The sequence below is a fragment of the Streptomyces sp. NPDC014623 genome, assembly GCF_043088245.1.
Lineage (GTDB): Bacteria > Actinomycetota > Actinomycetes > Streptomycetales > Streptomycetaceae > Streptomyces.
Window position 1 is genome coordinate 389,693 of the sequence record NZ_JBIBZU010000002.1, and the last position, 55,586, is coordinate 445,278.

Annotated in this window: 55 protein-coding genes and 1 tRNA gene (2 of these 56 running past the window's edge); 19 read left to right on the forward strand and 37 right to left on the reverse strand. The window is 69.8% G+C overall.

The features are described from left to right. Positions 1–289 carry the 3' portion of a type II toxin-antitoxin system PemK/MazF family toxin gene (locus ACF1FZ_RS05805; protein ID WP_391772106.1) on the forward strand. It extends 182 nt beyond the left edge of the window, so only the last 289 of its 471 coding nucleotides appear in the window; its start codon lies off the left edge, out of view; its stop codon occupies positions 287–289. Positions 290–377: 88 nt separating this feature from the next. Here ACF1FZ_RS05805 and ACF1FZ_RS05810 read toward each other — a convergent pair whose 3' ends face one another. The 7 genes from ACF1FZ_RS05810 to clpS all read right to left on the reverse strand — a co-directional run bounded on the left by ACF1FZ_RS05810 (position 378) and on the right by clpS (position 5,170). Beyond that, positions 378–1,328 (reverse strand): PLP-dependent cysteine synthase family protein, encoded by a 951-nt coding sequence (locus ACF1FZ_RS05810; protein ID WP_391772107.1) that lies wholly within the window; start codon positions 1,326–1,328, stop codon positions 378–380. Then, on the reverse strand, positions 1,328–1,606 hold the full coding sequence (locus tag ACF1FZ_RS05815; RefSeq protein ID WP_391772108.1) for a MoaD/ThiS family protein: 279 nt from the start codon (positions 1,604–1,606) through the stop codon (positions 1,328–1,330). Before ACF1FZ_RS05815 ends, ACF1FZ_RS05810 begins: the two co-directional genes overlap by 1 nt. Positions 1,607–1,716: 110 nt before the next feature. Continuing rightward, on the reverse strand, positions 1,717–1,830 hold the full coding sequence (locus tag ACF1FZ_RS05820) for a putative leader peptide (RefSeq protein ID WP_391772109.1): 114 nt from the start codon (positions 1,828–1,830) through the stop codon (positions 1,717–1,719). A gap of 120 nt (positions 1,831–1,950) precedes the next feature. Next, positions 1,951–2,385 (reverse strand): Mov34/MPN/PAD-1 family protein, encoded by a 435-nt coding sequence (locus tag ACF1FZ_RS05825; RefSeq protein WP_391772110.1) that lies wholly within the window; start codon positions 2,383–2,385, stop codon positions 1,951–1,953. Positions 2,386–2,498: 113 nt separating this feature from the next. Next, a complete protein-coding gene (locus ACF1FZ_RS05830) occupies positions 2,499–3,929 on the reverse strand; it encodes an amino acid permease (RefSeq protein ID WP_391772111.1) in 1,431 nt (476 codons plus the stop codon). Positions 3,930–4,232: 303 nt separating this feature from the next. Beyond that, positions 4,233–4,820: a DUF2017 domain-containing protein gene (locus tag ACF1FZ_RS05835; protein WP_391772112.1), complete on the reverse strand. Its 588-nt coding sequence runs from the start codon at positions 4,818–4,820 to the stop codon at positions 4,233–4,235. 41 nt (positions 4,821–4,861) lie between these two features. Next, positions 4,862–5,170, reverse strand: a complete 309-nt coding sequence (gene clpS / locus ACF1FZ_RS05840; RefSeq protein ID WP_322984998.1) for an ATP-dependent Clp protease adapter ClpS — start codon at positions 5,168–5,170, stop codon at positions 4,862–4,864. An 87-nt stretch (positions 5,171–5,257) separates the two neighbouring features. Between clpS and ACF1FZ_RS05845 the strand changes: the two genes are divergently transcribed. Next, positions 5,258–6,586, forward strand: coding sequence for a nicotinate phosphoribosyltransferase (locus ACF1FZ_RS05845; protein ID WP_391772113.1), 1,329 nt, complete (start codon positions 5,258–5,260; stop codon positions 6,584–6,586). Between the two features lie 158 nt (positions 6,587–6,744). Further along, entirely contained in the window at positions 6,745–7,329 is a 585-nt protein-coding gene (locus tag ACF1FZ_RS05850; RefSeq protein ID WP_391772114.1) for an isochorismatase family protein, read from the forward strand. 15 nt (positions 7,330–7,344) lie between these two features. Here the strand turns inward: ACF1FZ_RS05850 and ACF1FZ_RS05855 are convergent, their stop codons facing one another. Both ACF1FZ_RS05855 and ACF1FZ_RS05860 read right to left on the reverse strand, forming a co-directional pair. Beyond that, positions 7,345–7,689, reverse strand: a complete 345-nt coding sequence (locus ACF1FZ_RS05855; protein ID WP_391772115.1) for a hypothetical protein — start codon at positions 7,687–7,689, stop codon at positions 7,345–7,347. 122 nt (positions 7,690–7,811) lie between these two features. Then, positions 7,812–10,211 (reverse strand): immune inhibitor A domain-containing protein, encoded by a 2,400-nt coding sequence (locus ACF1FZ_RS05860; RefSeq protein ID WP_391772116.1) that lies wholly within the window; start codon positions 10,209–10,211, stop codon positions 7,812–7,814. Between the two features lie 381 nt (positions 10,212–10,592). Between ACF1FZ_RS05860 and ACF1FZ_RS05865 the strand changes: the two genes are divergently transcribed. Next, positions 10,593–10,880 (forward strand): hypothetical protein, encoded by a 288-nt coding sequence (locus ACF1FZ_RS05865; protein WP_391772117.1) that lies wholly within the window; start codon positions 10,593–10,595, stop codon positions 10,878–10,880. 11 nt (positions 10,881–10,891) lie between these two features. Here the strand turns inward: ACF1FZ_RS05865 and ACF1FZ_RS05870 are convergent, their stop codons facing one another. Next, a complete protein-coding gene (locus ACF1FZ_RS05870; RefSeq protein WP_391772118.1) occupies positions 10,892–11,542 on the reverse strand; it encodes an RDD family protein in 651 nt (216 codons plus the stop codon). A gap of 87 nt (positions 11,543–11,629) precedes the next feature. Then, on the reverse strand, positions 11,630–13,135 hold the full coding sequence (locus tag ACF1FZ_RS05875; RefSeq protein ID WP_391772119.1) for an RDD family protein: 1,506 nt from the start codon (positions 13,133–13,135) through the stop codon (positions 11,630–11,632). A 218-nt stretch (positions 13,136–13,353) separates the two neighbouring features. Between ACF1FZ_RS05875 and ACF1FZ_RS05880 the strand changes: the two genes are divergently transcribed. Continuing rightward, the gene (locus ACF1FZ_RS05880) at positions 13,354–13,830 is read left to right on the forward strand and encodes an SsgA family sporulation/cell division regulator (protein WP_391772120.1); all 477 of its coding nucleotides are present in this window, start codon (positions 13,354–13,356) and stop codon (positions 13,828–13,830) included. 15 nt (positions 13,831–13,845) lie between these two features. Here the strand turns inward: ACF1FZ_RS05880 and ACF1FZ_RS05885 are convergent, their stop codons facing one another. Then, a complete protein-coding gene (locus ACF1FZ_RS05885; RefSeq protein WP_391772121.1) occupies positions 13,846–15,213 on the reverse strand; it encodes an FAD-binding oxidoreductase in 1,368 nt (455 codons plus the stop codon). A gap of 97 nt (positions 15,214–15,310) precedes the next feature. Here ACF1FZ_RS05885 and ACF1FZ_RS05890 point away from each other — a divergent pair, with 97 nt between their 5' ends. Then, the gene (locus ACF1FZ_RS05890) at positions 15,311–16,927 is read left to right on the forward strand and encodes a hypothetical protein (RefSeq protein WP_391772122.1); all 1,617 of its coding nucleotides are present in this window, start codon (positions 15,311–15,313) and stop codon (positions 16,925–16,927) included. Between the two features lie 17 nt (positions 16,928–16,944). On the opposite strand, the gene hppD is transcribed toward ACF1FZ_RS05890, so the two are convergent. After that, positions 16,945–18,090 (reverse strand): 4-hydroxyphenylpyruvate dioxygenase, encoded by a 1,146-nt coding sequence (gene hppD, locus ACF1FZ_RS05895; RefSeq protein ID WP_391772123.1) that lies wholly within the window; start codon positions 18,088–18,090, stop codon positions 16,945–16,947. A gap of 122 nt (positions 18,091–18,212) precedes the next feature. Here hppD and ACF1FZ_RS05900 point away from each other — a divergent pair, with 122 nt between their 5' ends. The 8 genes from ACF1FZ_RS05900 (at position 18,213) to ACF1FZ_RS05935 (ending at position 24,640) form a co-directional block, all read left to right on the forward strand. After that, positions 18,213–18,686 (forward strand): Lrp/AsnC family transcriptional regulator, encoded by a 474-nt coding sequence (locus ACF1FZ_RS05900; protein WP_391772124.1) that lies wholly within the window; start codon positions 18,213–18,215, stop codon positions 18,684–18,686. Between the two features lie 16 nt (positions 18,687–18,702). Further along, entirely contained in the window at positions 18,703–19,350 is a 648-nt protein-coding gene (locus ACF1FZ_RS05905; RefSeq protein WP_391772125.1) for an ABC transporter permease, read from the forward strand. Beyond that, positions 19,343–20,611 carry an ABC transporter ATP-binding protein gene (locus ACF1FZ_RS05910; RefSeq protein ID WP_391772126.1) on the forward strand — a complete coding sequence of 423 codons (1,269 nt, stop codon included), beginning with the start codon at positions 19,343–19,345 and terminating at the stop codon, positions 20,609–20,611. Before ACF1FZ_RS05905 ends, ACF1FZ_RS05910 begins: the two co-directional genes overlap by 8 nt. Next, on the forward strand, positions 20,608–21,462 hold the full coding sequence (locus ACF1FZ_RS05915) for an ABC transporter permease (RefSeq protein WP_391772127.1): 855 nt from the start codon (positions 20,608–20,610) through the stop codon (positions 21,460–21,462). Before ACF1FZ_RS05910 ends, ACF1FZ_RS05915 begins: the two co-directional genes overlap by 4 nt. Further along, complete coding sequence (locus ACF1FZ_RS05920) at positions 21,459–22,430, forward strand: glycine betaine ABC transporter substrate-binding protein (protein WP_391772128.1); 972 nt, start codon at positions 21,459–21,461, stop codon at positions 22,428–22,430. Before ACF1FZ_RS05915 ends, ACF1FZ_RS05920 begins: the two co-directional genes overlap by 4 nt. Positions 22,431–22,506: 76 nt before the next feature. Continuing rightward, entirely contained in the window at positions 22,507–23,124 is a 618-nt protein-coding gene (locus tag ACF1FZ_RS05925; RefSeq protein WP_250286288.1) for a transcriptional regulator, read from the forward strand. An 11-nt stretch (positions 23,125–23,135) separates the two neighbouring features. Beyond that, a complete protein-coding gene (locus tag ACF1FZ_RS05930; protein ID WP_391772129.1) occupies positions 23,136–23,318 on the forward strand; it encodes a hypothetical protein in 183 nt (60 codons plus the stop codon). A gap of 2 nt (positions 23,319–23,320) precedes the next feature. After that, entirely contained in the window at positions 23,321–24,640 is a 1,320-nt protein-coding gene (locus ACF1FZ_RS05935) for an MFS transporter (RefSeq protein WP_391772130.1), read from the forward strand. Here ACF1FZ_RS05935 and ACF1FZ_RS05940 read toward each other — a convergent pair. The 4 genes from ACF1FZ_RS05940 to ACF1FZ_RS05955 form a co-directional block, all read right to left on the reverse strand. After that, positions 24,570–25,358: a S16 family serine protease gene (locus ACF1FZ_RS05940; protein ID WP_391772131.1), complete on the reverse strand. Its 789-nt coding sequence runs from the start codon at positions 25,356–25,358 to the stop codon at positions 24,570–24,572. The genes ACF1FZ_RS05935 and ACF1FZ_RS05940 overlap by 71 nt on opposite strands. 97 nt (positions 25,359–25,455) lie before the next feature. Beyond that, entirely contained in the window at positions 25,456–26,097 is a 642-nt protein-coding gene (locus ACF1FZ_RS05945) for an IclR family transcriptional regulator (protein WP_391772132.1), read from the reverse strand. A gap of 904 nt (positions 26,098–27,001) precedes the next feature. Next, positions 27,002–28,783: a DEAD/DEAH box helicase gene (locus ACF1FZ_RS05950; RefSeq protein ID WP_391772133.1), complete on the reverse strand. Its 1,782-nt coding sequence runs from the start codon at positions 28,781–28,783 to the stop codon at positions 27,002–27,004. 456 nt (positions 28,784–29,239) lie between these two features. After that, on the reverse strand, positions 29,240–30,703 hold the full coding sequence (locus ACF1FZ_RS05955) for an MFS transporter (protein ID WP_391772134.1): 1,464 nt from the start codon (positions 30,701–30,703) through the stop codon (positions 29,240–29,242). Positions 30,704–30,900: 197 nt separating this feature from the next. Between ACF1FZ_RS05955 and ACF1FZ_RS05960 the strand changes: the two genes are divergently transcribed. Next, a tRNA-Cys gene (locus ACF1FZ_RS05960) sits at positions 30,901–30,975 on the forward strand. 70 nt (positions 30,976–31,045) lie between these two features. On the opposite strand, the gene ACF1FZ_RS05965 is transcribed toward ACF1FZ_RS05960, so the two are convergent. The 4 genes from ACF1FZ_RS05965 to ACF1FZ_RS05980 form a co-directional block, all read right to left on the reverse strand. After that, positions 31,046–31,708: a hypothetical protein gene (locus tag ACF1FZ_RS05965; RefSeq protein ID WP_391772135.1), complete on the reverse strand. Its 663-nt coding sequence runs from the start codon at positions 31,706–31,708 to the stop codon at positions 31,046–31,048. A gap of 133 nt (positions 31,709–31,841) precedes the next feature. Continuing rightward, positions 31,842–32,501 carry a hypothetical protein gene (locus ACF1FZ_RS05970; RefSeq protein WP_391772136.1) on the reverse strand — a complete coding sequence of 220 codons (660 nt, stop codon included), beginning with the start codon at positions 32,499–32,501 and terminating at the stop codon, positions 31,842–31,844. Next, the gene (locus ACF1FZ_RS05975) at positions 32,498–34,825 is read right to left on the reverse strand and encodes a hypothetical protein (RefSeq protein ID WP_391772137.1); all 2,328 of its coding nucleotides are present in this window, start codon (positions 34,823–34,825) and stop codon (positions 32,498–32,500) included. The genes ACF1FZ_RS05970 and ACF1FZ_RS05975 overlap by 4 nt, the downstream gene beginning before the upstream one ends. Positions 34,826–34,838: 13 nt before the next feature. After that, complete coding sequence (locus tag ACF1FZ_RS05980; protein WP_391772138.1) at positions 34,839–35,264, reverse strand: hypothetical protein; 426 nt, start codon at positions 35,262–35,264, stop codon at positions 34,839–34,841. Between the two features lie 194 nt (positions 35,265–35,458). Here ACF1FZ_RS05980 and ACF1FZ_RS05985 point away from each other — a divergent pair, with 194 nt between their 5' ends. Then, the gene (locus tag ACF1FZ_RS05985) at positions 35,459–36,016 is read left to right on the forward strand and encodes a hypothetical protein (protein WP_391772139.1); all 558 of its coding nucleotides are present in this window, start codon (positions 35,459–35,461) and stop codon (positions 36,014–36,016) included. A gap of 41 nt (positions 36,017–36,057) precedes the next feature. Here ACF1FZ_RS05985 and ACF1FZ_RS05990 read toward each other — a convergent pair whose 3' ends face one another. Next, positions 36,058–36,174: a DUF397 domain-containing protein gene (locus ACF1FZ_RS05990; RefSeq protein ID WP_391772222.1), complete on the reverse strand. Its 117-nt coding sequence runs from the start codon at positions 36,172–36,174 to the stop codon at positions 36,058–36,060. 213 nt (positions 36,175–36,387) lie between these two features. On the opposite strand from ACF1FZ_RS05990, the gene ACF1FZ_RS05995 reads away from it, so the two are divergent. Further along, a complete protein-coding gene (locus ACF1FZ_RS05995) occupies positions 36,388–36,948 on the forward strand; it encodes a hypothetical protein (RefSeq protein WP_391772140.1) in 561 nt (186 codons plus the stop codon). Positions 36,949–37,159: 211 nt separating this feature from the next. Here ACF1FZ_RS05995 and ACF1FZ_RS06000 read toward each other — a convergent pair whose 3' ends face one another. Beyond that, a complete protein-coding gene (locus ACF1FZ_RS06000; protein WP_391772141.1) occupies positions 37,160–37,423 on the reverse strand; it encodes a DUF397 domain-containing protein in 264 nt (87 codons plus the stop codon). Next, complete coding sequence (locus ACF1FZ_RS06005; protein ID WP_391772142.1) at positions 37,420–38,244, reverse strand: Scr1 family TA system antitoxin-like transcriptional regulator; 825 nt, start codon at positions 38,242–38,244, stop codon at positions 37,420–37,422. Before ACF1FZ_RS06005 ends, ACF1FZ_RS06000 begins: the two co-directional genes overlap by 4 nt. Positions 38,245–38,319: 75 nt before the next feature. Here ACF1FZ_RS06005 and ACF1FZ_RS06010 point away from each other — a divergent pair, with 75 nt between their 5' ends. Next, the gene (locus tag ACF1FZ_RS06010; protein WP_391772143.1) at positions 38,320–38,832 is read left to right on the forward strand and encodes a hypothetical protein; all 513 of its coding nucleotides are present in this window, start codon (positions 38,320–38,322) and stop codon (positions 38,830–38,832) included. On the opposite strand, the gene ACF1FZ_RS06015 is transcribed toward ACF1FZ_RS06010, so the two are convergent. From ACF1FZ_RS06015 to ACF1FZ_RS06075, 13 genes are all read right to left on the reverse strand, one after another. After that, positions 38,749–39,783, reverse strand: coding sequence for a MarR family transcriptional regulator (locus tag ACF1FZ_RS06015; RefSeq protein WP_391772144.1), 1,035 nt, complete (start codon positions 39,781–39,783; stop codon positions 38,749–38,751). The two genes, ACF1FZ_RS06010 and ACF1FZ_RS06015, sit on opposite strands and share 84 nt — an antisense overlap. A gap of 405 nt (positions 39,784–40,188) precedes the next feature. Beyond that, the gene (gene mycP / locus ACF1FZ_RS06020) at positions 40,189–41,556 is read right to left on the reverse strand and encodes a type VII secretion-associated serine protease mycosin (protein WP_391772145.1); all 1,368 of its coding nucleotides are present in this window, start codon (positions 41,554–41,556) and stop codon (positions 40,189–40,191) included. A gap of 26 nt (positions 41,557–41,582) precedes the next feature. After that, on the reverse strand, positions 41,583–43,037 hold the full coding sequence (locus ACF1FZ_RS06025) for a translation initiation factor IF-2 (protein ID WP_391772146.1): 1,455 nt from the start codon (positions 43,035–43,037) through the stop codon (positions 41,583–41,585). A 46-nt stretch (positions 43,038–43,083) separates the two neighbouring features. After that, positions 43,084–43,575: a hypothetical protein gene (locus ACF1FZ_RS06030; RefSeq protein WP_391772147.1), complete on the reverse strand. Its 492-nt coding sequence runs from the start codon at positions 43,573–43,575 to the stop codon at positions 43,084–43,086. Between the two features lie 118 nt (positions 43,576–43,693). Continuing rightward, entirely contained in the window at positions 43,694–46,027 is a 2,334-nt protein-coding gene (locus tag ACF1FZ_RS06035; protein ID WP_391772148.1) for a xanthine dehydrogenase family protein molybdopterin-binding subunit, read from the reverse strand. 82 nt (positions 46,028–46,109) lie between these two features. After that, positions 46,110–47,756, reverse strand: a complete 1,647-nt coding sequence (locus ACF1FZ_RS06040; RefSeq protein WP_391772149.1) for a 2Fe-2S iron-sulfur cluster-binding protein — start codon at positions 47,754–47,756, stop codon at positions 46,110–46,112. Further along, positions 47,753–48,649, reverse strand: coding sequence for an FAD binding domain-containing protein (locus ACF1FZ_RS06045; RefSeq protein WP_391772150.1), 897 nt, complete (start codon positions 48,647–48,649; stop codon positions 47,753–47,755). Before ACF1FZ_RS06045 ends, ACF1FZ_RS06040 begins: the two co-directional genes overlap by 4 nt. 247 nt (positions 48,650–48,896) lie before the next feature. Further along, positions 48,897–50,528: a beta-N-acetylhexosaminidase gene (locus ACF1FZ_RS06050; RefSeq protein WP_391772151.1), complete on the reverse strand. Its 1,632-nt coding sequence runs from the start codon at positions 50,526–50,528 to the stop codon at positions 48,897–48,899. A gap of 1 nt (position 50,529) precedes the next feature. After that, positions 50,530–51,378: a carbohydrate ABC transporter permease gene (locus ACF1FZ_RS06055; protein WP_391772152.1), complete on the reverse strand. Its 849-nt coding sequence runs from the start codon at positions 51,376–51,378 to the stop codon at positions 50,530–50,532. Further along, positions 51,375–52,346, reverse strand: a complete 972-nt coding sequence (locus ACF1FZ_RS06060; protein WP_391772153.1) for a carbohydrate ABC transporter permease — start codon at positions 52,344–52,346, stop codon at positions 51,375–51,377. Before ACF1FZ_RS06060 ends, ACF1FZ_RS06055 begins: the two co-directional genes overlap by 4 nt. 2 nt (positions 52,347–52,348) lie before the next feature. Beyond that, positions 52,349–53,653 carry an extracellular solute-binding protein gene (locus ACF1FZ_RS06065; protein WP_391772154.1) on the reverse strand — a complete coding sequence of 435 codons (1,305 nt, stop codon included), beginning with the start codon at positions 53,651–53,653 and terminating at the stop codon, positions 52,349–52,351. Positions 53,654–53,933: 280 nt separating this feature from the next. Further along, positions 53,934–54,233 (reverse strand): DUF3039 domain-containing protein, encoded by a 300-nt coding sequence (locus ACF1FZ_RS06070; RefSeq protein ID WP_014155978.1) that lies wholly within the window; start codon positions 54,231–54,233, stop codon positions 53,934–53,936. 30 nt (positions 54,234–54,263) lie between these two features. Then, a complete protein-coding gene (locus ACF1FZ_RS06075) occupies positions 54,264–54,902 on the reverse strand; it encodes a YqgE/AlgH family protein (protein WP_391772155.1) in 639 nt (212 codons plus the stop codon). A gap of 297 nt (positions 54,903–55,199) precedes the next feature. On the opposite strand from ACF1FZ_RS06075, the gene murA reads away from it, so the two are divergent. Further along, positions 55,200–55,586, forward strand: partial view of a UDP-N-acetylglucosamine 1-carboxyvinyltransferase gene (murA, locus tag ACF1FZ_RS06080; protein WP_014155976.1) — the beginning only. The gene runs 954 nt beyond the window's last position; only the first 387 of its 1,341 coding nucleotides appear in the window; the start codon lies at positions 55,200–55,202; its stop codon lies beyond the right edge, outside the window.

The following is a 55,586-nucleotide window of genomic DNA, read 5'->3' on the forward strand; positions in this document are numbered from 1 at the left end:
GATCTGGTGGGCGGACGTGCCGTTCGAGGACGGGCCGGGGTCGAAGGACCGGCCGTGTCTCGTGCTGTCGGTGCGCGGCGGTACGGCGGTCGTCGCCAAGATCACCAGTAAGCACCATGAGGAGCGGCCCGGTGTGATCGCTCTGCCGCCGGGTGCGGTGGGGGACGCGCGGGGCCGGCAGAGCTTCCTGGAGACGGACGAGCTGCGGGATGTGGCGGTGTCCGGGTTCCGCCGGAAGGCGGGCGAGCTGGACGGTGAGGTGTGGGGGCGGGTGCGCGGGCTGGGGTGAACGTGCGGGAGGCGCGGGGCGGGTCCTGTCCCGCCCCGCGCCTCGCGGGTGCGCGCCGCCGGTTCGTTCCGGGCGGTTCGATGGCCTGTCAGGCCCAGAGCTGGCCGTGCAGGGTTTCGATGGCGGCTTCTGTCGTGGGGGCGGTGTAGACGCCGGTCGACAGGTACTTCCAGCCACCGTCCGCGACGACGAAGACGATGTCCGCGGACTCGCCCGCCTTGACGGCCTTGCGGCCGACGCCGATGGCGGCGTGGAGTGCGGCTCCGGTGGAGACACCCGCGAAGATGCCCTCCTGCTGGAGGAGCTCGCGGGTGCGGGTGACGGCGTCGGCGGAGCCGACGGAGAAGCGGGTGGTGAGCACGGAGGCGTCGTAGAGCTCGGGGACGAAGCCCTCGTCGAGGTTGCGCAGCCCGTAGACGAGGTCGTCGTAGCGCGGTTCGGCGGCGACGACGGTGACGTCCGGCTTGTTCTCCCGGAGGTAGCGGCCGACGCCCATGAGGGTTCCGGTGGTGCCGAGGCCCGCCACGAAGTGCGTGATGGACGGGAGGTCGGCGAGGATCTCCGGGCCGGTGGTGGCGTAGTGCGCGCCGGCGTTGTCCGGGTTGCCGTACTGGTAGAGCATGACCCAGTCGGGGTGCTCGGCGGAGAGTTCCTTGGCCACGCGCACGGCGGTGTTGGAGCCGCCCGCGGCGGGGGACGAGATGATCTCGGCTCCCCACATGGTGAGCAGGTCGCGCCGCTCCTGCGAGGTGTTCTCCGGCATGACGCAGACGATGCGGTAGCCCTTGAGCCTGGCCGCCATGGCGAGCGAGATGCCGGTGTTGCCGCTGGTGGGTTCGAGGATGGTGCAGCCGGGTGTCAGGCGGCCGTCCTTCTCCGCCTGCTCGACCATGTGGAGCGCGGGGCGGTCCTTGATCGAGCCGGTGGGATTGCGGTCCTCGAGTTTGGCCCAGATGCGCACGCCGTCGGACGGGGACAGCCGCGGGAGGCGGACCAGGGGGGTGTTGCCCACGGCCGCCAGGGGGGAGTCGTACCGCATCAGCGCATGCCGCCGGCGACGGCCGGGAGGATCGTGACGTTGTCGCCGTCGGCGAGCTTGGTGGAGATGCCGTCGAGGAAGCGGACGTCCTCGTCGTTGAGGTAGACGTTCACGAAGCGGCGCAGCTGGCCGCCGTCGACGATGCGCTCGCGGATGCCGTTGTGGCGGGTCTCCAGGTCGGCGAAGAGGTCGGCGAGGGTCTCCCCGCTGCCTTCGACCGCCTTGGCGCCGTCGGTGTAGGTGCGGAGGATGGTCGGGATGCGGACCTCGATGGCCATGGCGTGGGCTCCTGTCGAAAGCGTGGAGGTGGCGTGGGGCGCGCGTCTGTGCCCCACGCGGGGGTGGTGCGTACGGGATTGCGCTCGGGCCGCGGCTCAGGCCGTGCGGTTCACGCGCAGGCGGCAGCCGGACACATCGCGCTGGACAGCCGGCACAGGTCGACGTGCAGCCGCGCGACGAGCAGCGTGCCCGGGGCCTTTTCGCTCACGTCATGGGGAACCATGCGCTCATCGTATCGATTCCCTGCCTCGGATCCGGAGTGTGATCCCACATGGTGGATGGTGAGCATTCGGAATGTGGACATCCGTGGGCGGGCGGCGTTCCCGGAGCCGCCCCCGAGGGGTCAGGCCGCCGGAGGGTAGGCGTCGACGACCTCGACTTCCTCCTCGGTGATCTCGCCGTCCACGATGCGGTACGAGCGGAATTGGAAGGGTCCGGCGTCGTCGGCGTCCGCCGTGGAGACCAGCACGTAGTGGGCACCGGGCTCGTTGGCGTAGGTGAGGTCGGTGCGGGAGGGGTAGGCCTCGGTCGCGGTGTGGGAGTGGTAGATGATCACCGGCTCCTCGTCGCGGTCGTCCATCTCGCGGTAGAGCTTCAGCAGGTCCGCCGAGTCGAACTCGTAGAACGTGGGTGAGCGCGCGGCGTTGAGCATGGGGACGAAGCGTTCGGCGCGGCCCGTGCCGGCGGGGCCGGCGACCACGCCGCACGCCTCGTCGGGGTGGTCGGCGCGGGAGTGCGCGACGATCTGGTCGTAGAGCGTCTGGGTGATGGTCAGCATGGCGCCCAGGATAAGCAGACGGGCCCTCCCGTACCGAGGGGTGGTACGGGAGGGCCCGTATGCCGGACCGGACCGTTGGGGCGGCCGGGTTCCGGAGGTGCCGGGGCGCGGGGTCAGCGCTTGGTGAAGGCGGCGTTCCCGGGGTTGCGGGCCTTGAGCACCAGGTAGGAGACGCCGAGGACGAGGGCCCACACGGGTGCGCAGTACAGCGAGATCCTGGCGTCCTCGTCGATGGCCATCATGATGATGACGAGTCCGATGAAGCCGAGGGCGAACCAGCTGCTGAAGGGTGCTCCGGGGGCCTTGAAGGCGGACTGGGGCAGTTCGCCGCGGTCGGCCTTGGCCCGGTAGCGGATCTGGGAGATCAGGATCATGATCCAGGCCCACATGCCGGAGATGGTCGCGAAGGAGACGACGTAGTTGAAGGCCTCGCCCGGCCACTGGTAGTTGATCCAGACGCCGACGAGCATCAGCGCGGCGGAGAACGTGGTGCCGACCAGCGGGAGCCCGTTCCTCGTCAGCTTGGTGAAGGCCCTGGGGCCCTGTCCGTTGAGTGCGAGGTCCCGGAGCATGCGCCCGGTGGAGTACATGCCGGAGTTGCAGGAGGAGAGCGCGGCGGTGAGCACGACGAAATTGACGATCGCGGCGCCGATGCCGAGGCCCATCTCCTCGAAGGCGGCGACGAACGGTGAGACGCCCGGCTTGAAGGTGCTCCACGGGACGACGGACAGGATCATGATCAGTGCGCCGACGTAGAAGACGGCGATGCGCCACGGCACGGTGTTGATGGCCTTGGGCAGGACGGTCTTCGGGTCCTTGGACTCACCGGCGGTGACGCCGACGAGTTCGACGGCGAGGAAGGCGAACATCACGATCTGGAGGGTCATCAGCGTGCCGCTGATGCCTTCGGGGAAGAAGCCGCCGTCGTTCCACAGGTTGGCGACCGTGGCGGTGTCACCCGCGTCGGAGAAGCCGACGGTGAGCACTCCGGCGCAGATGAGGATCATGCCGATGATCGCGGTGACCTTGACCATCGAGAACCAGAACTCGAGCTCGCCGAAGAGCTTCACCGAGATCAGGTTGGCGCCGTAGAGGATGACGGTGAAGACCAGTGCGGACAGCCATTGCGGGATGTCCCACCAGTACGTCATATAGGTGGCCGCGGCGGTGACTTCGGTGATTCCGGTGACGACCCAGAAGAGCCAGTAGGTCCAGCCGGTGACGAATCCGAAGAAGGGGCCGAGGAATTCTCGCGCGTACTCCGCGAACGAGCCGGAGACCGGGCGGTACATGAGGAGTTCGCCCAGCGCACGCATGATGAAGAAGATGACCAGGCCCGCGATGGCGTACGCCAGGATGAGGCTGGGCCCTGCCCTGTCGATCGCTTTTCCGGCGCCGAGGAAGAGCCCCGTGCCGATGGCTCCGCCGATGGCTATCATCTGGATCTGGCGGGCGCCCAGGCCACGCTGGTAGCCCTCGCCCGCCGAGACGTCAACAGTCTCCGGGCCGTCCGCCTGTCCCTTGTCGACCTGCGCCGATGTCATGGTGGTGCGCCTTTCTCCACGCCGACCCGCGCCGCCTTCGGCGTCGGATCAGGTCCTGATCCCCCCGGATATGGATGGAGTGCCGCCGGCGTTCGGCCGGTCTGTGGCGCCCCCGGGGGCAGGGGTGGCGTCCCCGGGCGGTCGTGAAGATTTATCACGACCGCCGGATGGGGTCACCGGGCATCGTGTGGCGTACACCACAAGGAAAAGCGGACAAGGGTTTCCAGGCGCTGCAAAGAAGACCATTCAGGTGATGGGATCGTTATCCGGATTTGAGAAATCCTTGAGCGAACCCGGCCGGTCTCAGTCGGGCATCAGCGTTTCGATGAGCGTTTCCTGGAGCGCGCCGAGCCAGAGGTAGGCCATCACCATCGGTTTGCGCGGGTCACTGTCGGGGAGCCGGTAGAGCGAGCCGCCCTGGCCCTCGTCCTCGTCGGACACCTCCAGCCGCGTGCCGATCGTGAGCCGGAGGTCGTTGAGGGAGCCCAGCCAGTGGTGGCACTCGTCGGCGGTGAGGGCGAGCACCGCACCGCCGTCCGCCACGGGCGTGAGGGCGTCCAGTGTCCGCACGACGGCGAGGGCGTCCTCACGCTTGCGGGTGCGCAGGTCGTTCTCGGTGAAGCGGCGGAATTCGGCGGAGGCCTCGCGCAGCTCCTTGTCCTCGTCGCCGTACGCCTCCGGGAAGAGCCGGGCCAGGGCGGGGTCGCTCGGCGGTTCGCTGGGCCCCTCGGCGAAGAGCGCGGCGAGGGGGTCCTCGTCCTCGGCGGGCCGGGTGCCGGGGCCGATCAGTTCGAGCAGCTGGACGGCGAGGGAGCGCAGGATGGCGATCTCGACCTCGTCGAGGGCGACGGACGCGCCGCCGCCTGGGGTGGCCTCGAAGTGGCCGGCCATGAATTCTCCGATGGTGGGTCGGACGGAGGGGCAGCGGTGGGTCAGTTGCGGTCCTGGGTGAGCGTGGCCCAGAGCCCGTAGCCGTGCATGGCCTGGACGTCGCGCTCCATCTCCTCGCGGCTGCCGCTGGAGACGACCGCTCGGCCCTTCTGGTGGACGTCGAGCATCAGCTTGTGCGCCTTGTCCTTGGAATAGCCGAAGTAGGCCTGGAAGACATACGTCACATAGCTCATGAGGTTGACCGGGTCGTTGTGCACCAGCGTCACCCAGGGGACATCGGGTTCGGGGACGGCGAAGGCCTCCTCGGCCGATTCGGGACGTTCGATCTCTACGGGGGCAGCAACGCTCACCTACCCCATGCTGCCACCAGAGGGGGGCCCGCGCACAAACGGCGCCCCTATTCGTCACTTTGACGAATAGGGGGTAGCATCCCTGGCATGAACTCAGCGGACCTTGGGCGACGGGTCGGTGTGCCGTCGACCGCGCTCTTCACCGACCAGTACGAGCTCACGATGGTGCAGGCCGCACTCAGGGCCGGCACCGCGGACCGGCGCTCCGTCTTCGAGGCCTTCACCCGCCGGCTGCCCGAGGGCCGGCGCTACGGCGTCGTGGCCGGCACCGGGCGGGTGCTGGACGCGGTGGAGAACTTCCACTTCGACGACGAGATGCTCGCCTTCCTGCGCGACCAGCGCATCGTGGACTCCCCCACCGTCGACTGGCTGGCCGACTACCGCTTCAGCGGTGACATCTGGGGCTACCCGGAGGGCGAGGTGTACTTCCCGGGCTCGCCGCTCCTGCGCGTCGAGGGCTCCTTCGCCGAGTGCGTGCTGCTGGAGACGGTGGTCCTGTCGATCCTGAACCACGACTCGGCGATCGCGGCCGCCGCGTCCCGGATGTCGTCCGCCGCGCAGGGCCGCCGGCTCATCGAGATGGGGGCGCGGCGCACGCACGAGCTGTCGGCGGTGGCGTCGGCCCGGGCCGCGTACGTCGGCGGCTTCCACACCACCTCGGACCTGGCGGCCGGCTTCCGGTACAACATCCCGACCGTCGGGACGAGCGCGCACGCCTTCACGCTCCTGCACGACAGCGAGCGGGACGCCTTCCGGGCGCAGGTGGACTCGCTGGGCCGGGGCACCTCGCTGCTGGTCGACACCTACGACGTGACCGAGGCCGTCCGTACGGCCGTGGAGATCGCCGGACCCGAGCTCGGCGCCGTACGGATCGACTCGGGCGACCTGCTGCTGGTCGCGCACCGGGTGCGCCAGCAGCTGGACGAGCTGGGTGCCACGGAGACGAAGATCGTGGTCACGTCGGACCTGGACGAGTACGCGATCGCCTCGCTGGCCGCCGCGCCCGTCGACGCCTACGGGGTGGGCACACAGCTGGTCACCGGGAGCGGTCACCCGACGGCCTCCATGGTCTACAAGCTGGTGGCGCGTGCGCGGTCCGCCGATCCGGCCGATCCGCTGCTGCCGGTGGTGAAGAAGTCGCTGGGCGCGAAGTCGTCCAGGGGTGGCCGCAAGTGGGCGGCGCGCAGGCTCGACGAGGCCGGGGTGGCCGAGGCCGAGGTGATCGGCAGCGGAGAGGTCCCGGCGGAGCTGGTGGACCGGCAGATGCAGGTGGAGCTGGTCAGGGGCGGCGAGGTGGTCGGCCGGGAGCCGCTGGAGGCCGCGCGGGAGCGGCACGTCGCGGCGCGCGCGGGGCTGCCGATGTCGGCGATGCAGCTGTCGCGGGGGGAGCCGGTGCTTCCCACGGAGTACGTGTAGGGGGCCGGGCTCCGGGCCCTGCTTCCCGTGCGCCGGGCAGGGCACGGGAGCGACGTGTGTGCCCCCTCCCGCGGGGTGCGCCGAGTCTCTAGGCTCGGTGACATCCCCACCGTTCACATCCGTACACTTCGCCGGACCCCCACCGAAGGACAACCGTCATGCATCGCGCCTTGATCGTCGTCGACGTTCAGAACGACTTCTGCGAGGGCGGCAGCCTCGCGGTGGCGGGCGGCGCCGATGTCGCCGCCGCCATCACCGACCTGATCGGCGAGGCCCAGCCCGGCTACCGGCACGTCGTGGCCACCCGGGACCATCACATCGACCCCGGTGACCACTTCTCCGCGACGCCCGACTTCGAGCACTCCTGGCCGCCGCACTGCGTCGCCGGCACGGAGGGCGTGGGCTTCCACCCCAACTTCGCCCCCGCCGTGGCTTCCGGCGCGATCGACACCGTCTTCGACAAGGGGGCGTACACCGCGGCGTACAGCGGCTTCGAGGGCGTCGACGAGAACGGCACCGGACTGGCCCGGTGGCTGCGGGAGCGGTCGGTCACCGCCGTCGACGTCGTCGGCATCGCCACGGACCACTGTGTGCGCGCCACGGCCCTGGACGCCGCCCGGGAGGGCTTCGTCACGCACGTGCTGCTGGACCTGACCGCCGGGGTGGCCGAGGGAACCACGGAGCGGGCCCTGGAGGAGCTGCGGACCGCCGGTGTGGAGCTGTCGGGCAAGCCGGTCGTCTGACGCCTCCCGGGACGCTCAGGCCGCCGGGCGGGCCGGTCCCGCGTGTCCGGAGGCTCCCAGCAGCGCCCGTATCGGGTGCCAGAGCTCCTGGCCGGTCTGCGGGGCCGTCCGCCACAGGAGGCCGTCCGGATGGTGCAGGACGGCCGTGATCTCGTCGGGAGTGGGCGGCTGGGCGTTGCCCCGGAGGTAGACGGCGCGCAGTCCGAGGTTGCGCAGCCTGGTCAGGGCGCGCGCCCGGTTCGCCGCGTGCACCAGCACCCGTACCGGCTCTCCGGAGCCGGACACCCCGGCCGGGCCGTTGAGGACCAGCGCCACCACCACCGTGCCGTTGGGCAGCCTGCAGAAACCTCCGCCTGCCATGCTTCGTGCTCCCCCGTAAGACTTCGCGTCAATAAGGATTCGGTAGGACGCACTTAAACACGATCGGCCGCCGCCCGCCAGGGGGCGACGGCCGATCATGTTCTGACCTGCTTCTTCAGCGATTACTTGCCCGAGGGGCCGACCTTCACGGTGATCGTCGAGCCGCTGAGCGGCTCGTTCACGATGGAGATCCGGGTGTTGGTGTCAGTGACCTTGACACTGCCCGTCGGGTTCTCCTCGTACCAGTACGTGCCCTTGCGGTCGTCGAAGACCGGGACGCCCAGTGACGGCTTGATCCTCAGCGGGACGTCCGCGTTGTGCAGCGTGAACCCCTTGTTCGGGTACCAGCTGAACGGCGCGTCGAAGGGCTGGATCTTGTTGCGCAGGAGCGTGCCGTCCGTCCACTTCAGCGGCTTGGCGTGGGAGTCCACCGGAAGGATCAGGCCCTGTCCGGGGTGGACGGAGGTGTTGTTGTCCTTCTGGGAGGTGTCCCAGAGCCACACCATCAGGCCGTTCTGGTAGGCGTAGTGCTCGACCCAGTCGGGGCGGGTCGTGGAGAAGCCGAAGTTGTACGGGCCGACCGCGAGGGTCTTGTCGTACGAGACGTACTGGCGGTTCTCGGCGATGTAGTACTGCGGGTAGTCGTCGGTGAACGACGCACCGGTCCGCGAGAAGCCCTTGACGGTCCAGCCGTTGTCGTCGCCCTCGGCATTGTCCGTGAAGAGCGCGGAGCCGTCCGCGGTGACCGTGATGGCGTCGGCCGCGAAGCCCTTGCCGCCCGCGCCGCCGTCCGTCTGGTAGCGGAAGCGGAGGTCGATCTTCTTGCCCGCGTAGGCGTCCAGCGGGAAGGAGAGCTTCCTGTACGCGCCGGAGACGTCCGTCAGGGCCGGCTTTCCGCTGGCGTCGCGCGGGAGGGCCTTGCCGTCGGCCGTGCCGTCGAGCGCGGTCCAGCTGGTGCCGCCGTTCTCGGACACCTCGGTGTAGAGGTAGTCGTAGTCGGCCTCGATGTCGTACCAGCCGGAGAGGTCCAGCGAGGCGGACGTCGTACCGGTCAGGTCGACCGGGCGGGTCAGGGTGTTCGAGAGGTCGTCGCCCATGCCGCTCCACCACTGCTTGGAGCCTTCCGCGGGCTCGGTGACCGTGGTGGTGACGGACTTCTCCGGCAGCTCGACGACGAGCGCCTGCTTGTCCTTGGTGTTGTACTCGGCGACACCCAGCTTGTGCGTCGACTTCGTGGCGGCCTCGGCCACGTCGTAGTCGAGCCAGCCCAGCTGGAGCTTGTCCCAGGCGGTCATGTCACCCGGCAGGTCGCCTATCTCGCCCTTACCGGTACCGAGCCAGGAACCCGCCGACATCAGGGACCAGAAGCCGACGGAGTTCTCGCCGCCGCCGGAGGTGTCGTACAGGTCCGGGAGGCCGAGGTCATGGCCGTACTCGTGGGCGAAGACGCCCAGGCCGCCGTTCTCGGGCTGCGCGGTGTAGTCGCCGACCCAGATGCCCGTGTCGCCGATCTCGGCGCCGCCGGCCTTGTTGCCCTCGGGGCCCGTCGCTCCGGCGTCGGTGCCGTACGCGTACCAGCGGTGCGCCCAGATGGCGTCGGTGCCCTCGGTGCCGCCGCCCGCGGACTCGTCCTCGCCGGCGTGGACGAGCTGGAAGTGGTCGATGTAGCCGTCGCGCTCGTTGAAGTTGCCGTCACCGTCGAAGTCGTAACGGTCCCACTCGTCGTACTGCGCGAGGTCCGTCTTGATCTCGTCCGGGGTACGGCCCTGGGCCTTCTGGTCCGCGACCCAGGCCTCGACGCCGTCGCGGACGGCGTCCCAGACGTTGGCGCAGTTGGTCGAGCCGCAGTAATTGGAACCGTAACGGGCCTCGTTGTAGGGGACCTTGACCCAGTCGGAGACCTCACCGTCGACCGAGTAGCGCCCGGAGGACGTCTTCTCGTAGTACGTCTTCAGCGATTCCTTGCCCTTGCCCTCGCCGAAGTACAGGTCCTGGAAGTGCTCCTGGCTGTAGTCGGCCTGCCAGGCGGTGCTGTTGTCCTTCGCCGGGTCGGGCTCGGCTATCTCGTTGTGCAGGGGGCCGGGCGTGCCGCCGTACTTCTTGACGGGCGGCTTCGGGCCGTCGCCGTCGGGGTCGAACATCGTGGTGTCGTCGACCTGGTCGCCGAACTCCACGAGGACGGTGAAGATCTTGTCGGTCTTCTCGCGGCCGAGTTCGACGTACTTGCTCCTGCCGAGCTTGACGACCTTGGAACCGCCCTTGGCGGTCACCTTCTTGTCCCCGGACAGGACCTGTTCCAGCGCGGCCTGACGCTGCGCGTCCTGCTCCTTGCTGAAGGGGCCTTCCAGGTCGTGTTCGTGCGCCTTGGCCGGCGCGGGATCGCGCCGGTCCACGAGGGACGTGCCTGGTTCCGGCGTCCGGTCGTCCGCCTGCGCCGTGGCGAGGGCGGACGCCGTCGCGGCGGTGGCGGCCAGGCAGACGGCTACGGCGGTGGCGCGTAGCGCCCTTCTCTGAGTGGTCACTTGATGCAGTCCTCCCCGGCGTCCGCGGCCGCGGCCAGGGGGGTGGATACGGGCCGCGCGCGTTCAACGCGTCACAAGTGACGACATTCGATCGGAGTTATGAGAGAAAAGACAGATCTTGACTTGCACACACCAACTGCACTATGCGGAGTCCCCTTCCGGTATCCGGACGCACCTCCAGAACGGCCCGGCAGCCGGCCGGCGTGCCGAAGACTCCTGCCGGCACCTGCGTGACTCCGTGCGCCCCCCGTGCACCGGTACCATGGGTTAGGTCACGCTTACTACCCGTTCCTCCCGGGCATCCACCGTCGTAGAGTCGATTGACAGTGCGAACGTGTTGAGAGACTTCCCTATCCGACGCCCCGAGGACGGATAACCCCCATGCCGCGTCCGACTGCTGCCCAGTTCTTCTACGGTTCGGCCACCGTCGTCGTCTCCGCCCTCGCCATGCTGTTGCTGTTCCGCACGGAATCAGGCCTCGGCGTGGCAGCCGTCGGCACTGCGGCGCTGGTGCTCGGGCTGCTGGTGGCCATGGCCCTGCCGACCCGCACGAAGGCCACCCGGAAGACGACGGCGCCCACCGCCGCCCGTACGCTCCGCACGATCGAGGACATCGAGATCGCCGCCGCACAGCGGGAGCGCGTCGGTGAGCACTCGCTGCGCCGCTGAACACCCCTCGCTCAGGGGACGGTGACGACCACGGTTTTGCCCGCCTTGTCCTGCAGACCCTGCCGGTAGGGCTTGTCCGTGAACATCAGCACGATGTTGATCAGCCACCACAGGCACGGGCAGCACAGCAGCGCGGGGAGCCAGAGCACGACGGCCCGCATCAGCGAGGAGCTCGTATCGGGGACCGAGCCGTCGTTGAGCATCGCGACGCGCATCTTGAGCAGCCGCTTGCCGGGCGTCCGGCCGTCCTTGTGCGTGAAGTACGTGTCGTAGGCGACGTAGACCACCAGGCCGATCAGCGACCACACCAGCTGGTGCCCGGAGTAGGTGTTGCCGATGGTGGTGCCGAAGTCGTCGTCGCCCCCGTCCGACGTGACGTCGACCGCCCCGCCGAAGGGCAGCGAGATCAGGTACAGCGGGATCGAGATGATGAGGAAATCGATCAGCCGCGCCAGAATCCGCTTGCCCGGTTCGGCGAGCGGGGGCATACCGGCCAGCGGATCCACACCGCCGTAAGGGCCACCGCCGCCGTACGGGCCGTGCGGCGGGGGCGGTGGTGGCACGTTGTCGTAGGGCGAACCGCCCGAGGGAGGCGGCCCCTGCGGCGGCCGCTTCGAGAAGGGGTCGTCGTCGGGCGGCGGAGGAGGCGGCACGTTACTCATGGGGGCAGTGCACCCCGGCCCGCGAAGCCCCGCAACGGCTGGGGTCCCTTCGGGGGACAGGGCGTCAGCACACGGGCGTACGGGCCGTCACCGGCCCGCGACGAAGGTGCGGGCCGCCTTGTCGTGCCAGCACTGGCGCCACGGACGGTCGATCAGACACCAGAGCACGTTGATCACCCCGACGACGATCAGGCCCAGCACCCCGTACACCAGCCAGCGGCGCAGAGCGGCGCCCAGGTGCGGTACGTCGTGGGACTCGATGTCGCGCACCTCGAGACCGCACAGCTTCTTGCCCAGCGTGCGGCCCCACTTGGCGGTGGGCACGGCCTCCAGGACGAAACCGAGGACCAGGAAGGCGGCGAGCACCCCGCCGAACAGGCCGGCCGTGGTGGAGTCAAGGAACCAGACGGTGACCGTCTCACCGGACAGCTTCGCCGCTCGGATCTTCTGGTCGATGTGGTCCATCGCCCGGGTGACCAGGGGGAAGCCGGCCGCACCGACGAGCGCTCCGAGGACGACCGTGTCCAGGAGCCGGGCCGCCAGCCGCCTGCCGAGACCGGCGGGCCTGGCGGAGGCCTGGGCCCGGGCGAGCTGCTGGAAGGGGTCGTCCACCGGCGGCTTCCAGGGCACGACGGGCTGCTGCTCCGGCCCGGCACCCTGCTGCTGCGCGGGCACCGGGCTCTGCTGGTGGGGCCGGGGCTGCGGGCGGACCGCCTGCTCGGGCCGGGCGAGCTGGTGGACCTGTTGCGGCCAGGAGGGGGACCCGCCACCGGAGCCCGGGACGGGAGGGGTGTTCAGCCCCGGCGACTGCGGCTGCGGCAGGGCGGGCGACGGCGCGGGCGGCAGGGCGGGCGGCAGTGCGGGGGCGGAAGGCTGCGGTGTGCCGCCGGGCGGCACGGCACGGATCGTCATCGTCCCCTCGGCCGGGGCCGGCCCCGGCTCACTCGGACGCCGGAGGCCGGAGGCCCCAGGGCCCATCGCGCGGACCGTGGCCGTTCCGTCGGTCACCTCGTCGTCGCCGTCCCGCGTCGCGGGCAGAGCGCCGCGCGCCGGGTCAGGGGCACCGGACCCGCGGGGGTCGAAGGACGCGCGGCCGCCGGGCGCGCCGTCCGCCGGGGCGGAGGCGGCGGGGGGCCTCGCGGACGGGACGGGAGCAGAAGCCGCGGGCGGCGTCCCGGGTTCGGGTGCCCCGGACGTACGCGGATCCTGGCCACCCCACGAGACCCGGTGGTCGCGTTCACCGCCGAATCCGGTCTGCCGGGAGGTGTCGGCCTGCCAGGCGGTCACCGGCCTGGACCGGTCGGAGGCCGCCGGCGCCTCACCGGCGTCCCCGTCGGCCATGTCCGCCGCGTCGGCCTCGTCGAAGTACATCGGACCCGTCTCGTCCACCGGGGCCGGGGACGGCGGGGCCGTGCCGGACGCCGCGGCCGGGGACGTCGAGGGAGTGGTGCCGCCCTGCGGGGGCGCGGGCCGGCTCGTGCCGGGGACCCACGAAGCGCCGTTCCAGTACCGGACGTATCCGGGAATGGACGGATCGGGGTAGTACCCCTCACGGGGGCTTTCGTCACCGGGTGCCGGGGTTGGGGCGCTCATCACCGTGGTCCCGTATCTCTTCGAGGCCTCAATACAAGGGTCCACATCTATCAGACCTCCGAGCACCCCCGTGCCTGTCCTGCCGTTTGGACCACTTTCAGGGTCCGGGGAAGTTTTTCTGGGAAGTCGCGTCATAGACACCAGGGAAGGCGCTCTCTCCTTTCTACGGACCGGTCGTGGGACCGGCACCTACGAGCATCGGAAGGTCGTGCACCCTCATGCAGAACGCCGTCGAACGTGAGCTGGAAGTGAAGCTGGTCCTCTCACCCGAACGGTCCGTCCCCGTGCCCGCCCGGCTGTCCTACTTCACCGACGACCCGTACGCCGTGCACATCACCTTCCACATCGGCTCCGAGGCGCCCGTGCACTGGACGTTCGCCCGCGAACTCCTCGTGGAGGGGGTGTTCCGGCCGTGCGGGCACGGTGACGTACGGATCTGGCCCACGAAGGCCGGGGGCCAGGGCGCCGTCTGCGCCGCGCTCACCTCGCCCGACGGCAACGCCCTCCTGGAGATGCCGTCGACAGCCGTGGCCGCCTGGGTGGAGCGCACCCTGCGGGTGGTGCCCCCGGGCACCGAGACCGCGCTGATCGGCCTGGAGGGGGCACTCACCGAACTGCTCACCCCGCTGCCGGCCGACGACCTGTGGCCGAGCGATCCCTGGTCCCAGGACGAGCCGCAGGACGGCGAGGTCTGAACCGTGGCGCGCGGCTCAGAAGAGCTTGCCGGGGTTGAGCAGCCCCAGCGGGTCGAAGGCGGCCTTGATCCCGCGCTGCAGTTCGACACCCACCTCGCCCAGTTCGCGGGCGAGCCACTCCTTCTTCAGGACGCCCACCCCGTGTTCGCCGGTGATGGTGCCGCCCAGTTCGAGGCCCAGCGCCATGATCTCGTCGAAGGATTCGCGGGCCCTGCGGGACTCGTCGGCGTCCGTGTGGTCGAAGCAGACGACGGGGTGGGTGTTCCCGTCGCCGGCGTGGGCACAGACACCGATGGTGAGCCCGTACTTCGCGGCGACGGCGGCGGTCCCCTCGATCATCGCGCCCAGCCGGGAGCGCGGCACGCACACGTCGTCGATCATCGTCGCGGGCCTGACGGCCTCCATGGCGGGGAGGGCCAGGCGGCGTGCCTGCAGCAGGAGCCCGGACTCGGCCGCGTCGTCGGCGGGCACGACCCCGGTGGCCCCGGCAGCGGTGCACAGCTCTCCGACGGCTGCGAGGTCGGCGGCCGGGTCGGGCGTGTCGAAGGCGCAGAGCAGCAGCGCCTCGGTCGTCTCGGGGAGCCCCATGGAGGCCAGGGCGTTGACGGCGCGCACGGTCGTACGGTCCATCAGTTCGAGGAGTGACGGAGTGTGTCCTCGCTCCATGATCCGGCACACCGCGTCGCAGGCCGCCGTCGCGGAGGGGAACTCGGCGGCGAGCACGAGCTGCTGCGATGGCCGGGGCCGCAGCGCGAGGACGGCCTTGACCACGATCCCGAGGCTGCCTTCCGAACCCACGAAGAGCCGGGTGAGGTCGTACCCGGCGACACCCTTGGCGGTGCGCCGCCCGGTGTTCAGCAGCCGCCCGTCGGCCAGGACGACTTCCAGGCCCAGGACGTATTCGGCGGTGACGCCGTACTTCACACAGCACAGGCCGCCGGACGCGGTGCCGATGTTGCCGCCGATCGTGCACGTCTCCCAGCTCGACGGGTCCGGGGGGTAGCACAGCCCGTGTTCCTCGACGGCGCGGGACAGCGTCGCGTTGACGACGCCCGGTTCGACGACCGCGATCCGGTCGACCGGGCTGATCTCCAGGATCCGGTCCATCTTCACCAGGGAGAGCACGATGCAGCCGTCGGAGGCGTTGGCCGCCCCCGACAGTCCGGTCCTCGCGCCCTGGGGGACGACGGGGACCCGCAGGGCGGTGGCGGTCCGCATGACGTGCTGGACCTCCTCGACCGTGCGCGGGAGCACCACGACGGCGGGGGCGCCGGCGTCGCAGAAGCTCGCCATGTCGTGGGCGTAGGACGCGGTGACGTCCGGGTCCGTGATCAGTGCCTCGGCGGGAAGACCTGCGCGGAGTCGTTCGAGGAGATCGTCCATGATCCAAGCGTGACACCCGGGGCCGATGGTGTGAACCCGCCTGCGTCAGCCTTCGCGAAACGCGATGTGATCTTCGTACTGACGCAGAGTGATGGCCATGGATGCCAAGCCGCAGCAGAACCCGGAGCCGCCCCCCTCCACCCTGCCGCCCCAGGGTGCGACGTCCGTCCCTCCGCCTTCCGCGCCGACGCGCACGACGTTGCGCAGGGCGGTGTTCGGCGCGGTGGCCGGGGCCGTTCTCGTGAGCGGTGCGGTGATCGCCGTACCGGACGGTGCCGAGAAGGCCGGACCGCCCGCGCCGGGGCCCGTGGCCCGGGCCGAGGCCGCCGCCGCGGCGGGTTCACCGGCGTCCCTGTCCGATCTGACGGCCCTCATCGGCGACCGGCAGAAGTGGGTGGAGGCGCACCCCGCGGACGCCCCGTCCTGGGCGGTGCTCGGCTCGGCGTACGTGGAATGGGGGCGGCGCTCCGCCGACACGGCGTACTACACCCGTGCCGAGCAGGCCCTCCGGCGTTCGCTGGCCGCGCAGCCGGGTGAACGCGGGAACACGGAGGCCTGGGTGGGTCTCGGTGCACTCGCCAACGCCCGGAACGACTTCCTCGCCGCGAAGAAGTGGGGGGAGACGGTCCGCGCGCGGCAGCCGAAGAACTGGACGGTGTACCCGGTGCTGATCGACGCCTACACCGGCCTCGGTGAGTACGCGGCGGCGGCGAAGGCGACGGAGGAGTTCGGTGCCCTCCGCAAGGGCGCCCCCGCCCTGGGCAGGACCTCCGACATGTACCGCAACCAGGGCTGGCGCGAGGACGCCCTGGCCACCGCCCAGGAGGCGGCGGACCGCGCCACCACGCCGGCCGGCAAGGCGGCGGCCCTGCACCGCCTCGGGGACCTCGCCGCGGAGCGCGGGGAGCCGGCCCACGCCCTCGCCCAGTACGACGCGGCCCTGCGCACGGACCGCGGCCATCTCGCCTCCCTCGCGGGCCGGGCCCGCGCCCTGGTGGCGCTGGGGCGCACCGACGAGGCGCTGGCGGACTACCGGACGGTGACGACGAAGCTGCCCCGCCCCGAGTACGTGCTCGAACTGGGCGAGCTGTACGAGTCGATGGATCTGGACGGCGACGCCCGCACCCAGTACACGAAGCTCCGCGACCTCCTCACCCGGGCGAGGACGGCCGGGGTCGACGAGGCGCTCACCGAGGCCCGTTTCGAGGCCGACCACGGCGACCCCGGGGCGGCGGTGGAGCTGATGCGCGCCGAGTGGGGGGCGCAGCGGCGCAGCTCGGCGGTGGCGGACGCCCTGGCCTGGTCACTGCACCGGGCGGGCCGGAGCGAGGAGGCCGTGCAGTACGCGGAGCGGGCGGTGGAGACGGGCGTACGGGACGCCTCCTACGCCTATCACCTGGGGATGATCGAGAGTTCCCTGGGGCAGGACGGCCCGGCGCGCGGTCATCTGGAGCAGGCTCTCCGCACGAACCCGGACTTCTCACCTCTGGCCGCCCCGCTGGCGCGGGAGGCCCTGGACGCCCTGGGGGAACCGGCGCCGGGCGGCCCGGCCCGGATGCAGCCGCCGGAGCCCTCCGCGGGACCCGGGTCCTCCACCGGGCCCGGGCCTTCCCGGGAGGCCGCGCAGGAGACCGAGGAGGAGTCCGGGAGGGAGCCCTCGCGGCCGGCGGCACCGGACCCGCAGGTGAAGCCCAGTGCCACGGCGAGCCCGTGACCCCTCGCGTGCGGTGGCTACAGGTTGCCGCGCTTCTCCTGCTCGCGCTCGATCGCCTCGAACAGGGCCTTGAAGTTGCCCTTGCCGAAGCCCATGGAACCGTGCCGCTCGATCATCTCGAAGAAGACCGTCGGGCGGTCCTGGACCGGCTTGGTGAAGATCTGCAGCAGGTAGCCGTCCTCGTCCCGGTCGACGAGGATCTTCAGCTCGCGCAGCGTCTCCACGGGCACGCGGGTCTCACCCGCCCACTCCCCCAGGGTGTCGTAGTACGAGTCCGGGGTGTCCAGGAACTGCACGCCGGCCGCCCGCATCGCCTTCACGGAGGCGACGATGTCGTTGGTGGCGAGTGCGATGTGCTGGACGCCGGCGCCGCCGTAGAACTCCAGGTACTCGTCGATCTGCGACTTCTTCTTCGCGATCGCCGGCTCGTTGATGGGGAACTTCACCTTGAGCGTGCCGTCGGCGACGACCTTCGACATGAGGGCGGAGTACTCGGTGGCGATGTCGTCGCCGACGAACTCCTTCATGTTGGTGAAGCCCATGACCTTGTTGTAGAAGGCCACCCACTCGTTCATCCGGCCGAGCTCGACGTTGCCGACGCAGTGGTCGATGGCCTGGAAGGTGCGCTTGGCCGCCGGCTCGACGATCGGGTCCGCGGCCGTGTAGCCCGGGAGGTAGGGCCCGTCGTAACCGCCGCGCTCGACCAGCGTGTGGCGGGTCTTCCCGTACGTGGCGACGGCGGCCAGGACGACCGTGCCGTTCCCGTCCTTGACCTCGTACGGCTCGGTGATGCCCCACGCGCCGTGCTCGACGGCGTACGCGTAGGCCGCACGGGCGTCGGGGACCTCGATGGCGAGGTCGACCACACCGTCGCCGTGGGCGTGCACGTGGTCGGCGAGGAAGGCACCCCATTCGGTGGACGCCTTGATGACGGAGGTGAGGACGAAGCGGGCGGAACCGTTGGTCAGGACGTAACTCGCGGTCTCGCGGCTGCCGTTCTCCGGTCCGGAGTAGGCGACGAGCTTCATGCCGAAGGCGGTCGAGTAGTAGTGCGCCGCCTGCTTGGCGTTGCCCACGGCGAAGACCACCGCGTCCATTCCCTTGACCGGGAAGGGATCGGCCTGCCGGGCGGTGTCAGGAGTGGTGTGCACAGTCTCAGTCATGTCCGAAGGTTCCCGCCGCTCCGCAAGGTGCGCAACAGTTCGCGGATCCACTGGTCAATCTGTACACCCGGACGCCAGGATGGGCGGGCTGTCCGTACAGGCTGACCACCGGGAGGCGGATCATGGCGATCGATCGACTGGACGGCCGGCTCATCGTGCTGCTGGCCCGCGAGCCCCGTATCGGTGTACTCGAGGCGTCACGGCGGCTGGGGGTGGCGCGCGGGACGGTGCAGGCGCGGCTGGACCGGCTTCAGTCCAACGGCGTCATCCGCGGCCTCGGCCCGGACGTGGACCCGGCGGCGCTCGGCTACCCCGTCACCGCGTTCGCCACGCTGGAGATCAAGCAGGGGCAAGGCGCGGACGTACGGGCCCATTTGCGCGGCGTGCCGGAGGTGCTGGAACTGCACACGACGACCGGTCAGGGGGACATGCTCTGCCGGCTCGTCGCCCGCTCGAACGCCGATCTCCAGCGGGTGATCGACCTGGTCCTCGGCTTTGATGGCATCGTCCGGGCGTCCACGGCGATCGTCATGGAAAATCCGGTGCCCCTGCGTATTATCCCGCTGATCGAGCAGGCTGCAGAGGACACCGACTGAGCCGAGGGAGCAACATGTGAACTTCTGGGAGTATGTGAGCACGAGGCACCAGCAGTTGCTCACGGACGCGTTCCAGCACGTCAGCGCCGTCTTCCAGTGCATGGTCATCGCCACCGTCCTCGGCGTCCTGATCGGTGTGGTCAGTTACCGCAGCGGCTGGGGCGGTGCCCTGGCGGTCACCTCCACCTCGGCGATCCTCACCATCCCGTCGCTCGCGGCGATCGGGCTGCTGATCCCGCTGGTCGGCCTCGGGGTGCCGCCCACCGTGATCATCCTGACCCTGTACGGGCTGCTGCCCATCGTCCGTAACTGCATCGTCGGGCTGCGCGGGGTCGATCCCTCCCTCGTCGACGCGGCGAAGGGCATCGGGATGTCCCGCACGAGGCGGCTGCTCAAGGTGGAACTGCCGCTCGCGTGGCCGCCCGTCCTCACCGGCATCCGGGTCGCCACCCAGATGCTGATGGGCATCGCCGCCATCGCCGCGTACGCCTCGGGTCCCGGTCTCGGCAACGAGATCTTCCGCGGACTCGCCTCACTCGGAAGCGCCAACGCCATCAATCAGGTCCTCGCCGGCACGATCGGCATCGTCATCCTCGCCCTGCTCCTCGACGCCGCGTACGTACTGCTCGGGCGGCTCACCATCCCTAGGGGGATCCGTGCCTGAGACCGCCACCGGGCCGACGGATCCGGCCCCGCCCCGCCCCGCCACCTCGGGCGCGACGATCCAGCTGGAGAACCTCAGCAAGTCCTACCCCGGCAACCCCAGTCCCGCCGTGGACAACGTGTCCATGGACATCAAGGCCGGTGAGACCGTGATTCTCGTGGGCCCCTCGGGCTGCGGGAAGTCGACCACGCTGAAGATGATCAACCGCCTGATCGAGCCGACGTCCGGGCGGATCAGGATCAACGACGAGGACGTCACCGACATGGACCCGGTGAAGCTGCGCCGCAAGATCGGTTACGCCATCCAGTCCTCGGGTCTCTTCCCCCACATGACGGTCGCGGAGAACATCGCCCTCGTGCCGAAGATGACGGGCTGGTCGAAGTCCGGGGTGAAGGACCGGGTCGAGGAGATGCTCGACCTCGTCGGTCTGGACCCCCGGGAGTTCCACGGCCGGTACCCGCGCCAGCTCTCCGGCGGCCAGCAGCAGCGCGTGGGGGTGGCGCGGGCACTGGCCGCGGACCCGCCGGTGCTGCTGATGGACGAGCCGTTCGGAGCGGTCGACCCGATCACCCGCGACCATCTCCAGGACGAGCTGATCCGGCTCCAGCACGAGCTGCACAAGACGATCGTCTTCGTCACCCACGACTTCGACGAGGCCATCAAGCTGGGTGACCGGATCGCGGTCCTGCGGGAGCAGTCACACATCGCGCAGTTCGACACGCCCGAGGCCATCCTGACCAACCCGACGGACGACTTCGTCTCGGGGTTCGTGGGGGCGGGGGCGGCCCTGAAGCGGCTCAATCTCACTCGCGTACGGGACGTGGGGATCGCCGACTTCCCCACGGTGACCGTCGAGGACCCGCTCCAGTCGATCTTCAACAAGCTGCGTGACGGCCAGCACAACGAACTGCTGATGCTGGACCGACGCAACCGTCCGTACAAGTGGCTGCGGCGCGGCGACCTGATGCGGGCCAAGGGTTCACTCGCCAGGGCCGGGCAGCTGGTGCACGACACGGTGACCCGGGACGCGACGCTCCACGACGCGCTGGAGGCGGTGCTGACCGACAGCGGCGGGCGGGTCGCCGTGACGGGGCGGCGCGGCGAGTTCATCGGCGTCGTGGACATGCACACCCTGCTGAACTCCGTGCAGGAACTCCTGGAGGCCGACCGGCTCGCCGCGATGGAGCACCGGCACGATCTGGAGGAGTCCCGGGCCCATCTGACGGAACAGGAACTCGAGGGCGGTGGCAGCGGGCTATGACCCCCAGCCGTCAGGTGTTCCCCAGGGACACACGACCACCCGGCGAGCACGACGTCAACGGTCACGCCTTCCGTGACGAGGAGGCGGAGCCCACCCCGCCGCCCTCCGGCCAGGCGCGCCGGATCACCTGGAAGAAGCTCGTGCTGGTGCCGGCCGTCTGCGCCGTCGTCCTGGTCGCGACCTACCTGTGGATCTCCAACGTCGACCTCGACTCCGTCGCGCAGAACTCACTGGCCGGCGACACCGTGCAGGTGCGCTGGTGGCAGCACGTCAGGCTGACCGCGATCTCCACCTGCTGGGTGCTGGTCATCGCCATCCCGGCCGGCATCGCGTTGACCCGGCGCGGGCTGAAGAAGGCCGCCCCCTGGGTCACGGCCCTCGCCAACATCGGTCAGGCGACGCCCGCGATCGGGCTTCTGGCCCTGCTGGTGATCTGGCTGGGCATCGGCCCGTCGACGGCCATCACCGGCATGGTGATCTACGCGGTCCTCCCGGTGCTCTCCAACACGGTGGCGGGTCTGAACCAGATCGAGCCGACGCTGGTGGAGGCTTCCAGGGGCATCGGCATGTCCGCCATGGGCACGCTCACCAAGGTCGAACTGCCGCTCGCCGTCCCGCTGATCCTGGCGGGCGTACGCACCGCCCTGGTGCTCAACGTGGGCACGGCGACCCTGGCCACCTTCGGGGGCGGCGGCGGGCTCGGCGACCTGATCACCTCGGGGATCCAGACGCAGCGCATGCCCGTGCTGGTGCTCGGATCCGTACTGACGGTGGTGCTGGCCCTGCTGGTGGACTGGCTGGCCTCGCTGGTCGAACTGTGGCTGAAGCCGCGCGGACTGGAGGAAGCGTGAGGGTACGTACGGGCCTGGCATCGGCGGCCGCGCTCGCCCTCCTGCTCACGGGGTGCGGGCTGAAGAGCGGATCACCGCTGGTGGACGAGGTGGAACCGGGGTCGGTCGGCAAGGGGCAGCCGCTCAAGGGCGCGTCGCTGACGGTGACCTCGAAGAACTTCAGCGAGAACATCATCCTCGGGCACATCATGGGTCTGCTCTTCAAGGCGGCCGGTGCCGAGGTCCTGGACCGGACGAACCTGCCGGGGTCGATCAGCGCGCGCGAGGCGGTCCTCAAGGGCGAGGCCGATGCCCTGTACGACTACACGGGCACGGCGTGGATCACCTACCTGGGCCATGCCGAACCGGTCGTCGACCCGCAGGAGCAGTACGAGGTCGTCCGCGACGAGGACGAGGGGAACGGGGTGACCTGGCTCCCCCCGTCCACGCTCGACAACACGTACGCCCTGTCCATCAGCAAGAAGAACAACGCCAAGTACAAACTGAAGACGCTCTCGGACGTGGCCGAGCTCGCGAAGAAGGACCCGAAGGCCGTGACGGTCTGCGTGGAGAACGAGTTCGCCTCGCGTGACGACGGACTGCCCGGCATGCAGAAGAAGTACGGGATGAAGCTGCCCGCCTCGAACATCCAGAAGATGGACGCGGGGATCATCTACACCCAGGTGTCGGAGTCCGACTCCTGCCTGCTGGGCGAGGTGTACACCACGGACGGCCGCATCAAGGCGATGAACCTGGACGTGCTGGAGGACGACAAGCAGTTCTTCCCCAACTACAACGCGGCCCCCGCAATCCACACGGCGACCCTGAAGAAGTACCCGGAGATCGCCGGACTGCTGGCCCCGGTGACCGAGAAGCTGACGACGCCGCTCGCACAGGAGCTGAACTCCAAGGTGGACGTGGACGGAGAGGACCCGCACGAGGTGGCGAAGGACTGGCTGGTGAAGGAGGGATTCATCAGGGAGGGCTGAGCGGAACCCGGAGTTCCAAAGGGTTCGTTGCAAAAAACGTGTTGCAAAGCAGTCTTTGCAACCCTATGGTCGTCGCATGCCACCGAACGAGCCCGAAGGCCGGCCGGCGTCGTACGCCGACGACCCCAGGATCCACCACGTCGACACCCGCACCCTGCGCGGACTCGCCCACCCTCTGCGCATCCGGCTGCTGAACGCCCTGAGGGAGTTCGGCCCCGCCACCGCCTCTGGACTCGCCGACCGGCTCGGCGAGTCCAGCGGCGCCACCAGCTACCACCTGCGGCAGCTCGCCGCATACGGCTTCGTCGAGGACGACCCGGAGCGCGGCAAGGGGCGGGAGCGGTGGTGGAAGGCCGTCCATACGGGCACGGTCTTCGGACACGCCGAGAACTTCCTGCAGCACCCGGACCCCGAGGTGCGCGGAGCCATCGGAGTCGTGCTCCACGAGGTGGCGACCACGCACGCCCAGGAGCTGAACACCTGGCTCGGGACGCTGCACGAATGGCCCGAGGAGTGGCGTCAGGCCTTCGACCTCAGTGACTTCAAGCTGCGCCTCACCCCTGAACTCTCCCTGGAGCTGGCGGAGAAGATGCAGGAGCTGGTGAACAGCTACCGGGGCCGCGTCCCCGAGGGCACCGAGGGATCGGCCGTCGTCCGCACCCACGTGCACGTGTTCCCGCGCCCCGCCGACTGAGGGGATCCGTCATGCACAGCGACATCCATCACCTGCTCCACACCTACCGCGCCACCGAACTCCACCGTGTGGCAGCGGAGTTCACCTACGAGCGGCCCGGACTGCGCCACCGGGTGGGCTGGAGGATGATCGAGCTGGGCCTGCGTCTGACGCAGGCCGGGCCGGCCCCGGCCCGCGCCGCGCGAACGGTCTGACGGTGGACGGGAGGAAGCCGGCCCGGAACCGTACGCCGCTCGCAGCCGTCCTGGCGGCCAACTTGATATCCACTGCGGGCACTTCACTGACCCTCATCGGGGTTCCGTGGTTCGTCCTGGAAACCACCGGGAGCGCGGGCCGGGCCGGTGTCGTCGCCTTCTGCGCGACCCTGCCGATCGTCGTCGCCGCCCTGGTGGGCGGGCCCCTCATCGACCGGGTGGGCCGGCGGCGCGTCGCCGTCGCCTCCGACACGGTCTGCGGCGCGGCCGTCGCCGCCATCCCGCTGCTGCACCACGCGGGCGCCCTCGAATTCTGGATGCTGTGCGCGCTGATGGCGCTGAACGGCCTGGCCCACACACCCGGCAACACGGCGCGCTACGTCCTGGTACCCGACCTCGCCGAGCACGCGGGCACCACGCTCACCCGCGCCGCGAGCCTCTTCGACGCGGTGTCGCGCGGCGCCCGCATGGTCGGCGCCGCACTGGCGGGCGTGCTGATCGCATTCATCGGGGCCGAGACGGTACTCCTGCTGGACGCCGCCACGTTCGCACTGTCCGCGCTGCTCGTCGCGACGGGCGTACGAGGGGTCCGTGCCGCCGAACCCCGCAAGGCCGAGGCCCCGGTCTCCCTGCGCGCGTACCGGACCGAACTGAGGGAGGGCTACGCCTACTTGCTGGGCAACCGGCTGCTGCTCGCCGTCGTCGTCATGGTGATGTTCATGAACGGCACCGACCAGGGCTGGAACGCCGTCCTGCTGCCCGTGCACGCCGAGGGCGAGCTGGGCGGGGCGACCGACCTGGGCCTGCTCACCGCGCTGTTCGGAGCGGGCGGGCTGACCGGCGCGCTGCTGTACGGAGCGGTGGGACACCGCTTCTCGCGGCGGACCGTCTTCACGGTGTGCGTGGTGCTGTGCGGTGCACCGAGGTTCGCGGTCGCGGCGCTGACCGGGACGACGTTGCCACTCGCAGTCACGATGGCGCTGGGCGGCGTCGCGGGCGGCATGCTCAACCCGATCCTGACGACGGTGACGTACGAACGCGTCCCCGAGGAGCTGCGGAGCCGGGTGTCCGGCGCGCTCACGGCGGGCTGCGAGCTCGCCATGCCGGTGGGCGGCCTGGCCGCAGGTCTGCTGGTCGAGGGGATGGGCGCGTCAGGGGCTCTGCTCGCGATGGGCGGGGTGTACTTCCTGGCGACGCTGAGCCCACTGGTCTTTCCCGCGTGGCGCGGCATGGAGGGCCCGAAGCCGCAGGTCAGCAGCTCGGAACCTTCCCACCCTGGTCCAGGGCCCGCAGCGAGGACACCGCGCCCTTCAGCGTCGTGACGGGGATCAGCCGCAGGCCCTCGGGCCGCTCGGCCTTCGCCTGCTTGCACTCGGCCTTCGGCACCAGGAAGACGGTCGCGCCGTCGCGCCGGGCGGCCTGCGTCTTGAGGGAGACCCCGCCGACCGCGCCGACCGCGCCGTCGGCCTCGATCGTCCCCGTACCGGCGACGGTGCGGCCGCCGGTCAGATCGCCGCCGGAACCGTCACCGGCCAGCTTGTCGATGATGCCGAGCGAGAAGAACAGGCCCGCGCTGGGCCCGCCGACATCGGCGAGCCGCAGGGTGACGTCCACCGAACCAGGCTTCCTGTCCAGGTAGTTCAGAGCCGCTTCGACGGCGACGTCCTGCGACTCCTTCATGTCCTGGAGGTTGTGCCGCTCGATCTCCTTCTCGGAGCCGCCCGTCGGATAGACGGAGTCGCGCGGCATGACCGCCCGGTCCGCCCTGAACCAGCTGTCCACCACATCGCCGACCCCGACGTCGGCCGCCGGAGACGTCGCGAGGATCGTCGTCATCCGCAGCTCGCCGTCGGTGCTGCGGGTGGGCGCGCCCTTGATCGTGATGACCTGCTTCCCCTTGTCCTCCCCCAGGACGTCGGCGGTACTGCCGGGCTGCGCCACGGTGAACGGGAGCGGAGCGAAGGCCGCGGTACCGAACAGCGCGAGGACGGGCAGCGCACAGAGGACGAGAGCACGGGGGCGGGAGAGACGAATGGCCACCCGTCCAATCTATCCGCCGTACGTCTCCGGCTCCGACCGCCCCGGCGCCACCGGGGCGGTCGTGCCGACGCCGCCGGGCGGCGGCTCCGACGCGGCTCTAACGCAGCGCGTCGGCGACCTCACGGGCGGCGTCGAGGACCCGCGGGCCGACCCGTTCCGGTACGGCGTCCGCGAGCATCACCACCCCCACGCTGCCCTCGACGCCCGAGACCCCGACCAGTGGCGCCGCTGCCCCGCAGGCACCGGCCTCGAGCTCGCCCCGGGTGAGGGTGTAGCCCGGGTGGCCGGTCGTCTTCTGCCGGGCGGTGAGGATCGCCCGGCCCGCCGCGCCCCTGTCCAGGGAGTGGCGGAAGCCGGCCCGGTAGGCCACGTGGTAGTCGGTCCAGGTCGGCTCGACGACGGCGACCGCAAGGGCGTCCGAACCGTCGACGAGGGTGAGGTGGGCGGTGGCCCCTATGTCCTCGGCCAGGGAGCGCAGTGCGGGCAGGGCCGCCTCCCTGACGAGCGGGTGCACCTGACGGCCCAGACGCAGTACCCCCAGACCCACTCGGGCCCGGCCGCCCAGGTCACGCCGGACGAGCGCGTGCTGTTCCAGGGTGGCGAGCAGCCGGTAGACCACGGTGCGGTTCACGCCGAGCTTGTTCGACAACTCGGTGACGGTCAGACCGTGATCGGTATCGGCGAGCAGTTTGAGGACACGCAGTCCCCGGTCGAGCGTCTGAGAAGTCTCCGCGGTCACGACGCCCTCTCCCTCGTGGTGAGCGGGGCGGTTGTCTCTCCGGGATGCCGACGCCGGTCCCACGGCGACGCACCGAGAGGCCGCCGACTGGCCATGGCACCGGCTGCGCTCCGCGGCCACACTGCCACGGGGCGTTCATGTTTCGGGGAGATTAGCGAGCGGGTCCGCTCAGCGGAAGGCCTCGTCCAGAATCCGGTCTCCTCCCAGGACGGCTCCACATAACCGCCGGTCAGCGAGGAACCGTCCGGAACGCGAACATCTACGCGCGTTCAAGTCGGGTGACGTGACGGCAACGCTGCGTAGACCACATGTGAACGATTGTTAACTCACTGTGAATAAGTGCTCCAAAATTTTTTTCCTGCGCGGGCGCGCGAGCCCTCGCGCGCAACCCCCCGCGCCGAGTCGCGCCCCTTCCCTTGCGGCTCCGGCATCCGAACCCCGCCCCGCCCCGCGCCACAGATTCTCCCCACGGCAGCCATGATCGATCATTTCGATTCAGGTCAGCTCCGAGGCACGCACTGGCCGGGCCCGGCCGGGCTGAAGGGGGACAAGGCGAGCGCCTCGGGTGAAGTGATCTTCCCTCTTGGTCCGTTCGCCTCGGCGAAGGGTGGCAAGGGCGCCTCGCTCCGCTTCGCGTGCTCCACGGAGGGGTCCGATGGAAAGGCGCCCTACGTCAAGGCTGACATGTTCTCCGCGCGTGGACAGGTGAACCCCGACGGAAAGGGAGGCATGACCGTGCTGAACGCGGTGTCCCGCGCCCTGGCCGGGGAACTGGGCTGCGCAGCACAGGCAAAGCGGCCCGCCGGGGTGCCCGGCACCCTGCCCCGGATGACACCTCGGCCCCGGTGCGGAGGCGGATCGCACCGCCTCCGCACCGGGGCCCGTGAAGCCCGTGAGGCCGGGCTCACCGCATCCGCGTGGCCCACTCCTGGACCTTCTTGATCCGGTCCTGGATCTGCCCGGCCGTCGCCTCCGCGCTGGGCGGCCCGCCACACACCCGCCGCAGCTCGGTGTGGATCACGCCGTGCGGCTTGCCACTCTGGTGCGTGTACGCCGACACCATCGTGTTGAGCTGCTTGCGCAGCTCCAGCAGCTTCTTGTGCGTGACCACCGGCCGGTCCTCAGCCGCCTTCTCCAGGAGATCGGCCTCCGCGGCCGGCTTCTGACGGCTGTGCGCGATCTGCCGGGTCTGCCGCTTCTGCAGCAGCAGCTGCACCTGGTCCGGTTCGAGGAGGCCCGGAATACCCAGGTAGTCCTGCTCCTCCTCGCTCCCCGGATGCGCCTGCATGCCGAATTCGGCACCGTCGTACAGCACCCGGTCGAAGACCGCGTCGGACTCCAGCGCCTCGAAGGGCAGCTGCTCCTCGGTCTCCTCGTCCTCGAGCTTCTCCGCGTCCGCGAGGAGCTGGTCCTCCTCGGCGAACGGGTTCTCCTCGTCGCTGCCCTTCTTGGGCTTGTCGAGCACGTGGTCGCGCTCGACCTCCATCTCGTTCGCGAAGTCGAGGAGCATCGGAATGGTCGGCAGGAACACCGAAGCCGTTTCACCGCGCCGCCGCGACCGCACGAAACGGCCCACTGCCTGGGCGAAGAACAACGGCGTGGAAATGGTGGTGGCGTAGACGCCGACCGCGAGGCGCGGGACGTCGACCCCCTCCGACACCATCCGGACCGCGACCATCCAGCGCGAGCCGTCCTGGCTGAACTTGTCGATGTTCTTCGACGCGGCCTTCTCGTCGGAGAGGACCACCGTGGGTTTCTCCCCGGTGACCGACTTGAGGATCTTGGCGTAGGCCCGCGCCGACTCCTGGTCCGTCGCGATGACGAGCCCGCCCGCGTCCGGAATGCCCTTGCGCACCTCGGTCAGCCGCTTGTCGGCGGCCGCCAGCACGTTCGGGATCCAGTCCCCGGTGGGCGACAGGGCGGTGCGCCAGGCCTGCCCGATGGCGTCCTTGGTCATCGGTTCGCCGAGCCGCGCGGCGATCTCGTCCCCGGCCTTGGTGCGCCAGCGCATGTTGCCGCTGTAGCTGAGGAAGATCACGGGGCGGACGACGCCGTCGGCGAGGGCGTTGCCGTAACCGTAGGTGTAGTCGGCCGAGGAGCGGCGGATCCCGTCGTTGCCCTCCTCGTACGCGACGAAGGGGATCGGGTTGGTGTCGGACCGGAAGGGCGTACCGGTGAGCGCGAGGCGTCGCGTCGCCGGGTCGAACGCCTCCTGACAGGCCTCGCCCCAGGACTTCGAGTCACCGGCGTGGTGGATCTCGTCGAGGATCACGAGCGTCTTGCGCTGCTCGCACCGGTTGCGGTGCAGCATGGGACGCACACCGACACCGGCGTACGTGATCGCGACCCCGTGGTACTCCTTGCTCACGGGGCCGGCGCTGTAGTCGGGGTCGAGCTTGATGCCTATGCGGGCCGCGGCCTCGGCCCACTGCTTCTTGAGGTGCTCGGTGGGCGCCACCACGGTGATCTGCTGCACCACGTGGTGGTGCAGCAGCCATGAGGCGAGGGTCAGCGCGAAAGTGGTCTTCCCGGCGCCGGGGGTCGCGACCGCGAGGAAGTCGCGCGGCTGCTCCTGGATGTACTTCTCCATGGCACCCTGCTGCCAGGCGCGCAGCTTCCCGGCCGTCCCCCAGGGGGCGCGGCCGGGAAAGGCGGGTGAGAGGTGGTGGGAGGCGGTAGTAGTCACGGTCTCCGGTTCGGGGCACTCGGGTACGTGGGGCGCTGTCCGTACGGGCCGGAAGCAGCCCGCACGCGATATGACAACCGGGCCACCCTACCGGCGGACAGGACGGGACCTTTCCTGGGCGACGCCGCTCCGGAGGATAGTGCGACCGCTCTCACACCTCGGCGGCGACCAGCTCACGCAGTCCCTGGGGCAGGTCTTCACCTCGTCCGTTTCGCCGGTGGTGTCCGCGGTGACCAGCCGCTCCGCCACTTCGGTGCCCGGACGCAGGCCCACTCCGTTCACCACCAGGAACGTGGCACAGGACAGCCACGGCCTCGAGGAGTACCGCGTGCAGGCTCGTGCCTCCTGCCCGGCCCGCTGCTCTGGGCGCCTCGGTCCGGCCGTCACGGAGGCGCAGATTCACGGACGTACCGAACCGGTACGTTCACACGGAGCCGAATCAGCACCACGTGCGGTCTACCGGGGCTGTACCCGGCTCGCCACCCACACCCCCGCCAGCGCCACCGCCGCCATCGGCAGGAACACCACCGTGAACGCCCCCGGATGCGCCGCAGCAGTACCGCTGCCCACAGTCCCGTGGGCAGCCGCCCCCACCGCTCCGCCGCCCAGCGCGGCGAACGCCGCACCGCCTGCGGCGAGCAGCAGCACGTTGGCCAGGCCGTCCGAGATCTGGAGGGCTGCCGAATTGGCCCCGGCCTCGTGCGGGGCCGACAGCTTCAGCAGCAGCACGCTCGTCGACGCGATCACGATGCCCATGCCGAAGCACCCGAAGCCCCAGACCAGGGCCAGCGTCCACACCGGCACCGCTTCGATCAGCACGCTCGGCGCGGCGAGGATCGACAGCGTCACGCACACCATGCCCACCACCATGAGAGCTCCCCGGTGAGGCTCCAGCCGGGGCCGTGCCAGAACCCACGAGCCGAGCGCCCAGGTCAGTCCGCCGGCAGCCAGAGAGAGGCCGGCCAGCGTCGGGGACAGGCCGCGCTGGGTCACCAGCATCAGCGGGACGAAGGACTCCGCGACGATGAACGAGCCGGCGGCCATCCCCCGCAGCAGGATCACGGCGGGCAGCCCTCGCGCGGCCCGCACGGTCCCCCGGGGCAGGAGGCCGCGCACGGCGGGAACGAGCAGCGCGGCTCCGGCCAGTGCCGGGACCAGCGAGACCCACCTGAGTTCCTGACCCGCGTACTGGAGCAGCCCGGCGCCTGCCGAGATCCCGAGCGCGAGCCGGATGCGGCGCCGGTCGAACGGCTCCGCCGCGGCCTCGGCATCCGTGGGCCCTCCCGCCATCCGCCGGATCGCGGGCAGCGCGAGGCCCAGCGGCAGCAGGATGAGGACCGGGATGCCGACGAAGACCCAGCGCCACCCGAGGTGTTCCGTCACGGTCCCCGAGGCCAGCGGCCCGACGACGGACGGAACGATCCAGGCAGCCGAGAAACCGGCCATGATGCCCGGCCGGATGTGCTCCGGGTAGGCCCGCCCGATGACGACGTACAGCGCCACGATGACGAGCCCGCCGCCGATGCCCTGGACGGCCCGCCCCAGGATGAACGTCCACATGCTCCCCGCGGTCCCGGAGAGCACCAGCCCCGCCCCGAAGGCACCGATCCCGGTGGCCAGCGGGGCGAGCGGCCCGCGCCGGTCGGCCCACTGTCCGGAGAGCACCATGGCGAAGAGGCTGGTGGTGAAGTACGCGGAGAAGGCGAACGCGTAGAGCGGGATGCCGTGCAGCTCCCGGGCGGCGACCGGCATCGCCGTGCCCACGGCGGTCGCCTCGAAGGCGATGAGCAGGACGACGGAGACGATGCCGATGCTGAGCGCCCGGTAGGTACGCCCGAGGACGCCTTCCGCCGGTTCGGTGACGGTGGTCTCGACTATGGCGGCGGTGACCTCGGCGTCACTGGGTTCCAGGGCAGTCATGGGCCCCAGAGTAAGGGCCACAGCATTGGTTGACTCCTGTCGGTGGGCGGTATCCGGCTGGTCCCTTCGTCGTACGGCCACAGGCGCGTCCGGCCGCCATTCATGAACGCGGTATGGCAGTCACGTTGCGACCCGTCCGTAGCCCTTGGCCGGGCCCCGGCGGGCCCGTACGGTCGAAGCAGATCAAGAAAACGCACGGCCGTGTGCCCGAGAGGCTCAGGGGCTCGACTGCAACTCGAGTTACACCGGTTCGAATCCGGTCACGGCCTCCACGCGGGAGAACCCGAAAGGGAACGGCCGCCCCCTGGCGCAGGGGGCGGCCGTTCCCGCGTACGTCCACCGCTACGCCGGGTCCAGCGACGGCTGCGCCTCCAGTCCTCCCTCGTCCTCGCAGCCCAGCTCCTTCGCCATGGCCAGGGAGAATGAGTGAGCCACGGTCGCGTAGGCGTCCTTCAACGCATCAAGATCGCCGTCGGGTTCCGTGGGCATGCCACCGCGCTCCACACTGATCTCAATGTGGGCCGGTTCGGTGCCGCTCAGCTTTCCACTCCGGCAGGCGAACCTGAGGAACGAGCTGTCCGTCGCGGTCAGGGCCCGCTCTCCCATCTTCAGCACGGTGAACTTCGAGGCGGGGCCGTCCGTCGAGGCGCTGCCGGACAGGTGCCAGGTGATCTCCAGCGGGACGACGTCGGGCACGCCGACGGGGGTAAAGATGCGGCAGACGTCCCCGTGCCCTGTGAAGGAGGACGTGAACTGGTCGCTCAGGTCCTGCGCAGCCTCGGCAACCGTGGACGTCCGTCCCGACCCCTCGAACCGCGAGGAACCGGTGATCGCCTCCAGCGCCTTACCCGCCCGGGCGGACACCGCGGCACCTCCGCACAGCCGCTCGGGAGGCACGGACTGCTCCCAGGCCTCTTCGGCACGGCTCTTCTCGTCCTCACCACAGCCGACAGCACCGGCCACCAGCGAAACGACCGCCGCCAAGCCGACAATCGCCCTACGCATGGGAGCACCTCAGGAACTGCGCGTGTTCTTCCTCATCAGATCCGCATGCCACACACCCGGCACCCAGGGTCACCGCCAGCCCAGCAGCTGTCAGCCATCGCTTCACCACGTGCCTACTTACCTCGCTCATGGTCTATGTGGCCGGAGGCAGTACGGAGGGAATGACGGGAGGCGTCGCACACCCCATCTCCTCCGTCACCGACTGAGCGAAAGCCCTCAACAACTCCCACCGGAGTTCAGCTCCAAGGCTCACACCCGACACCTCGAACTGGAGAGGCAGACCGGACGCCTGCGCCGCAGCCGCTCCGGGCACCGCGCACGCCGCGATCAACTGCATCCGGGCCGGGCCAGGTTCCGGTGCCACATACACCGACTTGTTCACCTGACGCCATGTCCGGCTGTTCTTCGGATCACCCATCAACCCGAGCGACAGAGAGGACCACTTCACCGACACATCAACCGTGCCGCTGAGTTGGTCTCCCTCAAACGCATCCATGCGACAGCCGGTGTGAGAGTTATGCAGCAGGTCCGACTCCTGCCACTGCTTCGCCTCCTCTACCAGGCCTGTTGCCAGGACATCGGCCTGAGGCGTTCCGCTCACCTCGACATCGCTTCCGCCCGTCGTCTTGACGGCAGCCTCCACGTTCCCGGCACCGAGCATGGCCTTACATCGATCCAGCTTCGGGGATTCCACTTCTGTACGATCTTCGCCCCCGGAACATCCCGAAAGAAGTCCGCCAATGACCAGGCCCGCGATGACGGCCAGCCGATTCGGGTTACGCCGCACCTTCACTTGACCCTCCCCTGATCACTGGCCGCAGTTTTACCGTTCCCGTAATAGGTCTCGATGTCCAAGGCAAGCTGCTGCTTTTCGTGCGCCGACATGCCGACCTCGTCGGCATAGTTGAGCAGGGGCGTAACAGCACCTTGCTCCCCCACGGCCTTGAACTTGTCAATTCCCGTCAGGGCATCGTCATTGTTGTCATATTCGCGCTGCTTCAGGTAGTCCATCGTCTCACCGGCGTACCCGGTGTCGATTGCCGCAGTCGCGGTATCCATGACGAGAGGAACTGCTGTGGCGGCTACCACGCCTGCAGCGGGTCCCAGAACTACCGCAGTACCGACACCCACCACAGCGCCTACACCGGAACTGACACCGAACTTCCTCCACTCGGCACTTTTTTCCATCTCAAGTATTTTGGCCTCCTCTTCGCCCTTGAACTGTTGATGGATCCCGTCAATGCGCGATTCATCGAGGATTCCATGCACCTTCGCCCCGTTGGATCCGAAGATCATTGCGGAATCCTGATGCTCGGCCCCGAACGCCTTCAGTCCGCTCGCCTCGTAGACCTGTTGTGCTGATGACAACGACTTCCAGCCCTCTTCATCGGCTGCCACCACACCCATGAACCGTCGAGCCGCGGCTTCGCCGAAGTCGATCCGCTCAGAGCCATCACTGCTGTTCGCGAAGAGCGAGTCACGCCCGAGTTCGTCGCCGGCCGACCCGAAGTTGTACGTGGAGTAGTTCAGGTCGTCGATGTACGCAGCACCCATACGCCCCAGGTTGTCCTTAAGTGCTTCATGCCGGCCCAGCAGACCCGAATCCGAACCGTAGCTGTCAATGACCTCCTTCATGATGCCCGCCGTCACCTCGTCCCGCTTCAGCGTGGGCGTGGGATCGTCCCAGGCATGACCGGTGGTCGCCGCTTCCAGGGCCTTCCCGAGCGCATCAGGAATGTACGCCATCGACTTCTTTGCGTCATCGGTGTCATGCCCAGTGATGTCGAAGAACGGGTCGTAATCCTCATTCTGGAAAAAGTCCAGGTAGCTCGTAATCGTCTCCCCGTCCTTATTCTTGCCGAGGTCTGCAGCTCCGCTCTTCAACGTGCCGTCCTCGTTGTAAGCCGTTGGATCAGCAGAGAAGAACTCCTTCGCAGCCTCCGGGCTGTGCCCCAAGGCTTCCATCATGCTGATCACCGGGTCGTAGCCGGCACCGTTCACACCCGAGGGGTTCAGCGGATTCTCGGGCCCGCCCGGAAGGCCTTTCGCTCCGTAGAAGAAGTCGTGATCCTTCTTCCTCAGCTGAACCACGTGCTCGGCAATGGGGGTGAGGAACTTGGAGTCATAGTTCCCATACCGCATGATCCCGCCGAGCAACTGGTACCCGTACGGGCCGCCATTGTCGTACTTGGCTAGCGGGACGCGTTCTGTTCCCATCTTGCGCAGTTCCGGGCCCCACTCAGCGGTGAACGCCTTGTCGTGGGAGGCGGTGGCCAGGTTGAGACCAAGGTTTTTCTGCAGAGCCTGGACGTCCTTGAGCCGCTGCTCATCAACCTCGTCGTAGTCGTAGGTGTCCCCGGCGAGCTGCCCGAAGAACGCAAGCGACTTCTCCGGACCCAGATCCTCGTAGAAACTCTTCGAGAACTCCACCGAATTCCTGTTGTCGCTCAACAGTTCGTTGAGGGCCTGAAGCTCCTTGTGCGTCAACTCGCGGCCCTTGGCGGCCAGGCCGACGGCCCGGGCGGCCTCCTCCTGGTCCATCTTCGTGTACTTCGGGGCGCTGAAGTCCTTGCGGTCGGTGACGTTGGCTTCGAGGGAGTTCTTGAAGGACACGTCGGTGTCGTTGCAGTTGTCGACGATCAGGTCGATCTTCTTCTGCCAGGAGGCGATGTTCGCCTTCTGCTGCTGCACCAGTGCGGGGTAGTCGGGGTCGTGCGCCTTCTGCTGGGGAGGCATGTCCTCCACCGGATGGCGTGCGGTGACTTTGCCGTGGCCGTCAACTTTGATCCCGGCCGCGGGCCCCTCGTGGTCCCGGATGCTGATCAGGTCGTCCTTGGCCTTCTTGATGGCATTGTGACCCTCTTCGAGGATCTTTTTCACACCCTTGGCCTCGGCCGCCGCGTCCGCGACCTCCTTGACCGCCTTACCAATGAACGGCTTCGTGACACCGGCGTTGAGGCCGTCCCAGTCGGCCTTGTCCGCCTTGGCCTTCATCCCGTCGGCCGCCTCGGTGGCGAGCCTTTCCAGATCGCCCGCCATCTTCGACCAGTCGTCGACCGCGGTTTTCAACTTCCCCACAGGGGCGTCGACTATGTCCTCGAACTTGAGCGTACCCATGCTCCCCCGCCCCCTAGTTCATGTACTTCGAGAGCGCGGAGATCGGTGCCAGATCTCCCTCGATCTTCACGTCGTCCTTCGCATGCTGGGCCTTGGTGTAATCCAGGTGATTCGAGATGTGCGCAAGAGAATCCAGCAGGGTCTTCAGGTGTGTGTTCCAACGGTCATGCACCTTGAGCACCGCCGAACCGCTCGTGAAATTGCCGTTGGTGAGCGCGGTAGCCGCTTCGAAGGTGGCAGGACGGGCGTGGTCGCCCTGCCGAGACACCTTCGTCCGCAGCTCATAGGCGTCACTCCCGATACGACCGAGGTCGTCTTGATTGACCACCAGATCACCGGAGCTGCCCCCACCGCCCTCGGCCGGGACGCTGTTGATCCGCATGGAACTGCGTGCGGCCGCAGCCGCACGCAGTTCGGCCCATTCCTGTTCGAAGGTCACGAATTTCCCCAAGTCCGTCTCTACATACCGCTTCGTCCGAGACACGCGGCCACCGGCCTGCTCACCGTATCGGTTTCGTCCTCACCGGCAACGAGCGGACAGGAATTCCGGGGCTCGACCGCACCAGGGTCGCGCCGATTCCGGCGAGTAGCATCTGATCCCTTGTCCGGGCGCGGGATCACGGGAGTGCACGCATGGCCGTCATCGTCTTCTTGTTCGTCGTAGCTACAGCATTCCTCGTCGTCGCGCTGGTCGGCCCCTACCGGCTGTACTGGCGGGCCCGGCCGCATGCACCGCGACAGCCGTCGGGCGGCGCCCTCGCGCTGGGGCGGGTCGCCGCGTTCGGGGTGGCCGGGATCTTCGCCTTCGGCTGCTGCTCGGTCCAGACAAGCATCGACAAGGGGACCCGGAGTGCCAGCGAGGTCCGGGAGGCCGCCGAGGACGCGGCCGAGTCCATGGCCGCCGACACGCAAATCCGCCGGGACCCGACGGACGGCTACACCTCACTGATCGAGGCGGCCGTCCTGAAGGCCGGCGAGGACCAGGGGCCCTCGTACCGGGGCTTCGTGGAGCGGGCCGGCGAGGGTCACGACTACGAGATAGCGGCGGGCGGTAGCGACACCACCGTCTGCATGCACGTCACGGAGGAAACGTCCTCGGAGGGCGGAGTCTTCGTCCCCGAAGCGGACGGCAGCAGCAACTCCATCCCTGAGTACGATCTGACCGCCACCGTCGCCGACGGCGCCTGCTGAGCATCCAGGCGAGCCGGTGTTGCGACGGTCCGCGGGTGCGGTCAGCCCCTGACCGCACCCGCAAGGAATGCGGTCCAGGCGCCAGGGGCGACGATGAAGGTGACCTTGGAATCGCGGACGTGGACGGTGTGCGGGAAGGCGGCGACCTCGACTTCCAGGGAAGGTGCGCATGGGCTCGCAGAATGCCGAAGAGATCGAACATGTCACCCACCTGCTCCGGCTTGGACATCAACCTATCGCCGCCCTACGCCTCCACGTGTACCAGATTGCGGCCTTCCGCCGTAGACATCAACTGCATCGACCCGTTCAATCCCACGCGGCCGACACCCCCGCCGCGCCCTCCGCGTCCGAACCTCGAAAGGCTTCTCACGTTGTCTGTTCACGGATCTCTCCGGCGTCACCGGTTCATCGGTGCGACCGTCTCCGTGACGGCCGCCGTCGTCCTCGCGTCCACCCTGTCGGCGTGCTCCGGCGACGATCCGCCCAAGAAGGCGTACACCGTGTCCGCCTCGCTGTGCGGGACCCCCGTGGACCCCGCACTGGTGAAGGCCGTGCTGCCCGGCGGTGACTCCATCTCGACGGCCATCTCGAAGCCGAACGGCGGAACGGTCCGCTGCAATGTGTCCGTGGACGGCAAGGCGGTCCTGAGCCTCGCTCAGGCCTGGTGGGGAGATGGCGACAACGCGGCGGGGGTCTCGCAGGGATATGCCGACACGGACGACGGGACGTTGTCGGACGACGGCCGCTTTGTCCACACTGGAAAAGCTGGCGTCGGCCAGACCGCATCCGCCTGCGCGTCGTCGGACCATCCGGAGCAGGACCTCTACACGGTGGTCCAGGTTCTCGACTCGGGCGTCGACGACCAGGCCGCCATCGAAAGCCTGATCATCGCCTACACCAAGGCGGTCGAGGGGTCAGCAGCCTGCCGGTGACCTTGCCGCGCGGTGAGGATCACCTCTTCGCCGGTGATGCTTCCGCGTCGGGGCTGCCGCGCTGGGGCTCCTCGGAGTCCTTGTCACCCCGCACATCGGCGCCGACGCCGAAGCGGGATCGTCCAGCAAAGCGCCCCGGTGACCGCCGGGTCAGCGGCTGCCCGGGGCCGTGAGGCTGTGAAGCATGAGCGGACCGGCCTGGCGACGACCGCTACCGGCCGGCGTCAGCCGTGACCGCATCCGCCAGGAAGGAAGTCCAGGCGGCAGGGGTGACGGTGAAGGTGGGGCCGTCGGTGACCTTGGAGTCGCGGACGTGGACGGTGTGGGGGCAGGTGGCTACCTCCACGCAGGCTTCGCCCTCGTTGTTGCTATAGCTGGACTTGTGCCAGTCGTAGGCGACTTCGAGGCACTCGCCACCCTCGTTGCCGCTGTAGCTGGACTTGAACCAGGTCAGTCCGGGGGCTTCGTGGCTCACAGTTCCCTCACCTTCGTCTCGATGATCTCCGCGGACTTCCAGGGGTTGAGCGCCTGCGCCCGCAGGATGCCGAAAAGATCGAACATGTCTCCCACCTGCTCCGGCTTCGCGATCAATCTATCTCCGCCGTGCGCCTCCACATACAGAAGACTGCGGCCTTCCGCGGTAGACATCAACTTCATCGACCCCATCAAGCCCGCATGCGTGTGCTGAGCCGACGGCATCACCTGCACCGTCAGGTGGTTGAACCGCTCCACGCAGTCGAGCACGTGCCGCAGTTGCTCCTTCAGCACCTCGGGCCCGCCGAGCGTCCGGTCCAGGACCGACTCCTCGATGACGTACCCGATGCGCGGCGGCGGCGTGCGCGACAGCACCGTCTGCCGCTCCAGCCTCGCTCCGACGTGCCGGGCGATCTCGTCCTCCGTGTACGCCGGTACGCGCGACCGGTACAGCGCGTGCACGTACGCCTCCGTCTGGAGCAGGCCCGGGATCAGCATCGTCTCGTACGCGCTGATCACCCGCGCGTTCCGTTCCAGTTTCGCCCAGTCCAGGAACTTCGGCGGGTACTTCTCCTCGTCCACCAGCTCGCAGCACGCCTTCAGCGCCCCGTCCGCACCGAACACCCGGTCCGCGTCGATCAGCAGGTCGCGCGAAGGAATGCGCTCCGCCCGCTCCACCGCGCCCATCAGCGACTCCGAGATCAGCAGTTGCTCCGCCGCCTCCTTCTGCGTGAGACCCGCCCGCGCCCGGTGGATGCGGATCAGCTCCCCCACCAGCCGCCGCCCGCGCGTCGTCTCGCCACTCGTCCCCACAGCCGTCACCGCCCTCCCCACATCGCATGGATGTGGATCGCGTCCTGCTGGTCACGCTACGCAGTCACCGCGATGCTCATAGCCATGACGAGCAAGAAGCTCCCCGAATGGGTACCCGTATCGGGGCTCCAACTCCGCCTCATCGGCATTCACTTCGATGCCATCCGACTGCGCGGTGTCCGGGGGGAGGCGGTGCTGTACCACCTCGCCACCCTCACGGACGGCGATCCGGGGCCCGTCGTGCGGGAGATCGCGGGGGCGCGGTGGACGTACTTCCTGCTGGAACCCGGCGCGAGCCAGGACTTCGACTGGCCGCCCGGCGCGAGGTGCTTCGGCCCGGCGGCCCGCGACCAGTACGTGGGGATTCCGGCCGCCCACGGCAACACGTATCCGCTGAGCTGGCGGTGCGGGCCTCCGCAGGACGGAGACTTCGTGGACGCGGAGCTGCTGTACGGGCTGGTGATGGCCCAATTCGCCCCGGGGGATCCCCGCACCTGGCCGACGCGTAACGGCTCAGGGAGTGCGCATCAGGTTACGGAGGCCGGCGACGAGGGCCGGGACATCGCGTTCGGCCTCGGCCGGGGCTGCGACCTCTGACGATTCCGCCGACTGGCGCGTGGTCCTGCAAGGGCGGCAGAGGCCGTCCGGGAGCGCTTCGGCCGGGCCGGGGCGGCCGCATTCGGTGCACTCGACCAGGACGCTGCGGACGGGGGTGCCGGGGAGGCCGCCCTGGGTCGGTGCGGGTGTTGCGGGCAGGTGGGGCGGCACCTTGTCGGTGAGGCGGCGGCGTACCAGGCCGATGGGTGATCCGATGCGCTCGGGAAGTCCGGCGGTGAGCGCCGAGGTCAGGTAGTCGGCACTGACACCGCGTGCGAACCATGCGGCAGCGAGCGGTTCCAGCGCGGCGCAGTCGGCGGCGGAGAGCGCCAGGCGGGTTTCGTTGCGGCCGAGTTCGGCGAGGGTGAGGTAGGCGGGGGAAGGGGCCGTGACAGCCGTGGGCACTCCTGCGCTCGGCTCGTCTGGCGGCGCCGGAGGCGTGGGCTGGTTCGGGCCGGGTAGCGCCTTGGCGCCTGGCTCCGCAGTGCGCTGCTGGGGTACGCCCGCCGGCTCGGCGGAGGGTGCGGGCGCCTGCTCCGGCGCGGCGGTCGGCTCGCCTGCGAGCCTGGCGGTCCACCACTCGTTGTCGTGGGCGGTGCGTGACCAGTAGGTGAGCGTCACCCACCGGCACCGGCCGTCCCCTTCGACCCGGCAGCGCACACGGCGCAGGTGCCCGGCCACGGCGAGGGCGCGCAGGGCGGTGCCGATGGCCATCTGGCCGTACAGGGGCAGGTCCTTGGCCAGCGACTTGATGTCCATGGCGGCACCGTCGGGCAGGTGGTCGACGTACCCGGCGACGTAGCGCTCCCGCTCGGGCAGGAGCGCGAAGGCACCTGCGTTGAAGGGGCCTTGGGCCGGGACGGTCTGCTTGCCATAGCCGGTGTGGGCCTTGCGGTAGGGGCGCGAGGCTGCGGGGGCGGGCGGGGCGGAGCTAGGCTGCTGGATAGCCACGAGATCGTCTTTCTATGGGTGCGATCTTGAGGTCAGACCCCGGCCGGTGCTGCGAACATCGCGTCGGGGTCGTCTCGTTGTGGGCACCGTAAGCAGCCACGACTCTCCGCTGCAAATCGATCACGATTAGTCATATTTGCTGGCCGTGACGGGGTGGGAGGGAGGGAAGGTTTCCCCAAAAGCCCTTACCTACCCCCCGGATGAACAACACCGCTCGAATCCCGGAGCCCGACGCCCGGCCCTCGGGGCCCGAAGCTCAAGCGTCGGCCCGCAGGCATCCCCCGACCCCCCGAACGAGTGACAGAGCCACCCACGGTACTCAAACCCCGAGTCTCGGGACCCGAGCGCCGGGGCCACCAGTCGGTTGCCGCCCTGGCGCGGGACGAGCAGGCAGCCCTTGCAGACTCAGGCAGCGGGGCCTTGGCCTGGAGGACCGCCGTACGGTGCGCCGGTCCCAGGACCACCGGGCGGGGGCCCGTACGACGGGTACGTCGGCTGCGGTTGCTGCTGGTAGCCGTGCGACGGCTGGTACGGGGGCAGCACAGCGCGGGCGGCGCTCCGGCGGCGGGAGCGGACGACCATGACGGCCGCTGCGGCACCGATGAGAACGGCCACGCCGATGCCCACTCCGGCCCAGAGGGCGGTGTTGCCGTCGTCGGCGGCCGGAGCTGCGGCAGCCGGCTTGTCACTCTCCTCGGAGCCGCCCGTGGCCTTGGACGGCTCGGCGGAGGGCGTCGGGGACTCGGCCGCGGCGAGATCCGGGAGTGGGTACTCGTCGGCGGGGCCGGGGTCACCGGGGGTTTCCAGTGCGATGCGGGGGCGAACGCCGCCGTAGCCGATGTAGTCGGTGCGCTCGTCACCACTGGTCGGACCGCCGGCCGTATTGAGGAGAACCCGCAGGACCTGGTTGTTGGTCCAGTCCGGGTGCTTGGACCAGATCAGGGCTGCGGAGGCGGAGGCGATGGCTGTGGCGTCACTGGTGCCATGCGATTTACAGAGGCCTGTCTTGCTCGGACAGGCGCGGATCATCTCCTCGCCCGGCGCGGAGAGGTCTACCTGGGGGCCGAACTGGGATTCCTCTGTTCTCTGCAGATCCTTGCCGATGGCCGCCACACCAACGGCCCCCGGAGTTGCCGCCGGATACTTGACACCGTTGGCCCTCTCCGCATCATTCCCCACTCCCGCAAAGACCAACGAGCCCTTGTCAAGCGCGTACTTGACCGAGTCCGTCAACTGCTGCGAACCCTCGCTCATAGCCAGCGAGATATTGATGACTTGGGCGCCCTTGTCGGCGGAATACCGGATGGCCGCAGGAACTGTCGTGTTGAACTGTTCGATGTCTTCCGTAAGGTTAGCGGCCTTTTCGGGGACCCTGACAGGAAGAATTTTCACACCGGGCGCCAGGCCGAACGCGCCGTCTCCACCCCGGCTGTCACCTGTCCCAGCGATCAGGGCAGCCATACCCGTGCCGTGACCGTCGTAGTCGGAGTGCTCGTCACCGGGCTCACCCGGAGCAAAATCCTTCCCGTCAAGGATTTGCCCCTGCAGATCAGAGTTTGACGTATCGACCCCTGTGTCGATCACCGCAACAGTGATGCCTTCCCCTGTGCTGCTCCGCCACATCTCCTCAGCCTTCATCGCTGTCAGATGCCACTGATGCGAACGGACCGACTCCGCCTGAGCGGTTCCTGCCGCAGCAACCACCAGAAGTGCCGCAAGTGTCGTCCATACGAGGGCCCTCTTCCGCCCCTTGTGCACACTGCTGGTAAGCATTCGCATCCTTGTCCGGGCGCTTTCCATCAGCCGATGACAGGGGGCACGACGCGTCGTCCACCCTGCTGCCACGTCTCTTCGTCTTCGATCAGGTAATCGGGGCGCTCGGCGCTTTCCTCGCGGCGGGAACCACTGGGACGAGATCCGGATGGCCCTGGGAATCCACGCCCCGCCTGTCCAGCAGCACGCCCGGCTTCGTTGCCCCGGACGAGGCCGGTGCCACCGGGCGTGAAGGGACGTGCACCTGAACGCGCCGTCTGCTGGGGCCGGCCACCGACGATCCCGGCGTTTGCACCAGCCGGAGGCCGCCCACCCGTGGTACCGCCCCGAGCGGCGCCGCCGCTCATTCCGCCCTGCCCCATGGGGGCCCGACCCTGCGTCCCCTCACCACCGACAACCGTTCCGCCAGGAAGTCCTCGTCCGGTGGGCTGGGCTGCCGGCCTGCCGCCGAAGATGCCCGCATCGCCACGAGGCATGCGGCTTGCCGAGCCCGAGCCGGGCGTGCTCTGACCAGGCAGCGACGGCGCGCGGACGCTCGGGCCTGCGTTCTTCGCGCTGCCGGAAGAGCCTGGGATCGGCCGTGAGACGCCTTCCAACGCGGGTGGCATCACAGCAAGTCCTGAAGGGAGACCCACGTCCGGTTTGCCCGTCACCGGCGGCCCTGGCAGTGACACCGAAGGTGTGGACTGCGGCAGAGTCGCTGTGCCGTTGACCTCCATGCTGACCGGGGTATCCGGGTGGAGCGGCGCACGGATCGCTGATTGGTCGGGAGCGCCCTGGCTCCCGGGCCCCGTTACCTGGGCGGACACGGAGTGCGTGGTCCCCCCGCGAATCACGCTTTCGCCTTCTACAGTTCCACTGCCGCCAACTGGTGTACCCCACGTCTCGACACCATCGACGACACCATCACGCGCCGGCACGATCGCCCCCGGCGGAGGCGGAAACGCAGGCTTCTCCAGCCCGTCCATCTGCGAGGCCGACAACGCGTACGACTGCGCCAGCTTCCGCATCTGCGCCGCCGCCTCCTGGCGGTTCGCCTCCTTGGCGGCGAGCAGCGTCTCCAGGGACTTCTTCTCGATCGCCGAGGCGTCCGGGTCGTTCCGCGCGGCCTTCGCCGCGTCCAGGTTCGCCTGTGCGCTCGCGTCGGTGCGCGGGATGGAGACCTGGGCCGAGGCGAGCGAGTCGGAGGCCTGGGCCAGCCACTTCGCCGCGCCCTCGCTGTAGGCACCAAGCCGCAGCGTCGCGTTCACCAGATCCGCGCTCCAGGTGCGGAACGCGTCCGCGCCCTCGCCCTTCCAGTCGACCATCTGCGGGCGGACCTTGAGTTCCTCCGCGATCTCGCGGATCTCCTTCGCCGCGCTCACCAGCCGGTCCGAAGCGCCCTGTATCGCCCCGCTGTTGGCCGCGTCCAACCACGCGAGCATCTCCTCGTGCGACATGCTGTCGAACGGCGTGCCCTGCCCAGCTTCCTTGTGATCCATCCCCGTACCCCCGTCTGCCCCTGTGCCGTATCAGTGATCGTCGTCTTCAGAGCCCGCTGATACCCGCGGTGTCGCCTGTGTCCGGCTCCGCCGGCTCCGCGGCGCCCGTCCGGCCCCCGCTCTGCTTAGCCGGGGCCTGTGTCGGGTCGTACGCGCCGCCGTAGTGCTCCCCCACCCCGTCGCTGATCGCGAGCATGCGGCGGCGGAGGTCGTCGTCGATGTTCTCGTAGCCGTTGTGCGACGCGAGCACCGCGATGCTCATGCCCTCGATGCAGTCCGAGAGGAGCTTGGAGAGCGACTCCAGCTCCGTGATCACCGTCTCGTACGACACGAACAGCGAAGCCGCCTCGGCCCACCGGTTGTCACCGCCGCCGAACTGCTGGCGGGAGATGGGGTCTTCGGTCAGCTTCCTGGGCCCCGCGGGGGACTCCTTCAGGTCGCGCAGAAGTTCGTCTATGCGGTTACGGAACTTCGTGAACGACGTGAGCTCCGTGGCCAGGGACGCCGCCGCGACGCCCGCCCCCAAGAACCCTGGCATCGTCGCCAGTCCCGCTCCACCCTCACTCGGCAGCACAGCACCCTCCCCCGGATACAGCCGACTACGGCTCCGGGGACCACTGTAGTCAGCACCGGTGTCACACCGTGCACCCGGACCGTCACGCCTTCGGGGTGGCCACCGCCGCCTGGGGCCGGATCGGGAGGCGGTTGACCGGCCGGCCCGTCGCGGCGCGGACCGCCGAGGCCACCGCCGCGGGGGACGTCACCACCGGGACCGCCGAGGCCGGCTTGGCGCCGAAGGGGGCCACCACGTCGCGTTCCTCGATCAGCTTGACGATGTGGATGTCCGGCGCGTCCAGGGACGTCGGGAGCGCGTATCCGGTGAGGTCCGGGTGCCGGATCAGACCACGGGCGGTGCGGAGGTTCTCCGTGAGGGCCGCACCGATGCCCTGGGTGACACCCGCCTCGATGCGGGTCGCCAGCTGGGACGGATTGAGGATCCGGCCGACGTCCTGGGCGACGGCCATCTCGACCACCCGGACCGAACCGATCTCGATGTCGACGTCGACCACCGCGCGGACCGCGCAGAAGGCCAGCCCCACGAACGCGTCACCCTGGCCGGACTCGTCCAGGGGTTCGGTGGGGTGGGGGCGGCACTGGGCCGTGGCCCAGAGTTCCTTGCCCTCCATCGCCTCCATGACCGTCGTGGACAGCACACCGTCGTACGAGGTGATCTTGCCGTCGGCGATCTGGAGGAGCTCCGTGGACATCCCGAACTTGTGGGCCAGCGGCTGGAGGAGCTGGGTGCGGACCATCTTGGCGGCTCGCTCGATCGCGCCGCCCGAGACCCAGGTGTGGCGGCCGTGCGTCGCCGGGCCCGCGGGGGGCTGGTCGGTGTCCACCGCCGCGACGTGGACCTCTTCCACGCCCAGGGTCTCCTGGACGATCTGGCGGGCGAGCGTGGTGAAGCCCTGGCCGGTCTCGACGGCCGCGCAGATGACGGTGGCGACGCCGCCGTGGACCTGGACCGTGGCCGTGGAGACCTCGTCGGCGCCCTCGGCACCGAGCATGTGGACCATGCCGAGGGCATAGCCGACGCCCCTGCGTACGGCACCCGGCTCACCGGCCCCCTCCGGCCCCCCGGGCAGGAGCCAGTCGTCCTCCGGGACGTCCTTGGGGAGAGCGGGGAGCGGGAAGTCGCGGAGCGCGCCGAGGAGTTCGGCCACCGGGGCGGGGCAGGTGACGGTCTGGCTGGTGGGGAGGATGTCGCCCGTGGAGAGGGCGTTGCGCAGGCGGAGTTCGACCGGGTCGATACCCAGCTTCGCCGCCAGCTTGTCCATCTGGCCCTCGTAGGCGGCGCAGACCTGCATCGCGCCCTCGCCGCGTACATGCCCGGAGGGCGGGTTGTTCGTACGCACCGCCCAGCCCTCGATGAAGGCGTGCGGGACGACGTACGGGCCGCAGGCGAAGGCCACGGCGGCGGCCAGGGATTCGGACGAGGAGTCGGCGTACGCCCCCGCGTCGAGGAGGATCTGGGCCTCCACCTTGACCAGCCGGCCCTCGGTGTCCGCGTGGTGGCGGTAGCGCAGCAGGGCCGGGTGGCGGTGGGCGTGTCCGAGGAAGGACTCCTCGCGGGTGGCGGCCAGCTTCACGGGGCAGCCGGTGCGCAGGGCGAGCAGGCCCAGCGGGATCTGGAAACCGGGGTCCTCCCGGTCGCCGGTCGCCCCGGGGACCCCGGTCACGACGACCTTGACCCGCTCGGGGTCCAGCCCGAAGCAGGCGGCGGCCAGATCGCGGTCGGTGTGCGGGTCGGTGGACGCCGTGTAGAGCTCCACGCCCCCGTCCGGGCGGGGTACGGCGAGTCCGGCCTCCGCACCGATCGGGGCGGGGTCCTGACGGCCGATGCGGTACAGGCCCTCGACGATGACCTCACCCACGGCGTCCGGGTCGCCGTAGCGCAGCGGGATGTGGCGGATGAGGTTGCCGTCGGGGTGCAGGGGCTCGGCGGCGAAGGCCTTCTCGGGGTCCGTGACCGGTTCGAGGACCTCGTACTCGACGGCGATCGCCGCGGCCGCCAGCCGGGCGGTGTCGGGGTGGTCCGCCGCGACGGCGGCGATCGCCTCGCCGTGGTGGCGTACGAGCTCGGAGGCGAACACCGGACGGTCGACGACACGGCGGCCGTACGAACCGTCGCCCGGAATGTCCTCGTGCGTGACGACCGCGCGCACGCCGGGCATACCGGCGGCGGCCGCCGTGTCGATCGACAGGATGCGCGCGTGCGGGTGCGGGGAACGCAGCACCGCGGCCCACAGCAGCCCCTCGGCCCACAGATCGGCCGCGTACGGGAAGGTGCCCTCGGTCTTGGCGCGGGCGTCGGCGGGCGGCAACGAGGTGCCCAGTCCGAGCGCGGGCAGCTCCTGGTCCGGGCCGGCCCCCTCAGGCGGAGAGGTCGTGCGCGTGGTGCTGGTCGCGGTGGCTGCGTCGCTGGTCACGCCGCCTCCTTGTCGTTCGCTCCGCTGCGGCGGCGGTGGGTGGTGGTGATGATGACCGGTGGTGCGGAGGACGACGCGGTGTTCACCGGACGTCTCCCTCGTGTGCCTGGGCGCTGCCCGCTCCGGGGGCGGCCTGGTGCGGAATGCGCGGTACGGCGTCGTCCGGGACGGCGGCTGCCGCCTCGGCGGTCGCTTCCCGGGCCGCGACGACTTCGCGTACGGCGTCGAGCACACCCCGGTAGCCGGAACACCTGCAGAGGTTGCCGCAGAGGGCTTGGCGGGTCTCCATCTCGCTGGGGGCGTGGTTGCCCTCCAGGAGGTCGTGGACGGTCATGGCCATCCCGGGGATGCAGAAGCCGCACTGGACGGCCCCGCACTCGGTCAGCGCCCGCTGGACGTCGGACGGTTCGCCGTCCACCGCGAGGCCCTCGACGGTGCGGACCTCGCTGCCCGCCGTCGTGGCGGCGGGAACCAGGCAGGAGGCCACGAGGCGGCCGTCGACCTGGACGTTGCAGGCACCGCACTCGCCCTGCGAGCAGCCGTCCTTGGCACCCGCGAGACCGAGGCGCTCCCGGAGCACGTACAGCAGCGACTCGCCGATCCAGGCGTCGCTGACGGGACGGTCCACACCGTTCACATGGAGGACGTACGAAGTCGAGGGGTGGTCGCTGGGGCCGCCCCCCGAAGCGGCCGAGGCCGGAGCAGCGGGCTCTTCCATGGGCACGAAACCGTGCTCGGCGCCGGGAGCGCCTTCGGGTCCCGGGGCGTCTTCGGGGCCGGGGGCGTCTTCGGGTCCCGGGGCGTGTTCCGCGTCGGTTGCGGGCGTCTCGGCTCCGGCTGCCGAGTCCTCGGGCGCCGGCGTTCCGGCTTCCGGCGTTCCGGCTTCCTGGGTCCCGGTTGCCGAGGCGTCAGCTGCCGGGATTCCGTCCGCGGGAGCCTCCGCAGGTTCCTCCGGATCGCCGACGGCCTCCACGACGGTCCCGGCGACCACCGGGGCCCCCTCCGCCTCCTCCGCGGTCTCCGGGGCCTCCGCGGGCTCCGGGAGCCCCGCAGGGGCCTCGGCAGGGGTCTCCGCAGGCAAGGCCTCGGGCCCGGCCGCCGGCTCCTGCGTCGCCCAGGGCGCGGGCGCCCCTCCCGGGAGCGTGGCCGGAGGTGTCTCCGCGTACCACCGGGACGCCGCCACCGATGCCGCGAACTCACCGGACTCCTCGGGGAGGTCACCGCTCGCCACCGGGATCGTCCACTGGCCGGTGTGCCCGGCGGGCTCAGGGGCCGGTTCGGGCCCGGACTCGGCGGGGACGGCTTCGGGGAAGTGCCACCGAGCCGTCGTGGACGACGTCTGCGTGTACTGCGACGTGTCCGGGTACGGCTGCTGGTACGGATCCTGCTGCTGGTTCGGGTCGGGCCAGTGCACCGCCTCCGGAGCGGCCTCCGCGCTCGCGGAGTGATCAGCCGCACGCTCCTGCTGGCTCTGCGTCTGCACGACCCAGCTGCCCGTGACCGCGGGGTCGAGACCGGCGGCCGGGGTCAGCGGCAGGATCATCGGCGGCACATAGCTGTGGCCGGGGGCGGCCAGCGGGTCGCCTCCGAGGTCGGCGAGGTCCTCCGGGGGCAGATGGACGAAGGCGGTCGCCTCGGCGTCGTACTCACCGCCCTGCGGGGTCGGCTGCCAGCCGGCGTACGGGTCGGGCTGCCCGTGCTGCTGCTCGGGGTTCTCTTCATTGCTCACGACAGTGCCCTCCCCAGTGCGCGTCGGGCGAGCGCGGCGACCGTGCGCCGCAGGTGCAGGACGGCGGGCGACAGCGGAGGTGCCTCTCCCCCGTCGTCCGGTGGAACCTGGTCCGGGATGCAGGCGGCCGCGACGTACTCGCCGAAGGCGGCCAGCGCGTCGGGGGCCAGGCCGCGTTCGCCGTCCCAGTCGATCAGGGAGGCGATCCAGCGTTCCGCCTCCAGGGGCCGCAGGGGCATCGGGGCGATCGCGCCGACCGCGCAGCGCACTCCGCGCCGCGCCGGGTCCAGGACGATCGCCACGGAGGCGGTGGCGCGGCCGGGACCCGTGCGGCCGGTCGCCTTGAGGAAGACCTGGGGGGCGTGCAGCAGCGGTACCCGCACGAAGCCGATCAGCTCGGCGGGCTCGAGCATTTCGCGGCCCGCCAGCAGGTGCGAGACGGGGATCTCCCGGCGGGAGCCCCCGGCGCCCGCGATGACCAGATCGGCCTCCAGGGCGGCCAGGACCGGCAGGGCGTCGCCGGTCGGGGCCGCGGTGGCGATGTTGCCGCCGAGCGTCCCCGCGTTACGGATCTGGGGCGGGCCCGCGGCGCGGGCGGAAGCGGCCAGCGCGGGGATGAGGGCGGCGAAGTCGGGCCGCCCCATGCGCGCGTGCGTGAGACCGGCTCCCAGCAGGGCGTGGCCGTCCTGGTAGTGCCAGCCGCGCAGCTCGCTGATCCGGCTGAGGCCGACCAGTCCCGCGGGCCGCAGCAGGCCCTTGTTGACGGCCGACATGAGGTCCGTGCCCCCCGCCACCGGAACGGCGGCGGGCATGGCGCCGAGAGCCGCCACGGCCTCGTCGAGCGAGGCCGGCAGCGTCACCGACTGCATCGCCTGCGGTGCGTGCGTGGTCAACCCAGCTGCCCCTTCCCGGTGTCCCGGCAGTCCCGCCTGTCCGCCGTACGGTACGTGCTCACGGCCGGGACGTGGCAACTCTGGCACATCTTCCGGACTGTCCGACGCGAGGGTCCACGAAGGGTGTTTCCGTACCCGGCCAGGGGAAATGCCGCCTTTGGGAGACCTCATGCCCAGCGCACGAATTGCCGGTCTTCCATGGTTTCGTACGTTTCATTCGGCTTGCCTGGCCGGTGAGGAGCGGCGGTCACACGGCCGGGGGCGGTCCCTCGATCGGGCGACCCAGGACGCCGGGCCGGCATTGCCACGGCAGTGGTCCCGTGGGCGGCCGGTAGGCGACACCCAGGGCGTCGAGCCTGGCGTAGTGGGTGTCCATCCTGCGTTCGAAATCGGCGAAGTCCCGTTCCCCGGAGGCCGGGAGCCGGGACCAGGCGACCTCGGCGAAGGCGGCGAGTCTCGGGAAGACCTGGTAGTCGACGCGGTCCCGGTCCTGCATGACCTCGGTCCAGACGTTGGCCTGGGTGCCCATGATGTGTCCGGTCGCCTCCTCGGAGAGGCCCGGGGGCACGGGTTCGAAGCGGTAGACGTCCTCCAGGGTGCGGACGAACCCGATGGGCATCGGTTCGTCGGGGCCGCCGTCCTGGCGGTGGTCCAGGTAGACCTGTTGTTCGGGGCACATCACGACGTCGTGCCCGGCCTCGGCCGCGGCGATCCCGCCCGTGTAACCCCGCCACGACGACACGGCGGCACCTTCGGCGAGGCCCCCCTCCAGGATCTCGTCCCAGCCGATGAGGCGGCGGCCCCGGTCGGAGAGCCAGCGGTCGAAATGGCGGATGAACCAGGACTGGAGTCCGTCCTCGTCCGTCAGCCCGAGGGCGGCGATCCGGTCCTGAGCCGCCGGGGACCGCTCCCACTGGTCCTTGGGGCATTCGTCGCCGCCGATGTGGATGAAGGGCGACGTGTCGGCGGGGAACAGGTCGAGCAGTTCCTCGAAGACCCCTTCGAAGAAGCGCAGGGTGTTGTCAGTGGGGGCGAGTACGTTCGGATTGACTCCCCAGGTGTCCCACACGGAAAGCGCGGAGGTGTCGATGACATCGGTGTTGCCCAGTTCCGGATATGCGCTGATGGCTGCCTGCGAGTGGCCCGGGACGTCGATCTCGGGAACGACGCGGATATGCCGCTCGGCCGCGTACGCGACGATTTCGCGGATGTCGTCCTGTGTGTAGAAGCCGCCGTGCGGTGTCTCGTCCCACAGTTCCGAGGCCCGGTGGCCGTATTTGGTGCGCGCGCGCCAGGCGCCGGTCTCCGTGAGGCGGGGGTGGCGCTTGATCTCGACGCGCCAGCCCTGATCGTCGGTGAGGTGGAAGTGGAAGACGTTCAGTTTGTGGGCGGCCAGCAGGTCGAGCATGCGCAGCACGCCGTCCTTGGGCATGAAGTGCCGTGCCACGTCGAGCATCAGGCCGCGCCAGCCGAAACGCGGGCCGTCCTCGATCTCCGTCAGGGGGACGCGCCTTTCGGCGCCGGGGCTCACCGGCGCCCGGCGGAACGCCTCGGGGCCGAGGAGTTGACGGAGGGTCTGCGCCCCCCAGAAGACCCCGGCGGCGCTGCCCCCGGTGATGCGTACGCCCCGCACGGCCTTCACGTCCAGCCGGTAGCCCTCGGGCTCCAGCGAAGGATCGACGCGCAGTTCGACGGTGTTGTCGCCGCCCGCGGCCCCCGGGGCCAGCGGCAGTCCGAAGGCTGCCCCGAGAGTGGTGCGCAGCCAGCGTTCCGTCCTCCCGGTTCCGGGCTCCGCCACGAGGGTGGTGGCCCCGTCGAGGAGGAATCCGCCGCGGCCGTCACCACCGGTGCGTACCGGCACCGGAATCAGGTTGTCCATGTCAGTCCTTCACCGCTCCGCCGAGTCCGGAGACCAGACGGCGCTGTACGAGGACGAAGAAGACCAGCACGGGAATGGTCATCACCGTCGAGGCCGCCATGATCCCTCCCCAGTCGTTCTCGTCGGGTTTGAAGAAGACCAGCAGCGCCATGGGGAGCGTCGACTGGGAGGTGTCGCTGATGATGAACGATTTCGCGAACAGGAAGTCGTTCCAGGTCGAGATGAAGGAGAAGACGCTGGTCGCCACGAGGCCGGGAAAGACGAGCGGGAAGAGGATCTGCCACAGGAAGCGGGTGCGGCTCGCCCCGTCGATGTAGGCGGCCTCCTCCAGGGCCTCCGGGACCGCCTTGACGAAGCCGCGCAGCATCCAGATCGCGAACGGCAGCGAGAAGGCCAGGTGCGGCAGGATCAGTGAACCCAGCGTGTTCAGCTGGCCGAAGTCCCGCATCAGGAAGAACAGCGGGATGGTCAGTGCCTCGACCGGCACCATCTGCGCCACGAGGAACATGATGAGCAGGGTCGTGCGGAACTTGAAGCGGAACCTCGTCACGGCCGTCGCGGCGAGGAAGGCGATCAGTGCCGAAGCGATGACGACCGTCCCGGCGACGATCAGGCTGTTGAGGAAGTAACGGCCGAATTCCTGCTGTTCGAAGACCCGGCGGAACGAGTCGAGGGACGGGGCCAGGGTCCAGGGGCGGGCCTCGGTGGACTGGACCTCACCCGCGGGCTTGAAGGCGGAGAGCACCATCCAGTACAGCGGGAAGGCGACCGCGGCGGCGATCACGAGGGCCGCCGCCTCCGCCGCCAGCCTTCCGGGCCGGCGGACGCGCAGAAGCGCACGTGTGCTCACAGTTCCTCCCCCTGGCGCCGCACCAGGCGCAGATAGACCAGCGTCACGGCCAGCAGGATCACCAGCATCACGACGCCGATCGCCGATCCGAGGCTGTACTGCGAGGACGCGAACGCCTTCTGGTACGCGTACACGTTGAGCACCAGGTTCTGGCCGGCGATGCCGCCGCCGTTGGTCATGACGTAGATCTGGGTGAAGACCTTGAAGTCCCAGATGACGGACTGGATGGTGACGACGATCAGGATCGGCCGCAGCATCGGTGCCATGACCGACCGCCAGATCCGCCACTGCGAGGCGCCGTCCAGCGAGGCCGCTTCCAGCACTTCCTCCGGGATGGCGCGGATGCCCGCGTACACGGTCACCATCACGAACGGGAACGAGCACCAGAGCACTTCGAGGAGCACCAGGGCGAAGGCGCTGTAGCGGCCGTAGGTCCAGGAGAAGTCGCCGAGTCCCAGCACCTTGTTGACCGGGCCGAAGTCCGGGTCGAAGAGGAAGACCCACACGGTCGAACCTGTGATCGCCGGTGTGGCCCAGGCTCCCAGCGCGGCCATCATGAGTGCGAGCCGGGGCAGGGCGCGGATCCGGGTCAGCAGGACGGCCAGGGCGCAGCCGGTGAACAGGGTGGCCAGCACGCAGGCCGCGGCGAAGAGGACGGTCGCGAGGAGCACCTGCCAGAACTGGCTGTCGCCGAAGAGCGTGGCGTAGTTGCCGAAGCCCTGGAAGGTGGTCGGTTCGCCGCCGCTGACCTGGGCCTGGGTGTACTCCAGGAAGGAGATCAGGCCCAGCTGGTAGATCGGGTAGACGAGGAGGCCACCGAGCAGGACGAGGGCGGGCAGCAGGTAGAGCCACGGCGTCCAGCCGGAGCGCCGCGCGGGTGATGCCGGGCGGCGCCGGGGCGTACGGGCGGGCGCCCCGCTCGCGCCGGACGCGGCGGGGGCCTTGCGCAGTGTGGTGTCCGCGGTCATCGTCAGCCCGCTTCGGCGAACGCCGCGTCCATCTTCTTCGCCGCGTCGTCCGAGGCGGCGGCCACGTCCTTACGGCCGCTGACGATCTCCTGGAACATGGTCGGCAGGACCAGCGAGGCGTCGATCTGCCCCCAGGCCGGGGAGGCCGGGACGAATTTCGCGCCCGCGTCGAGCGTGTCGACGAAGGGGCCGACGAAGGGCTCCTTCTTCGCGGCGGTCTCCAGCACGTCCGTGTACGTCGGCAGGAAGCCCATGGCATCGAACATCTTCGCCTGGGTCTTCTTGCCGGTCAGCGATTTCATCAGGTCGACCGCGAGGGTGCGGTGCGACGTGCTCTTGAGTACGCCGATGTTGTTGCCGCCGGCGAACGCGGGGGCGATCGAGCCCTTCTGCACACCCGGCAGCGGCACGACGGCGTACTTGCCCTTCACGGCGCCCGCCTCGACCGCCGCGTGGCTGAAGTCGCCGCCGATCGCCATGGCCGCCTTGCCGGACGCGAAGGCGGTGACGGTCGCGTTGCCGCCCATGGCCGCGCACTTGGCCGCCGGGCAGTTGTCGTCGCCGAAGAGCGAGGTGTAGGCCTCGATGCCCTTGCGTGCCTTCTCGCTGTTGATCGCCGACTCGTAGGTCACGCCGGTCTCGTCGGCCAGTTCACCGCCGTGCGCCCAGATGAAGGGCATCGCACCGTAGGTGTACGCGCCGCCGACCGCGAGTCCGTACAGGTCCGGCTTCTCCTGGTGGATCTTCTTCGCGGTGGAGACCAGCTCGTCCTGGGACTTCGGGGGCTCGATGCCGAGCTCCTCGAAGACGTCGGTGCGGTAGTAGAGCGCCCGTACGCCGACGAAGAGCGGCGCCCCGTAGACCTGGCCGCCCACCGTCACGGACTGCTTGGCGGTGGGGTCGGTGTCCTTGGCCTCGTCCCAGGCGGCGAACTCCTTGCTGACATCGGCCAGTCCGCCGTCCTTGACGTATCCGGCGGTGTCGGTGTTGCCGTACTCGATGAGGTCGGGGGCGCTCTCCGGGTCGTTGAACGCGGCCTTGATGCGCTGGGCCCGGGTGTCGACGGGTATGTACTCGACCTCGACCTCGGCCCCCTCGTGGGACTTCTCGAAGTCGGCGACAGCGGCGTCGACGACCTTCTCCTTGGGCTTGTTGCCGACCTCCTGGAAGAGCCAGACGCGGAGCGTCCCGGTCTTCTCGTCCCCCTCGGAGCTGGTGCCGGACGTCTGCGGCGCACAGGCGGTGGCGGTGAGGCCCGCCAGCACAAGTGCCGCGGCCGGAGCGGCGATTCGAGCAGAAAGCTTCATCCGGGACCCCTACCGGTCAATCGTTGCATTCCATGCAACGCGTGTTTCGTTCTGCACAACTTGCAGGAGACTAAGGGCGCCCCCGCACGCCGACAAGTGGTCTCAACCACTCTGTGACCACGCGGTGCAGCCCGTGCAACGCCGCACCCCGGGGCCGCCGGGCCACGGAGGGCACCCGGGCATACGAACGGCCCCCGGGGCGCGCGGTGCGCATCCCGGGGGCCGGGGTCGGAATCCGGAAAAGAGATGAAGGGATAAAAGGGGTAAGAGGCCGGGTGGGCTACTTCTTGCCGCTGTCCTTGCCGCCCTTGCCCTTGTCCTTGTCGCCGCCTGCGCCCATGGACTCGTAGATCTCCTTGCACATGGGGCAGACCGGGTACTTCTTGGGGTCACGCCCCGGGACCCAGACCTTCCCGCACAGCGCCACCACGGGAGTGCCCTCCAGGGCGCTCGCCATGATCTTGTCCTTCTGGACGTAATGGGCGTAGCGCTCGTGGTCACCGTCGCCGTTCGACACCTGCGGTGTCGGCTCCACGAGGGTCCCCGTACCTGCCCCGCGCTCGGGCTCAAGAGTGCTCATAACTGCCAAGCGTACTGAAAGTCCCGCGCATCAGTTCAGCGAAGGGTCGTCCGGATACGTCGCGATCATCGCCAGTTCGCTGCGCTGCCGCCGCAGAACCGCCCGCCAGAGGTTCTCCGGCCGCGGCGACGAGACGTCGCCGGGCTCCGACTCGACCACGTACCAGGCGCCGTCCGCCAGCTCCGTCTCCAGCTGGCCGGGGCCCCAGCCCGCGTACCCGGCGAAGATCCGCAGCGAGCCGAGCTCCGCCGCCAGCAGCTCCGGCGGAGCGTCCAGGTCCACCAGGCAGATCGCCCCGTGCACCCGGCGCCAGCCGACGGGCTCCCCCCTGCCCGGGCGGGGCCGGGAGCCCGGGGGAGGTCCTCCCCCGTCCGCGCGGGGCCGGGGATCCGCAGAGGGCCCCTCGTCCCCGGGGATCACCGCCACGCCCAGCGCGGAGTCGAGCGAGACCGGACCTCCCTGGAAGACCACGTCCGGCTCTCCGGCCAGGCCGGCCCAGGGCGCCAGGACGTCCCCGACGCCGACCGGGGTCGGGCGGTTCAGGACCACGCCCAGCGAGCCCTCCTCGTCGTGGTCGAGGAGCAGCACCACCGCGCGGTCGAAATTCGGATCCGCCAGGGCGGGTGCGGCCACGAGCAGCCGTCCTGTGAGCGAGGACACCTCCGTCATGGCACAGATGATCCCGCATCTCCGCCCTCCGCGGGGGCCGGGCCGCCCACCCGGCCCCGCCCGGCGCCCGGCCGCAGCTCAGGGCACACGGACGCCGCACAGACCCCGGGGAAGCGCACCGCCGCGGGACGGCCGGACGGGCCGTACGGGCGGTGACCCTCCGCAAGGCCGGGGAAACAGAGCGTGTTGTGGCGGATTCATGACGTTCGTATACCCCCCGTCGCCTTACGGAAGGGGGGCCGGAGCCCATTACCCTTTTGATGGCCCCCTGCCCGACCACTCCGGAACGCGAGATACATGACCGGCACAGACGATGTCCTGCTTGTCCACGGCGGCACCCCGCTGGAGGGCGAGATCCGCGTCCGAGGCGCCAAGAACCTGGTGCCGAAGGCAATGGTCGCCGCGCTGCTCGGCAGCGGGCCCAGCCGGCTCCGCAACGTGCCCGACATCCGCGACGTGCGGGTGGTCCGGGGGCTGCTGCAGCTGCACGGCGTGACCGTCCGCCCGGGCGACGAGCCGGGTGAACTCATCCTCGACCCGTCCCACGTCGAGAGCGCGAACGTCGCCGACATCGACGCCCACGCGGGCTCGTCGCGCATCCCGATCCTCTTCTGCGGTCCGCTGCTGCACCGCCTGGGCCACGCCTTCATCCCGGGCCTCGGCGGCTGCGACATCGGCGGCCGG

Bases quoted from the DNA above. Each gene is read 5' to 3' on its own strand.
- ACF1FZ_RS05810 (WP_391772107.1), bottom strand. From the start codon at position 1,328: ATGCGGTACGACTCCCCCCTGGCGGCCGTGGGCAACACCCCCCTGGTC.
- ACF1FZ_RS05815 (WP_391772108.1), bottom strand. From the start codon at position 1,606: ATGGCCATCGAGGTCCGCATCCCGACCATCCTCCGCACCTACACCGAC.
- ACF1FZ_RS05820 (WP_391772109.1), bottom strand. From the start codon at position 1,830: ATGGTTCCCCATGACGTGAGCGAAAAGGCCCCGGGCACGCTGCTCGTC.
- ACF1FZ_RS05825 (WP_391772110.1), bottom strand. From the start codon at position 2,385: ATGCTGACCATCACCCAGACGCTCTACGACCAGATCGTCGCGCACTCC.
- ACF1FZ_RS05830 (WP_391772111.1), bottom strand. From the start codon at position 3,929: ATGACATCGGCGCAGGTCGACAAGGGACAGGCGGACGGCCCGGAGACT.
- ACF1FZ_RS05835 (WP_391772112.1), bottom strand. From the start codon at position 4,820: ATGGCCGGCCACTTCGAGGCCACCCCAGGCGGCGGCGCGTCCGTCGCC.
- ACF1FZ_RS05845 (WP_391772113.1), top strand. From the start codon at position 5,258: ATGAACTCAGCGGACCTTGGGCGACGGGTCGGTGTGCCGTCGACCGCG.
- ACF1FZ_RS05850 (WP_391772114.1), top strand. From the start codon at position 6,745: ATGCATCGCGCCTTGATCGTCGTCGACGTTCAGAACGACTTCTGCGAG.
- ACF1FZ_RS05855 (WP_391772115.1), bottom strand. From the start codon at position 7,689: ATGGCAGGCGGAGGTTTCTGCAGGCTGCCCAACGGCACGGTGGTGGTG.
- ACF1FZ_RS05865 (WP_391772117.1), top strand. From the start codon at position 10,593: ATGCCGCGTCCGACTGCTGCCCAGTTCTTCTACGGTTCGGCCACCGTC.
- ACF1FZ_RS05870 (WP_391772118.1), bottom strand. From the start codon at position 11,542: ATGAGTAACGTGCCGCCTCCTCCGCCGCCCGACGACGACCCCTTCTCG.
- ACF1FZ_RS05875 (WP_391772119.1), bottom strand. From the start codon at position 13,135: ATGAGCGCCCCAACCCCGGCACCCGGTGACGAAAGCCCCCGTGAGGGG.
- ACF1FZ_RS05880 (WP_391772120.1), top strand. From the start codon at position 13,354: ATGCAGAACGCCGTCGAACGTGAGCTGGAAGTGAAGCTGGTCCTCTCA.
- ACF1FZ_RS05885 (WP_391772121.1), bottom strand. From the start codon at position 15,213: ATGGACGATCTCCTCGAACGACTCCGCGCAGGTCTTCCCGCCGAGGCA.
- ACF1FZ_RS05890 (WP_391772122.1), top strand. From the start codon at position 15,311: ATGGATGCCAAGCCGCAGCAGAACCCGGAGCCGCCCCCCTCCACCCTG.
- hppD (WP_391772123.1), bottom strand. From the start codon at position 18,090: ATGACTGAGACTGTGCACACCACTCCTGACACCGCCCGGCAGGCCGAT.
- ACF1FZ_RS05900 (WP_391772124.1), top strand. From the start codon at position 18,213: ATGGCGATCGATCGACTGGACGGCCGGCTCATCGTGCTGCTGGCCCGC.
- ACF1FZ_RS05915 (WP_391772127.1), top strand. From the start codon at position 20,608: ATGACCCCCAGCCGTCAGGTGTTCCCCAGGGACACACGACCACCCGGC.
- ACF1FZ_RS05925 (WP_250286288.1), top strand. From the start codon at position 22,507: ATGCCACCGAACGAGCCCGAAGGCCGGCCGGCGTCGTACGCCGACGAC.
- ACF1FZ_RS05930 (WP_391772129.1), top strand. From the start codon at position 23,136: ATGCACAGCGACATCCATCACCTGCTCCACACCTACCGCGCCACCGAA.
- ACF1FZ_RS05955 (WP_391772134.1), bottom strand. From the start codon at position 30,703: ATGACTGCCCTGGAACCCAGTGACGCCGAGGTCACCGCCGCCATAGTC.
- ACF1FZ_RS05965 (WP_391772135.1), bottom strand. From the start codon at position 31,708: ATGCGTAGGGCGATTGTCGGCTTGGCGGCGGTCGTTTCGCTGGTGGCC.
- ACF1FZ_RS05975 (WP_391772137.1), bottom strand. From the start codon at position 34,825: ATGGGTACGCTCAAGTTCGAGGACATAGTCGACGCCCCTGTGGGGAAG.
- ACF1FZ_RS05985 (WP_391772139.1), top strand. From the start codon at position 35,459: ATGGCCGTCATCGTCTTCTTGTTCGTCGTAGCTACAGCATTCCTCGTC.
- ACF1FZ_RS06010 (WP_391772143.1), top strand. From the start codon at position 38,320: ATGACGAGCAAGAAGCTCCCCGAATGGGTACCCGTATCGGGGCTCCAA.
- mycP (WP_391772145.1), bottom strand. From the start codon at position 41,556: ATGCTTACCAGCAGTGTGCACAAGGGGCGGAAGAGGGCCCTCGTATGG.
- ACF1FZ_RS06025 (WP_391772146.1), bottom strand. From the start codon at position 43,037: ATGGATCACAAGGAAGCTGGGCAGGGCACGCCGTTCGACAGCATGTCG.
- ACF1FZ_RS06030 (WP_391772147.1), bottom strand. From the start codon at position 43,575: ATGCCAGGGTTCTTGGGGGCGGGCGTCGCGGCGGCGTCCCTGGCCACG.
- ACF1FZ_RS06050 (WP_391772151.1), bottom strand. From the start codon at position 50,528: ATGGACAACCTGATTCCGGTGCCGGTACGCACCGGTGGTGACGGCCGC.
- ACF1FZ_RS06060 (WP_391772153.1), bottom strand. From the start codon at position 52,346: ATGACCGCGGACACCACACTGCGCAAGGCCCCCGCCGCGTCCGGCGCG.
- ACF1FZ_RS06065 (WP_391772154.1), bottom strand. From the start codon at position 53,653: ATGAAGCTTTCTGCTCGAATCGCCGCTCCGGCCGCGGCACTTGTGCTG.
- ACF1FZ_RS06070 (WP_014155978.1), bottom strand. From the start codon at position 54,233: ATGAGCACTCTTGAGCCCGAGCGCGGGGCAGGTACGGGGACCCTCGTG.
- ACF1FZ_RS06075 (WP_391772155.1), bottom strand. From the start codon at position 54,902: ATGACGGAGGTGTCCTCGCTCACAGGACGGCTGCTCGTGGCCGCACCC.